We start from the raw sequence: 56717 nt of genomic DNA, 5'->3' as shown, positions 1-56717 counted from the left end.
ACTCGACCAAGAAGCGCTGTACCGCCCGTTGACGAAATGGAACCGCACGATTGACCGCGCGGATCAGATTCCCGGCATGGTGCGGGCAGCATTCCGCGCCATGACAACCGGCAAGCCCGGTTCGGCGCATCTGTGCTTTCCGTATGACGTGATGAAGCAGCAAGTGGATGCGTCCGACATCTGGGCGCAGCCGGAACATGGCCGTTTTCCGGCGATGCGTTTTGCGCCTGATCCCGCTGACGTGGCACGTGCCGCGCAACGTTTGATTGGCGCGCGTTCGCCCGTGATTATTTGCGGCGGCGGCGTAGTTATCGCGGGCGCCAGCGGCGCCTTGCAAGAATTGGCCGAATCGCTGAAGGCGGCGGTGTGCGTGACGGTCAGCGGGCAGGGCAGTCTTGCCGACACGCATCCGTTGAACGCGGGTGTCGTGGGTTCCAACGGCGGCGTGATGGCAACGCGGGATGTGGTCGCTGCGGCCGACGTGGTGCTGTTCGTGGGTTGCCGCGCGGGTTCTACGTCGACCGAACACTGGCGTTTCCCGAACCGCGATGTGCCGATCCTGCACATTGACATCGACCCCATGGTGATCGGCGCCAACTACCTGACCGAAGTGGGCATGGCGGGCGATGCCAAGCTTGCGCTTGAGGCGCTGGGCGCCGAAGTGCAGGCGCGTTTGGCTCACCGGAACAGCGATGCGGTGGACGGGGCAATCCTGGCCAGCCGCGCCAAGGCCGCGCGCCTGGCACAGCTGGAGCCGCTGGCCAACAGTCTGGACTCCCCGATTCGCCCCGAGCGTGTCGTGCAGTCCCTGAACCGCCTGTTGCCCGATGATGCGATCGTGTGCGCCGATCCGGGCACGCCGTGCCCGTACTTCTCGGCTTACTACGACGTGTCGCGTCCGGGCCGCCACTTCATTACCAACCGTGCTCATGGCGCGCTGGGCTTTTCGATGTCGGCCGCGTTGGGCGCCTGGGTCGGCCGCCCGCAGTCCAAGTGCGTGTCGGTGATGGGCGACGGCAGCTTTGGCTTTACCGTGGGCGAGCTGGAAACCATCGTGCGGCACAAAGCGCCGCTCCTGTTGATTGTGTTTTCCAATTCGGTCTACGGCTGGATCAAGGCCAGCCAGAAGGCCGGTTACGACCAGCGCTATTACAGCGTGGACTTCAACCGCACCGACCATGCCCGCATTGCTGAAGCGTATGGCGTGAAGGCGTGGCGAGTGGAAGACCCGTCCAAGCTGGATGCCGCCATCAAGGCCGCCATGGAACACGACGGCCCGGCGTTGATCGATGTGGTGTCCCAACCCTTGCAGGACGCTGCGGCGCCGGTCAGCCAGTGGATGGGCTGATCTGCTGAAGCGCTGGGAATGAAAGGGGGCATGGATTAGAAAAAATCCATGCCCTTCGGCTGTCTGCGCTCCTATACTGACTCGCTTTGGCATGGCAGGCGGCTAGAAGACGCTGCCGTGCGCAGCACCCAACGGGAGATTCAGACATGGATTTGGGGATCAGCGGCAAGAAGGCATTGGTGTTTGGCGGCAGCCGCGGCATGGGCCGGGCGTGCGCCCTGCAATTGGCGCGTGAAGGGGTGGCCGTGACTATCGCCGCCCGCAATCCGCAGACACTGGAGCAGGCCGCGGCCGAGATCTCCCGTGAAACCGGCGTCGGGGTGGGTTGGGTATCCGCAGATTTGACGCAGGAGGCTGGCCGTGACGCGGCAATTGCCGCCTGCCCGCATCCCGATATCCTGATCAATAATGCCGATGGCCCCATGCCGGGCGACTTCAGGGATTGGTCGCGCGAGGACTGGATTGCGTCGCTGGACTCCATGATGCTGGGTCCGATCGATATGATCCGCCGGGTGGTGGACGGCATGATCGAGCGGCGCTTTGGCCGCATCGTGAATATTGTGTCGCGCAGCGTGAAAGCGCCGCACGCGGAGCTGGGGCTGTCCAACGGCGCGCGTTCCGGGCTGATCGGGTTTGTGGGCGGTCTGGCGCGCCAGACCGTGCGTCACAACGTCACCATCAACAATCTGCTGCCGGGGGCGTTCGCGACCGATGCGCAGGTGCGTCACATTCAAGGCATGCTGGAAACCAGCGGCAAGAGCTTTGAGCAACTGTGGGACGAGCGCGGCCGAGCCAATCCGGCGGGACGGTATGGCCAGCCCGAAGAGATGGGGGCCTTGTGCGCCTATATCTGCTCGGCACATTCTGGCTATATGACCGCGCAGAATATTCTGATCGACGGCGGTGGATACCCCGGCACGTATTAAGCGGGATGCCTGCACCGGCCTTGGCTGGGCGCGGGCGGAACGAACGGACAAGACTGAGGCCGACCGACTTGAGGAAATCCATGGACCAGACGGACATCAAGATACTGGCGTTGCTGCAAAAGGATGCCACCTGTTCGGTCGCCGAAATCGCGGAACAGGTCAACCTGTCTGTCACGCCGTGCTGGCGCCGCATCCAGAAGTTGAAAGACGACGGCGTCATCGCGCGCAATGCCATCCTGCTGGACCCGCGTGCGCTGGGGCTGAATCTGACCGTCTTTGTGTCTATCAAGACCAGCCAGCACAACGAAAAGTGGACGCAGAGCCTGATCAATGCGGTGATGGCGCTGCCCAATGTGGTGGAGTTTCACCGCATGGCGGGCGATATCGACTACCTGTTGAAGGTCGTGGTCGAAGACATGGCAGCCTATGACCGCTTCTACCGTCGCCTGATCGCTGCGGTGGATCTGCTGGACGTCAGCGCCAGCTTCTCGATGGAAGTCATTAAAAGCACGACGGAACTGCCGCTGGACGCTGTGTAGCCACCAGCGCGCAAATTTTTTCCTGGTACTGGGGCCGCTGCGGATGCAAATTTCTTTCTATGCGTTGCAAGAGCCCAATCTCGCAAATCTTTTGCGCGGCCGAGGGCGTAGGATATCGCTCATTCCTGCTATGGAATGACGGGATATCAGAGGACCCTATGTCGTTGGCAGTACCCGCCGGCTGCGCCGGTATGGCAAATAAGCGGCACGCGCTGTCGGTGGACGATCTTCTGGCCGGATGGAACGGCGTCGACGATTTGTGGGTGTTCGCCTACGGTTCCCTGATCTGGCATCCCGGTTTCGCGTGGCGCGAGCGCCGTCTGGCGACGGTACGCGGTTATCACCGCTCCTTGTGCCTGTGGTCGCATGACCACCGTGGTTCTCCCGATAATCCCGGCCTGGTGTTTGGGCTGGACCGCGGCGGCTGCTGCCGCGGCGTCGCGTTTCAAATCGCGGCCAGCGATGTGCCGGGCGTGTTTCAGGCGCTGTGGCGCCGCGAAATGGTCACCGGCGCCTATACCCCCCGTTGGCTGACCTGCCATACCGAGGCATCGCCCGTACGTGGACTGGTGTTTTTGCTGAACCGGGCCTGCAACGAATATGCGGCGGATATCAGCGACGATCGCCTGCTGGCGTCCGTGCGCAATGCCGTGGGGCATTCGGGCCCTTGCCTGGACTACGTGGTGGAAACTGAGCGCGCGCTGCGTGCGCACGGCATCGACGACTGCCGTCTGGGCGATCTGGTCCGTAAGTTGGCGCAGGCGTTTTAGCGCCTGCGCGGCGGGTCAGAACTGCCAGCGGCCAAATACGAAGAGCACGTTGCCCGCGCCGCTTGAGCCGGGAATGTAGGTCGCGTAAAGCATGGAATTCTTATAGCCCGCGCCTACCAGCGGCAGGATGCCGGGAAAAGGGACGTAGCTCATGATGTCGTGCCGCGCTGTCAAAAAGGCCGTGTAACCCGCGCCCAAGCGAAAGTTGTCGCTGACCTTACCCATTTTCAGGAAGCCGTATCCGGCGATGGGTTGCACCTTGCTGTGCGAGTCCAGGAACGCCATGGCGTACAGGCCCTGCCAGTCGCCATCTTCGTCATAGATACTGCGGCCATAGCCTGCTCCCCACGCCAGCTCGTTAAAGCTGTCGATCTTTTCTTTGCTGTACATGGCGCGGTTGTGCCAGGCATAACCCGTCATGTAGAGGTCGTGGCCGCCTTCGGTCCAGATCTGGTCCAGGCGATTGCAGGCCGACTGCGCCCAAGAGGGCATGTTGTCACAGGCTTGCGCGGTGACGGTGAACGTCGAGAGCAGCAGGCAGAGCAGCGCTGCCCGGAGTTTGGCGGTCATTGCAGGAACTAAAGGAAAGAAGATGACAATTCCATTACTGTAATGGAACGATCACTGCTTTCCCTGTCGGCTTGCTGTCAACCGCGCGCGTCCCCAGGGACGCGCCGGTGAAAAACGATTTCAGGCTGTTGCGGCGGGGCTACAGCAGGAAAAACGTCGCCAAACCCAGGAAGATGAAGAAACCCAGGGAGTCCGTGGCGAATGTCAGCAGCACCGAAGACCCCATCGCTGGGTCCTTGCCGAAGCGGGCGCGCACCATCGGCACCAGCACGCCGACGCTTGCGCCGACCAGCATATTGCAGATCATGGCGGCCATCATGACCAGCGCGATCGACAGCGAGTGCGAAATTACCCAGGCGAACAGTGCGGCGACCAGGCTGCCGCACAAGCCCACCAGCAACGTTACGAGCAGTTCGCGCTTGACCAGCTGCCACAGGTTGCGCCCCGTGATCCGGCCCATGGCCAGCGCCCGGATGATCAGCGTCATCGTCTGATTGCCCGAGTTGCCGCCGATGCCGGCCACGATCGACATCAGGAAGGCCAGGATCACGATGTGACTGACCGTGCCTTCAAATTGCGACGCCACGAAGGAAGCCGTGGCGGCGGTACAGAGGTTCAGGAGCAGCCAGGGGGCGCGGTTGCGCAAGGCGGTAGAGACAGGAGCGAAGATGTCTTCTTCTTGCAGACCGGCTCGCGACAGCGCCTGTTCCTGCGAGTCTTCGCGCATCACGTCCACCACTTCGGCAATCGTGACGCGGCCAATCAGGCGGCCCTGATCGTCCATGACGGGGGCGGACACCAAGTCGTAGCGTTCGAAAGCGCCTGCGGCATCGGCATCGGAATCCAGCGGGTTCAGCGCCAGAAAGTCCGAGTTCATGACGGCACGCACTTCGGTTTCGGGCTCGCTGACCAGCAGACGCGACAGCGGCAGAATGCCTTGCAGCTTGTCTTGGCGGTCAACGACGAAAATCTGGTCGGTATGGTCGGGCAGTTCGTGCAGGCGGCGCAAATAGCGCAGCACCACTTCCAGGGTTACGTCTTCGCGCACCCGGACCATTTCGAAGTCCATGATCGCGCCCACGCTGTCTTCCGGATAGCCCATGGCTTCCAGCAGTTGTGCGCGTTCTTCTTCGGTCAGGCCTTTCTGCACTTCCGCCACCACGTCGGGCGGCAGGTCGGGCGCCAGGTCGGCCAGCTCGTCGGCGTCCATGCTGCCGGTGGCGGCAACCAGGTCCTGACGGTCCATCGCTTCGATCAGCGATTCGCGGACCCAATCTTCAACTTCCAGCAGGACGTCCGCGTCGTGCTCGGGGCTGACCAGCTTCCAGATCGTCTGGCGTTCATCCTTGGGCAGCGATTCCAGGATGAAGGCGATATCTGCCGGGTGCAGGCCATCCAGCAAGGTCTTGAGTTCAGCCTCGTGCTGGCGGTGCACCAGATCTTCAACCAGCGTGGCCTTGGCGTCGCCTTCTTCTTGGCGATGCACCAGGTCGGCTACCAATTGCTGACGGCGCAGGCGCTCCTGCACTTCAGCCAGGGCGGTCTGGGCATCTTCCGGGTCGAGGCGGCGGGGCGTCGCGGGCGGTTTCTGCGCGGCGGCGGACTGCGTCATGCGTTACGGCTCAAAGAATGGGGAGAGGGCGGCTGCGCCGCGCTTCGTCTGTCGCGACGTAGGTAAGCGTGGCCTCGGTAACCTTGACGACTTCGGCGTCCAAGCGTTGGCGTTCGGCGTAGACCTCGACCGAGACGGTGATCGACGTCTTGCCGGTTTTGACGATGGATGCGTAAAAGCTGAGAAGGTCGCCCACGAATACGGGCTCTTTGAACTGGAAGGCGTTGACCGCGATGGTGGCCACGCGGCCAGCGGCTCGGCGCGCGGCGGGAATGGAACCGGCGATATCTACCTGAGCCATGATCCAGCCGCCAAAAACGTCCCCGTGGATATTCGCATCCGCCGGCATCGGCATGACGCGCAACACCACGTCGCGATTGGCGGGCAAAGAGGTAAACGGGGTTTTGGTGCTGGAGGTCATGCGGCCGACTCCAATGCAAGGGAACCAGCCGATTATGCAGGAAAAATGCGGCCGCGGCGTACGCGGCAAAGGCCCGCCGCGAAGCTTTCTCGCGGCGGGCCGGTGATCAGGTCGCCAACTTGACGATGGCGTAGCCGCCAACCAACAGCCAGGCGTACAGGATCAGGCCCAGGGCCATGACGCGGGGGCCGGCTTTCTTGATCTGAGCGAAGCGGGTTTCGATACCGAGCGCGGTCATGGCCATGGTCAGCGCAAAGACGTCCAGGCGGCGGATGGCGGCAATGGCGTCGGCGGGGATGATGTTCAACGAGTTGATGATGGCCAGGACAAGAAAGCCCACCGCGAACCAGGGAATGGGCAGCTTGGCGCCCTTGGCCTCGCCGCCAGCCTGCTTGGCGGCGCTGCGCAGATACATGCCCAGCACCAGCAGAACCGGCACCAGCAGGGCGACACGGGTCATTTTGACGATGGTGGCGACTTCCGTAGTGGCGGGGTCGATGTTGCTCGCGGCGCCCACGACCTGCGCGACTTCATGGATGGTGCCCCCGATATAAATGCCCAGCGCCTGCGTGTCCAAGTTCAGCCAGCCGGCGTGATACAGGATGGGGTACAGGAACATGGACAGGGTGCCGAACAGCACCACCGTTGCTACGGCCACCGCGCTTTTGTGCGGAGCGGCCCGCAAGGTGGGTTCGAAGGCCAGCACGGCGGCGGCGCCGCAGATGGCGCTGCCTGCCGCCGTCAGCATGGCGGTGTCGCGGTCCAGGCCCAGCATGCGCTGGCCCACCACGGTGCCAATCAGCAACGTGCCCAGCACCACCGCTACCGATACGGCAAGCCCGGGCAAGCCGACGGCTGCAATCTGCTGGATGCTGATGTTCAGGCCGTAGAAGGCCACGGCAATGCGCAGCAGACGCCGCGCGGTGAAGTTGACGCCCACGCCCCAGTCGGCCGGCATGGTGCCGCGAAGAAAGTTGCCATAGAGCATGCCGCACACAATGCCGACCACCAGCGGGGAGAAGCCCATTTGACGGATGGCCGGCAGGTCGGCCAGTTGCATCACTGCTGCTGCCATCAAGCCGACGAACAGCACGCCGTTCAGCTTGTCGCGCCAGGGCGTGGCTGCGGCGGAGGTCGCGGCCGTTGCCGAGTGAGCGGCTGCCGGTGCAGCGGAGAGGGGCGCGGTGGTGCTGGTGGAGGTGCTCATGACTGGCCCTTTGGGCATATCTAAATAACTAGACGAAATATTAGTTCTGGGCTCGTTATTTGAAAAATCTTTAATTTGGATATGTAATATCAGAAATTCTGATAGTTACCCGCCAATGACGCCCGATCAGTTGCTTACCTTTGCCTGCGTAGCCGATACCGGCAACATCAGCCGGGCTGCAGAAGTGCTGCACTTGTCTCAGCCAGCCGTGTCGGGCCAGCTACGCATGCTGCAGGACTGGTTTGGCGAACCCTTGTACCGCCGCAGCGGCCACGGCATTGCGCTGACCGACGCTGGCGAGCGGCTGGCCGAACAGGCCCGTCAGTTGCGGCAGGTATACCGGCAGGCGCAGGCCGTGCGCGAATCCTGGCGGGGGCTGGAAACCGGTGCGTTGCGCCTGGGCGCCAGCACCACGCCAGCCAGCTACTTACTGCCCGGCCTGGTTGCTGATTTTCGCCACGCATTTCCTGCGGTCAGCCTGCATTTGTCGGACGGCAACACGCGCGAAATCGTGGAACGCCTGCCTGCGTTGGATCTGGCGTTCATTGAAGGCGATGTTCCATCTGGTCTGCCTGCCGATACGGCAGTTCATGCGTGGCGGCAAGATGAGGTGGTGGCGATTGTGCGCGCGGATCACGCCTTGGCAGGTAAGGGGGCGGTGACGCTGCGCGATCTGGCGGGATCGCCGCTGGTCATGCGCGAACCCGGTTCCGGTGTGCGCCGGCTGGTAGAGCGCGCATTCTCGGATGCGGGCTTGGCGCCGTCGGTCGGGCTGGAACTTGCAGGGGTAGAGGGGGTGAAGCAGGCCGTGCGCGCTGGGCTGGGGGTGGGTTTTGTGTCCGTCATGTCGATGCGGCACGAGGACGGGGCCTTGGCGGCGTTGCGCCTGTTGCCCAGGCCGTTGACGCGCACCTTGAGCATTCTGGTGCCCCATGCTGATGCGGCGGCCCGCGCCGCCGGCCGATTCCTGGCAATGTGCCTGGCAATCGGCGAGGCGGACGGCGGGGACTAGGCGTCTGGGGAAGACGCCCGGCTATCAGGCTTTGGCCAGACGCTTGAGCGCCAGTTGGACCCAATAGGTGCCGCCGAGCGGCAGCAGTTCATCATTGAAGTCGTAGCTGCCGTTGTGCAGCATGCAGGGGCCCAGACCATGGCCGCTGTCGCGGTGGTCGCCCGTGCCGTTGCCGATCCAGACGTAGCAGCCCGGCAGCTCTTGCAGCATGAAGGCGAAGTCTTCGGCGCCCATGGTGGGTTGCACGTTGTCGTTGACGTTGGCTTCGCCCACGATATCGCGCAGCACATCGGCACAGAACGCGGCTTCTTCAGCGTGATTGATGGTGGGCGGGTAGTTGCGCTGGAACGTGAATTCCACCTCGCAATCCATGGCTGCGCAGGTGTGGCGGGTGATCTCTTCCATACGGCGTTCGATCAGGTCCAGCACATCCAGCGTAAAGGTGCGCACGGTGCCGCGCAATTCTGCATGGTTAGGCACCACGTTGTCGGCGCTGCCAGCGTGAATCTGCGTAATGCTGAGTACTGCCGCATCCAGCGGATTGCGGTTGCGCGTGATGATGGTTTGCAGCGATTGCGCCAGTTGGACTGCCGCCATGACCGGATCGATGCCCAGGTTGGGCATGCCGGCGTGCGTGCCCTTGCCCTTCACGACAATCGAGAACTCGTTGCTCGACGCCATGATGGGTCCCGGCGTCAGGCCGAATTGGCCGGGCTTCATGCCGGGCCAATTGTGCATGCCGAACACGGCTTCCATGGGGAAACGCTTGAACAGGCCGTCGTCGATCATGCGCTTGGCGCCGCCGCCGCCTTCTTCGGCGGGCTGGAAAATCACGTAGACCGTGCCCGCGTAGTCGCGATGCTGCGACAGGTATTGCGCCGCGGCCAGCAGCATGGCGGTGTGGCCGTCGTGGCCGCAAGCATGCATCTTGCCTTGGTTCTGGCTGGCATGCGCAAAGGTGTTGACCTCTTGCATGGGCAGCGCGTCCATATCGGCGCGCAGGCCCACGGCGCGGTCGCCCGGCTGATTGCCGCGGATGATGCCGACCACGCCCGTGCCGCCAAGGCCGCGGTCAACTTCAATGCCCCATTCTTCAAGCTTGGCCGCCACGACATCGGCGGTGCGGAATTCTTCGAAAGCCAATTCAGGGTGCGCGTGGATGTCGCGCCGGATCTGGGAAATATCGTGATGCCAGGCGACGATGGGTTCGAGAAGTTTCATGGGAAGGTCAGGCGGAATTAGGGAACGCAACAAGGTTATCATCAATCAAAAATCTATTTAATGGAGACAACTACCATGACGCGTCCGTGGCTTGCCCATTACCCGCAGGGGGTTCCAGCCGAGATCTCCACCGAGGGTTATTCCTCGCTGGCCGACTTGCTGGACCGGGCCTGCAAGCAGTACGCATCGCGCATCGCCTGCACGGCCATGGGCAGCGACATCACCTATGCGCAATTGGATCAGCATGCGCGCGCATTTTCAGGCTGGCTGCAAAGCCTGGGCCTGCCCAAAGGCTCGCGCGTGGCGCTGATGATGCCGAACGTGCCGGCCTATTTGGTCGGCATGTTGGCCACGTTGCGCACGGGACTGGTCGTGGTGAACGTGAACCCGCTCTACACCGCAGACGAGCTTGAGCGCCAATTGCAGGACAGCGGCGCATCCGTCATTTTGATCCTGGAAAACTTCGCGCATACGTTGCAGAACGTGAAGAATCGCGGGCAGCTCAAACACATCGTGGTGACAGGGCCTGGCGATCTGCTGGGTGGCCTGAAAGCGCCGGTGGTCAACTTTGCCGCCCGCTACATCAAGAAAATTGTGCCTGCCTGGCAGATCGACGGCGCGCACACGTTGCCCGCCGTGCTGCGTGAGGGCGCGCGCCTGCCATTCAATCCGCCGTCATTGACGATGGACGATCTGGCGGTGCTGCAATACACCGGCGGCACCACCGGCGTGCCCAAGGGCGCGATGCTGTCGCACCGCAACCTGGCGGCCAACGTGTTGCAGACGGAAGCGGTGGCGCAACCCGTGGTGCACGATCTGGCGCAAACCCAGCTCACCATCATCAGCGCATTGCCGCTGTATCACGTGTTTGCGATGACGGTCTGCGGTCTGTATGGCCTGCATGCGGGCATGCGCAATGTGCTCATCATCAATCCGCGTGATCAGCCTTCCTTGATCAATGCGTGGCGCAAGGTGCCCATTAATTTGTTCCCTGGCGTCAATACGCTGTTTAACGCCCTGGCGCATAACGCGGATTTTGCCCGGTTGGATTTTTCCGCCTTGCGCTTGACCTTGGGCGGCGGCATGGCCGTGCAGCAGTCTGTGGCCGAACGTTGGCTGAAGATCACCGGCAGGCCGCTGATTGAAGGTTATGGCTTGTCCGAGACCTCGCCCGTGGCAACGGTGAACCCCACCGACGCCACGGCATATTCCGGGTCTATTGGTCTGCCGCTGCCGTCTACCGATGTGGCTATCTTGGATGACGCGGGGCACGAGGTGCCGCTGGGTGAGCGCGGCGAAGTGGGCATCCGGGGGCCGCAGGTTATGTTGGGATACTGGCAAAAGCCCGAGGAAACACGGCAGTCCATGACGGAAGACGGATACTTCCGCACGGGCGACATCGGCATCATGGACGACAAGGGCTACACACGCATCGTGGACCGCAAAAAGGACATGATTGCGGTGTCGGGCTTCAAGGTTTATCCGAACGAGGTCGAGGCCGTTGTGGCGCAGTTGCCCGGCGTGCTGGAATGCGCGGCAATTGGCGTGCCGGATGAACACTCCGGAGAAGCGGTCAAAGTGTTCGTTGTGAAAAGCGATCCGTCGCTGACCGAGGCCCAGGTGCAGGATTGGTGCCGGGAAAAGCTGACGGGCTATAAGCGCCCGCGCTTTGTGGAATTCCGTGAAGAACTGCCCAAGAGCAATGTGGGCAAGATTCTGCGCCGTGAATTGCGTCCCGACGCACCCGCTGCGGCGCCTGCTGCTGCGGCAAATGGGTAGCCGACGTCAGGAATAGGGCGGCCTCAGCCCGGTTTGTTGAGGTGCGGCGCGATCATGTCATGCAGGGCGCGTTCGATTGCGGGGTTGCCCGCCACGACGCGTCCGCCGATCGGCCAAGGGTCTTGCAGGTGCATGTCTGAACATGTGCCGCCTGCTTCCCGCAGGATTACCGTACCGGCAGCAACATCCCAGGGCGCCAGGCCCATTTCCCAGTAACCGTCGTAGCGGCCGCAGGCAGTCCATGCCAGATCCAGCGCGGCCGCGCCCATACGCCGTACACCGCGTGCGCGTTGGATGGCGTCATTCAACATGGGCATGTATTGCCCGGCAAACGAAAAATCGCGGAATGGAAAACCAGTGGCCAGCACAGAGTCTTCAATCGTTTGAGTGCGTGAGCACTTGATGCGCCGGCCGTTGAGAAACGCGCCGATTCCATATACCGCCGTAAACAGTTCTTCGCGGTTGGGGTCGTAGACCACGCCGACCACTGGGGTATCGACAGTCAGTGTTTCGGTGGCCGATACGGCGGTGCCCGCATGGGCGATCAAGGCGATCGACACCGCGTAATGCGGAATGTCGTGAAGAAAGTTGGTGGTGCCGTCCAGCGGATCGATATACCAGGTGGCGCTGCCTTGGGCCTTGCCGCCAGTTTCTTCTGCGACGATGCCGAACTTTGGCGTGCGCGTCTGCAGCTCCTGGATAATCACCGCTTCGGCTTCGCGATCCGCCTGGGATACGAGATCATTGCGCGCTTTGCGATCGATCACGAGATCCGCGCGGTGATGCGCGTAGGATTGCAGGATGGCTGCGCCACCATGAGCTGCGGTGACTGCCGCATCTAACGCGGCGCACAGGTCAATGGGCGGTGCCAGCGGGCGAGGCCGATCGTAGGTGTCCATAAAACCAGTGTAAGCCTATGTATGCGTCAATCCGGTGGCATGGCGGGGCAAACGCCTGCTGCGCGTGGCGCGCATCCAACGCCTTCGTGCTGAACGCCTGATAATTCACGCTCGTCTCAACGCTGATTGTTCCCCAGGATTTCATGTCCGTGTCTTACTCCCCTTTGACCCCTGCCGTGGCCGGTTTCGACGCTGACGGCAGGCTTTATAGCCCCGTATATAGCGATGTTTATCACTCGCCGGCGGGGGCATTGGGACAAATTGAACATGTCTTTCTACGGGGTAACGGCCTGCCCGAGCGGTGGCGCGGACATGACGTATTCACGGTTTGCGAGACGGGCTTTGGTCTTGGACTCAATTTTCTGGCGCTTTGGAAGGCCTGGCTGGATGACCCGCAGCGGCCTGCCTCGCTGCATATGGTGTCGGTAGAGGCGCATCCGTTCGAGCGCGACGATCTGGCGGCCTTGCTGGAGCGCCTGGCGCCGGAATCGTGGGCAGGTCAGACGCGGCAATTGCTAGCCCAATGGCCGCTGTTGCTGCCCGGCTTGCATCGCTTGGAATTTGAAGGTGGCGCTGTCACGCTCACGCTCGGGTTTGGCGATGCCCAAGTCCTGGCGCCGCGGTTGAGCGTAAGGGCCGATGCCTTTTTCCTGGATGGATTTGCTCCAGAGCGCAATCCGGCAATGTGGACCGTTCCCCTGCTGCGCGATCTTGCGAAACTTGCGGCGCCGGGCGCAACGCTTGCCACGTGGGCATGCTCAGGCGCGTTGCGCCAAGCTTTACAGGATGCGGGATTCGAGGTGCGCCGTGCGCCGGGATACGGCGGCAAGTGGCATATGACGGTGGGTACAGCCAGGGAGGCGGGCAGCGCGGCGGCTCCGCCTCGCGCCCGCGCCGGGCATGCTGTCGTGGTGGGCGCGGGTCTGGCGGGGGCGGGAATTGCGCAGGCGCTGGCCATGCGCGGTTGGCGCGTCACAGTGGTCGACGCAGGCCGTGCGGCGGGCGCGCCGGCGCATGCGGGCCATCTGGCTGCGGCGCTGACCCCGGTTGTGGCCCGGGACGACAATGCGCGGGCACGGTTGTCGCGAGCGGGCAGCCAGCGCGCATTGGCCCGTTGGCAAGGTTTGTCGGACGGGGCGGCGCCGCGTGTGTGCGGCACCGTTCAGGTGGAGCGCGATGCGGGCAAATCGGCCGCCTTGGCGGTTACGTTGGAAACGTTGGCGTTTCCGGCTGAATGGGTTCGCCAGGTAGACCGGGACGAAGCCAGCGCCTTGGCGGGTTTGCCTTTGGCGCGCGGCGGGGTGTTTTTTGCTCAAGGCATGCTGGTGCGGCCGAACCGTCTGATTGACGCTTTGCTGCGGACTGCCGGCGTGACTGCGCTGCCGGCAAAGGTTGCCCGGGTAGAGCAGGCGGGTCAGGGCTGGCGGGTACTGGATGAGCATGACGCCGAACTGGTGCAAGCCGATACCGTCGTGCTGGCCAATGCGGCCGGCGCGCATGGCTTGCTGGCCGCAAGTGGTCTGCTGGATGCCTTGCCGCGTGTGGCGCAGATGCATGCATTGGCGGGCGAAGTGACGTTGGTTCCGGCAAAGGCGCTGGCGGGCGGCCCGCGCTGCATTGTTGGCGGAGAGGGATACCTGCTGCCAGATGTGGGCGAGGGCTGCGTGGTTGGCAGCACCTATGTGCACGGCGCCACCGTAGCGAGCATTGGCGCTGAAGGGCAGCGCGTGACCCTGGACAAGGCGGCCGGGCTGTTAATGAGTGGTCACTTCCCTGCATTCGATGCTCTGGAGCCGGGCAGCCTGCCAGGATGGGCGGGCTGGCGGGCGGTGTTGCCGGGCCGCTTGCCCGCTGTGGGCGAATTGCCGCAGGCGAAAGGCCTGTGGCTGGCCATCGGTTATGCGTCGCGCGGGCTTTCCTGGTCCGCCCTGATGGGGGATTTGATCGGCGCGCGGCTGTGCGGCGAACCCGCTCCGCTTGAAACCGATCTGTCCAAACTTATTTCACCGCGATGAAAAAAATTAGGGCGGGTGTCTGGCCCTACGGCCAGGTGGCGTAGAATTGCGGTAATTGCCAGGATTTGGCGCCAAATAGGCCGCATTGGCCTCAAACTGGCGTTTCGGCAGCTCACTGGCATCTAGGCTTTTGAGCGCTTGCCGAGGGCTTTATGACCCCTTTTTTGGATGAGATTGGCGTCCAAAAGAGGGACCGAGTTTATTTCAAAGCTCAAATCCGTCAAAATAGCGTCTTTTGATGGTTTTTGGCTTAAGCCGGGGGATGCTCTGTGCCGCCCAAGTTCGACTTTGCCCATACTACCCAGCTCGATAATATTGAGCTGCTGACGTCCCGCCCCAGTCGCTTCGATTTCGACGCGGGCGATGGGTTGCACCTGGTAATCGAGGCGCATGCGCCTGGTGTTTTTCGTTTGCGCTGCGGCGCGGCGAACCACTTTACCGACGATAAGCCCGGCACGCGTGCGCGCGCCGTGGCCGAGATGCTGCTCGCGCGCCAAGAGGCCGTGGGCGAAGCTTCCATTGCCCCTCGCGAAGGAGGGGACGGCTGGCGAATCACTCAGGGCGACACCGCCCTGGAGATTCAATCCAACCCCGTGCGCGTGGCGATCTATCGCAACGACGAACGGGTGTTCGAGTCCGAGGTCTCTGCGCATACGCCTGCCTTTGGGCATAACGCGCTGGATCAGGATGACGACGCGGTCTGGACGGCAGGGTTCACCTTGCTGGCCGGCGAACGTGTCTTCGGCCTGGGCGAGACCCCGGGCGACCTGAATCGCCGCGAGGAATCGGTTGTTTCCGATGACCCCGAGCACCGCGCCTTGCCATTGGCTTGGAGCCCGCGAGGCTGGGGCGTCTACGTCAACACCATGCGCCGCATCGAACACTCCGTGGGCGTAGCCCCCGCAGATTCAGCCTATGTGCTGACTGTGGACGACGTGGTGCTGGATGTGTTCCTGTTCGCGGGCGAGCCTGCCGAAATCCTGAACCAATACACGGCACTGACCGGCCGCGCGGGCCAGCCCGTGTTGTGGGCGATGGGCGCGTGGCTGCAACAGGCGGCGGGCGAAATGCCCACGCAGACGGTGGCCCTGGTTGCCCGCATGCGCGAAAACCAGATTCCGGTGGACGCCGTGACGCTGGCGCAGCCGGCGGCGTGGGGTTTTCAGGCGGACAAGACGGTTTTTGAATGGGATGCCCAGCGCTTCCCGGATGCCAAGCAGATGTTGGCGCTCTTTCACAAGCACAACGTGCATGTCGCAGCCTCCGGTTTCCCCGGCGTGCTGAAGACCAGCCCGCTGTTCGAGGAACTGGAAGACCGCGGCTGGCTGCTGGCCAAGGACGATGGCTCGGCCCAGGTGTTCGACGGCAACGCCGCCACCTCGGGGCAGCCTTACGGCCTGCTGGATCTGACTTACCGCGACATCTATAACCTGTGGGTAGAGCGTCATCGCCAACTCGTTGACGACGGCCTGGATGCGCCTGCCTGCGACGCCCAGATCGCCATCCCTGATGGCGTGACGGCACGCAATGGCGAAACCGGCCCGGCGCTGCGCAGCATGTATCCGTTGCTGGTGCGCCGCGCGTTGTTTGACGCGGTTGCCGGCCTGAAGGTGCCGCCCGAAGGTGTTGTGCCCAGTTCCGATCTGTTCCCCGCCGCGCAACGTCTGCCGTGGCAGGTGGGGCCGCAAGCGGAAAACACCTGGGACGGTTTGCGCCACACCTTGCGTACCGCTTTGTCGATTGGCGCGAGCGGCTTGCCCGTTCAGGTCCACGGCATCGGTTCGGCTTCCCGCGATCGGTCCGGCATGACGTCCGAGCTGTACCTGCGCTGGCTGACGATAGGCGTGTTCTCGGCGAACTTCTCGTTCCAGGGCGTCGAAGGTCTGATGCCGTGGGATTTCGACGAAGACACGTTGGCCCAGTCCAAGACCTGGATGCAGTGGCGTTATCGCCTGGTGCCCTACGTGTTGGGCGCCATCGAAGATTCTGCGCGTACTGGTTTGCCGGTGCAGCGCTCCATGGCGCTGTCCTTCCCCAACGATGCGCATGCGCACGAATGGGACCTGCAATACCTGTTGGGCCCGGCCCTGCTGGTGGCGCCGGTGACGGAACCTGGCAAGCAGGTGCGTGTGTACCTGCCCAAGGGCGAAGCGTGGTGGGATCTGAATACAGGCCACCGTTACGAAGGCGGCACCACCTGGACGATCGACTGCGAACTGGGCCAGTTCCCGGTTTTCGGCCGTGAAGGGCATATGCTCTGTCTGGGACCCGCCGCGCAGCACACGGGTGAGTTCAACTCGGCTCGTATCCTGGACGAAGTCTGGATGTTCGGCATGCCGGTGCATAACCCGGTCGTCATGCGCAACAAGATCCGCGTGATGCAGATGCAGGGCTCCAGCTATATCAAGGGACTGGAAGGGCTGCGTATTTCGCCGTCCGAAGGTCTTGAGGTCAAGCGCCGGGGCGCGGAAGTTCGTATTTCTCGCGCTCGTTGACGCCTGCGTGGCCGCTTAGCCGGCCACCGTTAAAAAGGGCAGTCAGGAAGGCTTTCCTTCCTGACTGCCCTTTCCGCCTTCTGCCTGACACCAGATTGCAGGGAATGCTGTAGGCCCCATCGGGGACGCCGTAAGGCGATGATGGCGCTCTATATTACTTCTAGCTATTAAAAATGGAAAAAACGGTCGTTCTCTTTAGAAGAGAAAAGATACAAAATCGCTTGCCATGATTCACATCGAGAACCTATCCAAGACCTATGCCACGCCGCATGGACAATTCCAGGCGCTGCGAGGCATCAACCTGCATATCGAGCAGGGCGAGGTCTTTGGCATCATCGGCCCCAGCGGGGCCGGTAAAAGCACGCTGGTCCAGTGCATCAACTTGCTCGAACGCCCGAACGAAGGCTCTATCGCCATCGGCGGCCAACAGCTGACCGGCCTGAACGAGGCGCAACTGCGCGCCCAACGCCGCCGTATCGGCATGGTGTTCCAAGGCTTTAACCTGCTGTCGCGCCGCACCGTCTACGGCAACGTCGCGTTGCCGCTTGAGATTGCTGGCGTGGCCAAGGCCGAGATTCCGGCACGCGTCGAGCGCTTGCTGGCGCTGGTGGGCCTGGAGCATCTGCGCGACCGCTACCCGAGCCAGATCAGTGGCGGCCAGAAGCAGCGCGTGGGCATCGCCCGCGCCCTGGCCAACAACCCGGACGTGTTGCTCAGCGATGAAGCCACATCCGCGCTGGACCCGGAAACCACCCACACCATTCTGGCGTTGCTGCGCGATATCAATCGCAAGACGGGTGTGACGGTTGTCATGATCACGCACCAGATGGAAGTCGTGCGCGAAGTCTGCGACCGTGTTGCCGTGCTGTCGCAAGGCGAAGTGGTTGAAGTGGGCAGCACGCGTGAAGTGTTCGCGCAGCCGCGTCACGATGTGACGCGCGGCATGGTGTCGGCGGCTACGGCTTCTGACTTGACCGACGCCACGCTGGCCGCCGTCAAGCAGCGCATAGAAACGCTGGCTGCCGCCAAGCCGGGCCAGGCTGTTCGCCTGTTGCGCTTGTCGCTGACGGGCACCGATGCGTCGGGTTCGTTCCTGTCTGATCTGTCAAAGCAGTTTTCGCTGGATGTGGGCCTGGTGCAGGCCCGCGTTGAAGATATCCAAGGCGTGGCCGTGGGCACGCTGTTCGTGCTGGCCCAAGGCGCGCCCGCTGCGGTCAAGGACGCGATTGCCGCGTTGACCGCCCGTGACATTACCGTTGAAGAAATAGCTCATGAGTCCGCAACTGATCGATCTCCTTATTACGTCGCTGCTTGACACCCTGTTGATGGTGGGTGTGGCCAGCGCGATTGCGGTGCTCATCGGCATTCCTTTGGGCGTTACGCTTACCGTGACCGCTCGCGGCAATATGCTGGAAAACCAACCGGTCAATCACGTGCTGGGCGCGGTCATCAATGCGACCCGCTCGGTGCCGTTCGTGATTTTGATGGTTGCCATCATTCCGTTCACGCGCCTGGTGGCGCAGACGTCGATTGGCACCACTGCCGCCATGGTGCCGTTGTCGGTGGCCGCGATCCCGTTCATGGCCCGTATCGCCGAGAACGCCATGCGTGAAGTGGACCCAGGGTTGATCACCGCGGCGCGCGCCATGGGCGCATCGCCGATGCAGATCATCTTGAAGGTGCTGCTGCCCGAGGCCTTGCCCGGTCTCATCGCCGCGACCATCGTCACGGTTGTCAGCCTGATCGGTTATTCGGCCATGGCCGGCGCCATTGGCGGCGGCGGTCTGGGCGACCTGGCCATCCGCTACGGCTACCAGCGTTTCCAGTCAGACGTTATGGCCGCGGTCGTGATTGTGCTGATCGTATTGGTCCAGGCGATTCAAAGCCTTGGCGACCGCTTTGTGCGCCGCCTGTCGCATCGTTGATCGCTCCGGCGCTTTTTCATTCTTCTCTCTACATCCGTTATTCGGGATATCGCAACATGAGCATCAAGCTTTTGAAGTCCTTGGCCGCGTTCGCCCTGGGCGCCTCCGTTCTGGCCCAGCCCGCGCTGGCACAAGACAAGCCGTTGAAGGTTGGCGTTACCGCCGGCCCGCACGCCCAGATCTTTGATGTGGTGAAGGCTGAAGCCGCCAAGCAAGGCCTGAACATTCAGATCATCGAGTTCACCGACTATGTGCAGCCCAACGTGGCCTTGGCCGCTGGCGACCTGGACGTGAACAGCTACCAGCACCAGCCCTACCTGGACAACGCCAACGCCGATCGCGGCTACAAGCTGGTCAGCATCGCCAAGACGGTGATCTTCCCGATCGGCATCTACAGCAAGAAGATCAAGTCGCTGGCCGACCTGAAGGACGGCGCGCGTATCGCCTTGCCGAATGACCCGACCAACGGCGGCCGCGCCCTGTTGTTGTTGCAAGCCAACGGCTTGATCAAGCTGCGTCCGGAAGCCGGCCTGAAGGCCACGCCGATCGACGTCGTCGAGAACAAGAAGAAGCTGCGCTTCATCGAATTGGACGCCGCCCAACTGCCGCGTTCGCTGGATGACACCGACGCTTCGGCTATCAACACCAACTTCGCACTGGAAGCAGGCTTGAATCCCACCAAGGATGCCATCGCCCAGGAATCGCCGGATTCGCCGTACGCCAACGTGCTGGTTGTGCGCGAAAAGGATAAGGACCGTCCTGAGTACGCCAAGCTGATCAGCATTTATCACAGCCCGGCAGTCAAGCAGTTCATCGAGACCAAGTACAAGGGCGCCGTGGTGGCCGCCTGGTAAATCCAGGGTCATCCGACACCAGCAACGGCCGCCGCAAGCGGCCGTTTTTTTGCGCAGTCGGGGCGGCATGTCCCCCTTATGCGTATTTTTTTTGACAAAACTTTCTAAATCCGCCATAATTTCTGGCTTCGGTCGGGTTGATAGCTCAGTCGGTAGAGCAGCGGACTTTTAATCCGTTGGTCGCGAGTTCGAGTCTCGCTCAGCCCACCACCTAATACCGCAGTATCGAAATTAACGCCGCTATTACTAGCGGCGTTTTTCGTTTGGGCTCCGAGAGTTGGCCAGCGATTCCCGTTGGCAACCCATTTCCCGGAATATAGAAGTCCTTCTATATAGGCCACTTCGCTTAGCCAATAAATTGCTGGCATGCATCAACATGCCTCCGAGACAATATTCGCCAAGCCACACTGCGTGACCGCTTACCAACACCTCCCTATCGGGCTGTCCTTCGTGCGTCTGTGCGAGCGAATCTGTCATTTCGCACTCTGGATTTTGCCAATCTGCTTCCTGTTGTCCTTCGCAGTGCTCTTTCTCATCTGGCAGCAAGCAACCCTGGGCCTCTGGCTTGCTCCCATTGTCATATTCATCATGGCGGCCGCTACGATCGCGTTTATGGTCGCCAGCCTTGCTTGCCGCACGCCTGAAATCAACGCATGGCTTTCCACTCCGGAGTCCGCCTCCGTGGCGCCTGCCCCCTTTGCCGCGGCGCCGATCCGCTTTAAGCAAATGCCGACACGCACTTGCCGGGGATCATGCTGTGGCGGGAGCCAATTTTCGGTCGATTGCTTTCATCCGCACTGCGCTGGCGTGCCGGATACGGCGGCCGCGATCGATGCCGGCAGCGCGCCGGAAGTCGTAAGCGCCCATTGATTTGCTGCGTTGCGCAATTGCCATGTTTTGCCGAATTCCACTTTGGCATTGACTCATCTAGAATGAATTCCAATGTGGTGCTCCTGTCGGCGGAGGCAACCACCGAGCAAATGTGGGATGCCTGTGGCGGGTGTGTCCGGCATCGTTGTGTCCGACGGCGATCGGGGCAAATATGACGAACGTTCTTCATAAGCTGGAAGTCGTCGTTGCGGACGACCATCCCATCATCTTATCGGCGGTCGCGCATGCGCTTGGTGAGCTCGGCTTTGTCGTGCGAGCCACAGTGCGTTCAGGCGCTGAGCTGCTTGATGAGCTGGCCCGCAATGGGCCCTTTGGGCTGATCGTCACTGATTTCACGATGAAAGGCAAAGATGACGAAGTCGATGGCTTGCGTCTGATTGGCCGCCTGCAGCGCCTCTATCCCGATACGCCCATCGTCATTTTCACGATGCTCACAAACGGCGCTATCTTGAACCGGCTCTGCAGCCTTGGCGTGGCTGCGATCGTCAGCAAGGAAGAACCGCGCAACACCCTTGCGCAGGTCTGCCAGCGCGCGCTTGGCGCGAACCATGTTGTGCTCTCTCCAAAGATCGAGGCACGTCTGGCAGAAGAAGGAAGCACCACTAAAGACTTCAGTGCTATGACGCCGCTATCGCCGAGCGAGCTTGAAGTGGTACGTCTATTTGCGATGGGATTGTCGGTCACCGATATTTCGAAGCGTCTGAAGCGCGCGGTGACGACCATTGCAACGCAAAAGCGCATAGCTATGCGCAAGCTTCATGTCGAAACCAACGCGGATCTGATTCGCTATGCGGCCGATCACGGATTCTGCTGATGGAACGCCTGCTTCGGTCGTCGCCTTCGTCGCCGCTCAAGACACTGCATGCGCTCGAAGCAAGTCTCAAGCGCGAGCGCCGGGTGTTTTCGATGGTGATCGTGCTGCTCGTGTTTGCGGCGCTGTGTGCGGCGGGCTTCACGATAGTCAGCGTTGGCACGAACGCGTTGTTGCTGCAGATGCATCAGGTGCACCGCACGGAAAGTAAGAGCAATGAGCTGTTGCTGCGCCGCTTTAGCCTGCTGATGGGCGCGCGGATGTTGTTCGGCCTTCAGGAACGAGGTCTGCTGGTGCATGGCGCGACGCCATTATCGGAAGCGTGCAGCCCGACATTTGAGGGAGTTCCCGAGTCTCCTGATCTGCGCAGGCTATGCGACCGGGCTGTGCAACTTTTCACGCCATTTTCGGCCCGGGTGCCGATGATGTTCGTGCGCCTGGACGGCAAGGCGGCCTACAGCTACCAGATCGCCCCAGTTGCGCAACCGGGCAACGCGCCTGTGGAGCCGGCCTCGGCTCTGCGAGAGCTGACCAATGCCGCGCTCAAGAAGATTGCCGCGGACAAGGCGAATCTCCCCCCGCCCATCGACAATGATCTGCGTGCCGTCCATTGGTTCAGAGCGCCCGTGGCACTTGGATTCGCGCCGACGCTGGTACTCGGTGCACAGCTTGTCCAATTCAATGAGGAGCCTGACACCCTGATCATTACTGCGGTCGACGCTGGCGAACTTTTGCCTCCGGCCGCGATGGCAACCGACGCGCCGGTGCCGACGCTGCTCGGTCCGGATGGGCAGCGGCTAGCGGGTCCGTTGTCGGCCGAAGCCGTGCAGAATATCGAGAGAAACCTCACAAGCAGGGAAGAGGAGGTGTTTCATCAGGTCTCGGGCTTTGGCTGGGTGTCGACGCAAAATCCACTCGCTTTTGACTTCGGCCGCTACATGATTGCCATTCCGTGGCATCAATTCCTTGCCCTGATCCGTGTCCCGCTGCTGATCATCCTCTTCACGACATTTGCGCTGATTTCGCTGCTGTTCGCGATGGCGCGTTACTGGAATTACCGTTTCCTGACACGCACCTACGCACAAGCGCAGCGTGCGCTCGAAGGTGAATTGATCAATCATCTTCTTGTTCATGCCACGCCGGTCGGCCTGTGCGTGGTGCGCCAGCGCGACTTCGAAATGGTCGTCGCCAACCAGATCGCCCGCCGCATGTTCGGCCTGGGCGACCTGGCGACGAAGTTGCCCGATACGCTTTGCGAGGCGCTCGCGCCGCGCTTGTCGCCTGCGGATACGGTTACGGGCGCCGACGAGCCGCCCATCCACCAGTTCGTGTTCACCCTTGCATGTGTCGGCGGCGACAACATGCACCTTGAGATTACGTATGCTCCGGCGCAGATATATGGTGAGAGCGTGCTCTTTTGCGCGATCAATGACATATCTGAGCACTACGAAGCCGCGCAACTGTTGCGTGAGGCAAAGCGCACCAGCGACGAGGCCGCGCGCGAAAAGGTGCGCTTCTTCGCATCGATGAGCCACGAGATTCGCACGCCACTCTCGTCGCTGGTGGGCAATCTGGAGTTGGTTGCGCTGGGTCCGCTTGTGCCCGAGCAGGAGGCTCGCGTGCAAGCGATGCGGGCGTCCGCCACCAGTCTGCTGCAGATCGTCAATGACGTGCTCGATTTTTCCAAAATGGACGTCAGCCAAATGCGGCTGAGCGAGGAATGGTCATCGGTGACGGACTTGCTCAACCGCATTGTGCTTGCCCACGCGCCGCTGGCCGTGCGGCAGCGCTTGAGTTTCTACTTTGTCATGGACCGCGGGATTCCCGCACAGTTGAAGTTCGACGCCGTGCGTCTGGCGCAGATCGTTGAAAATCTGCTCTCCAATGCGTTCAAATTCACGGCATCCGGCAAGATCGTTGTGCGCGCGCTATGGGTCAATAGCGAGCTCAAGATCAGTGTTGCCGATTCCGGAGTCGGGATCGATGAAGATCTGCAACGGCGGCTGTTTCGTCCTTTCACGCAAGGGGATGACCAACGTCTGACGCGCTCCAGCGGCACCGGGCTGGGGCTGTCGATATGTGCGCGGCTATGTACTCTGATGCATGGCCGGATAGATCTCGAATCCACGCCGGGCGTCGGTACGCGGATCACGGTCACGCTGCCGCTGCAAGGCAGCGATGCCGGTCTGGCGAGTGATGGATGGACGTTGCCCGACTCACGTGTGGCGATTCTATGCCGAGCCATTGAGAACCAGGAGTGGCTCGCAAATTTGTTCGATGCCCAGAAAAATCCTCCGGCGTTGCTCGCCGCGGATTCGAAGGCGCAGCCGCAGGCGGGTGCGGACTTCCTGCTTGTCACGGACGAATATACGGCGCAAGAGGTGCTGACGCTGTGGGGGCCATGGCACAACGTCGTGTGGTTGCGCCAGGACGGACCGCTTGTGCCCGTGCTGCGCGAAACCGGCAGCGTCGAAGTCAGTATTTACAGCCTTGCCGGTATACGCGCTGCCACGCAGCTGCTGCGCGCTTTGCCCGGAACCACCACTGCAGGCGGGGCGGCCGCGCCTTCACCCAAAGACCGGCCGTCTGGCGGGCGCAATTACGGCAGCCTGACCGTGCTGATCGCAGAAGACAATCTTCTCAACCGCGGCTTATTGCGCGACCAATTGAGTACCTTGGGCGCGAAGGTGGTTGAAGCTGCGGATGGTAATCAGGCGCTTGCGAAACTTGACGCTATGCACGTTGATATCGTGCTTACGGATATCAACATGCCCGGGATGAGCGGCTACGAGCTGCTGGCGGCGGCTCGGCAGCGCGACCCCTCGCTACGGATCTACGCGGTAAGCGCGAATGTGCGCCCCGAGGACGTCACGCAGGGCCGGGAACATGGCTTCACAGACTATTTGAGCAAGCCGGTGGCGCTGGCAGCGCTCGCCCGCGTTCTTGATGATGCGGCAAACCCGGATCAAGCCCTGCGAGATGATCCGGATAATGCCGGTGCGACGGGGCCGGTTGCGAACTCACCAATGGCAGACGCGGTCGAGGATACCGGTCTGCCGCGTTTCCCGTTGCTGCCTGCGGCTTACACCAGCATCTTTGTCGAACAGGCTCATCGCGACATCGACACGCTTGACAGTGCAATCAAATCTTGTGACATCGAAGAGCTTGACCGGTGGGCGCACTGTGTCTCGGGCGCGCTGTGCGTGCTGGGGCCGTCGATGCTGCACGAAGGGTGCGAGGAACTCCGTGCGCTGATCGCAGATAGCAAACAGTGGAACAGCGACATAGAAGCGCTGGCGCGCGCATTGGGCCAGGAGTTTGAACAGATGCTGGAACTAGCAGAATCCCCCGGCGAGAAGTAGGGGGAAAGAGAGCGCCGTCACCGAGCGCTTGGAGCGTCAGAATCAGGCATCGGATTCATTGTTCTATGGGCGGATTCTGAGTGGTTCGCGAAGGATAGGCTGCGGCCTCGCGTACAGGCAGCCTTGCACGCAGACGTTGTCGTAAGCACTCAGCCACGACGCTTGGCGGGGTGTTTCGACACCTTCGATCACGATGGACAGCTTGAGGCGCGTGGCCAACTCTACCATCGATGAGACGACCGCCACCGCGCGCGGCTCGTCCGGCAGTGCGGTGGTGAAGCACTGGTCAATTTTAATGCCGTCGACGGGCAGGGTGGTCAGGTGCTGCAGCGTCATGTAGCCGCACCCAAAATCGTCGAGCACGATGCGCAGGCCAAGCCGCCGCAGCTCGATAAGCCGCTTGAGGACAAGCTGTCTATCTTTGAACGGCACTGTCTCGGTAATCTCAAGCTGCAGGCGCCGTACATCGACGCCATATTCGTCGACGCATTCACGCACCACGCGCACAAAATCTCCGTACGCGAGCTGTGCCGCAGAGACGTTTACCGACACTGATAGGCCACGCATGGCGGCCGATCGCCATTCGCGCAGCACCCGGCATGCATCTTCCAGCACAAACTCCCCAATCGGCACGATGAGGCCGCTAGTTTCGGCAAGTGGAATGAATGCGCTGGGTGATAGGACGCCACGTTCCGGGTGACGCCATCGCAAAAGGGTTTCGACGCCGATCATGTCCCCAGTTTGAAGCCGGAACACCGGTTGATATTCGACGAACATTTCGTTTCGGGTAATGGCGTCTTGCAGCGTTCTTTCCAGCTGCGCATCACCGGCAACGGCTTCGGTAGGCGCGCATCGCATGCGCGGCGTCGAGCTTGTGGCGGTCACTAGGTCACTCCCAAAGAATGCGGCATTTGGGTCGACGCGTAGCGCATGCCCTCTACGCCAGATTAGATTCTGCGCGGAGAGGGCGACATAGAACGATGTCGATAAAAGCGGCAAGCCACGGCTTGGCCGTGTCCGGCGTATTGCTCGCGGCTGCACCCAAAAATAGAGGTAGTTCTATGTCGCCCGCGCGTCGTAACTCCTAATCTACTGCTCAAGGATTCGTAGCAGCCGTTCAGCTCTGCTTCCCACTCTCGGCAGTGATGAAGACTGTTGCGGATACCTCCCAGGCGCCTTGGCGCATACAACTTCCGATTTTTTATTCTCCTACTTAGTTAGAACCGACATGAAACACAAGCTTCTTACCGCCCTGATCATCGCTGGTACCGCGATGGCTTCGCAAATGGCATCCGCTGCGGATGGCACCATCACGTTCAATGGCAACGTTACCGCCCAATCCTGCACCATCAACGGTGGTGGCGCCGCCTCGAACTTCGCTGTGACGCTGCCCACGGTTTCGACAAGCTCGCTGGCTGCCGCCGGCCAAACCGCAGGCCGCACGCCGTTCAGCATCGAGCTGACCAACTGCTCGCCGACCAGCGGCAACGTGCACACCTTTTTTGAGTCTGGCCCGACCACTGACTTGACGACGGGCCACCTGATTGTGGCGCAAGGCGGCGCCATGAATGTGCAGATCGGCCTGCAAAACGGCGCAGACCAAACCGATATCAAGGCCGGTTTCGCTGATGCCGCGCAGAACTCCAAGTCAGTCGCCATTTCCGCTGGCTCGGCGACCTTGCCCTACTACGCCCAATACGTGGCGACCGGTGCCGCTACTGCCGGCGCCGCCAATTCGAGCGTGATGTACACGATCGCCTACCAGTAATAAGCAGTTGGGTGGAGCTCTTGCGGCTCCACTCTTATCTCCCCAGAACAACTTCTTTTTTTAATGACGATCATGAATACCAGGCGAAAGTTCCACTCCGTGCTAGCCGCAGGCTTGCTTGTCATGGGCCTTGCGGGAGCGCTGAACGCGCACGCCTCGGTCGTGATCGCTGGCACCCGTGTGATCTACAACGCGCAGGAGCGCGAGATCACGATCAAGTTGACCAATGAAGGGAAGGCTCCCGCATTGACGCAGGTTTGGATCGACAAGGGTGATCCGGCAGCTGCTCCGGCCAGCATCAATGTCCCTTTCACAGTGACTCCGCCCGTTACGCGTATCGATCCGGCCAAGGGGCAGACCCTGCGCATTCTCTATACCGGCGAGGCGCTGCCGCAGGACGTGGAATCCGTGTTCTGGCTCAATGTGCTGGAGATCCCGCCCAAACAGAGCGCCAATGAGGCGGACGCGAATAAGCTGCAACTGGCGTTTCGCTCGCGCATCAAACTTTTCTTCCGCCCGGCCGCCCTAAAGGGCAGCCCGCAAGAGGCTCCGGCGCAGATTACGTGGCGCATTGTTCAAAGTGGCAAGTCCCTGAGTGTCGAAGCCCGCAATCCCACGCCCTACCATGTTTCGTTTGCCCGAATGGAAGTCACCAGCGCTGGCAAGACAGCCAAGTTTGACGACGGTGGCATGGTTCGCCCGGGAGAGACCAAAACATTTCCGCTTGCGGGCGAGCTGAATCTGACTTCGGATATCAAGATCCACTACCAAGCCATCAATGACCAAGGCGGCGCCACTGTCGGCGAAGCGGTTCCGGTTCGATAGACCCTGCCTGTCGATGTGACGCACCTTCGCGTCATATCGATCACATCCCCAAGCCTGATCCTGAGTTGCACATTTGCCAATGCGATTGCATGGCAGGGATGGGGCTGTCCAGAATTTACTGTCACCTCCATCATGCTTAAGTCAATACGGCCGTTCCCGTTTCCTTTACGCCCTGCCAGTGCCATCGTCATGCTGTTGTTTTCAGGCGCAGCGACGTGGGCGGCTACGCCGGCCGCCGTCACGGTAGCCGACGTCGAATTCGACGATACCTTTCTGCAGAAGTCGGGGGGCTCGCCCATCGACATCAGCCGGTTCAGCAAGGGCAACGGTGCATCGGCGGGCAACTACCGGTCAGAAATCTACGTCAATGATGCATGGCTGGGCCGTGCTGACGTGATGTTACGTGCGGCGGGCAATGACCCCCGAAATGTGCAGCCGTGCTTTGACCGTAGCTTGTTGGAACGTATTGGCGTGGACCTTTCCAAGCTGACGCCGCAAGCCAGCGAGCGTCTGCAGGATCAAGGCGCCGCCTGTATGGTCCTTTCGGAACTGATCCCCGACGCCACCGCAAGCTTCGACAATGGCGAGCAGCGGCTGGATGTGAGCTTGCCGCAGATCGTCATGAGCCGGCAGGCTCGCGACTATGTCGATCCAAAATACTGGGACGACGGCATTACTGCCGCGCGCCTGCAGTACAACGCCAATGCCTATCGCAACGAAGGCCAGGGTTTTTCCTCGACGCAGGCTTATGTCGGGCTGAATGCAGGTGTCAACATCGGTTCGTGGCGTTTTCGCCATAGCGGCAGCCTGACCCACAACGACCAGACCGGTAGCCGCTACCAGAGCATGCAGACCAATCTGCAGCGCTCGATCGCCCCAATCAAGAGTCAGTTGGTGATTGGTGACGCGTTTACCGACGGCACGATGTTTGATAGCGTGGGATTTCGCGGTGTGCAACTGGCCAGCGACGACCGCATGTTTCCCGAGTCGCAGCGCGGATACGCGCCGACCATCCGCGGTATCGCCAACAGCAACGCGCGCGTGCAAGTCCGCCAGAACGGCAACGTCATCTATGAGACGACGGTGGCGGCTGGCGCCTTCGAAATTAACGACCTCTATCCGACCGGGTACGGCGGCGACCTTGAAGTGGTGGTCACCGAGGCCGATGGCAGCGTTCACGTGTCGAAGATGCCTTATGCCGCGGCAGTCAATGCGCTGCGCCCTGGCGTGACGCGTTACACCGTCACTGCTGGCAAGTATCGCAATGCCACGGTTCGCAGTACGCCTGAGATGCTTCAGGCCACCGTGCAGCATGGCTTCACCAATCTGGTAACGGGTTACGGCGGGGTGACGGCGGCGCAGGGCTATGCGGCTGCCGTGGCCGGCGCGGCATTGAACACGGACTTCGGCGCATTCGGTTTGGACGTCACGCACGCCACAACGAAGTTGAGTACAGAGCCAGACCGCAGCGGGCAGAGCGTTCGATTGAGCTATAGCAAGCTGGTGGCGCCCACCAATACCAACCTTACGCTGGCGGCTTACCGTTACTCCACCAGCGGCTTTCTGAGCCAGTCGGATGCCGTGGCGCTGCGCGATGCGGAGCAGCGCAATGGCGCGTCGTCAGTCAGAAGCATTCAGCGTGGCCGTTTGCAAATGACAGTCAACCAGGGCTTGCCGGCCGGTTACGGCAGCGTCTATCTATCGGGTTCCACGCAAGACTACTGGAACCGCGGTGGCCGCGACACGCAATACCAGGTTGGCTACAACAATTCGTACAAGCGAGTGAACTACGGCGTTTCGGCGGCTCGCCAGTTCAATGTCGGCACCTCCAGCTGGGAAAACCGGGTCATGTTGAACATCGGCATTCCGCTGGGCAAAAGCCCGCAGGCGCCGTACTCGATGACCAGCTTGCAAAGCAGTTCTTCGGGGGGCGCCACGGTCAACGAGGCGGTCACGGGATCGCTGGGTACCGACAATGCTGTCAGCTATGGCATGAACGCCGGGCGCTCCGTCGGCGGAAACGCTGGCAGCAACACGAGTCTGGGCGCCAATGCCGCGTATGTGTCACCCGTGGCAACGTTGAGCGCAAGCGCCAGCAAGGCCAACAAATATACGCAGGCCAGCGCCGGAATCTCCGGAGGTGTGGTTGCGTACAACGGTGGTGTCGCTTTCGCCCCGTCCATGAGCGACACCGTGGCGATTGTGGAAGCCAAGGACGCCGCGGGCGCGCGCCTGACGAACAGTAGCGGCCTGCGGGTCGACCCTTGGGGCCACGCGGTGGTATCGAACCTGACGCCGTTTGCGCGCAACCAGATCGAAATCGATCCCAAGGGGCTGCCGCTCAGCGTGGAGCTGAAGTCGACGTTGCAGCAGGTTGCGCCGACCTCGGGTGCGGTGGTGAAGATGAAGTTCGATACCGAGAACGCTGGCCGTGTGGCCATCATCCAGGCGAAGACGGTTGATGGCAAGCCGCTGCCGTTTGGGGCCGAAGTGTTCAATGGTGAAGGCCAGCCGGTAGGCACGGTCGGGCAAGGCGGGCGCATCCTTGCGCGTGGCCTCAACAGCGGCAGCGGCGCACTCACAGTGTCGTTGAGCAGTGAAAAGGCGCAGCAATGCAAGATCGAATATCAACTGCCGGAGTTGAAATCCGGTAACGCAGTGGATCTGCCTTTGATCGAGGCAACGTGCCAGTGAAACCGCGAAGAAAGGTATTGGGTAATAGGGCGCGTCGATATGAAGCTCCGAACGGCTATTGCCACAAGACGCACACGAACATTGACTTGCAAGCCGGCCAGATTGCCAGCGTTGCGTTCTCTTCAACTATTGGTATTGGCGGTAAATCATGAGACGGTATGAGATCTTTGGAACGTTCAAGAATTTGCTATGTGTGCTGGCTTTGCTGTTTCTGCCGCACCTGGCCCACGCAAGTTGCTCGGCCTCGCCCGCGATGCCGTACCTGCAGACGATGAACAATATGGCGGTGGCTTCCAATCTGGCCGTCGGTGAGACCATCCCGGGCTCGATGCGGCACTACACACTTTCGGGGCAATGTACCGCTTCGGGAGCCAACTACTCCGGAGCACCGGTTGTCTCGTGCTACTACGGCAGCGGTACGGAAGTGATGCCGGGCATCTATTCCACCGGTGTTGGGGGTGTCGGTATTCGTTTGCGCAACGCTGCCGGACAACCGATGACGAACGCTTCGGGAGTGAATTGCGACACAAGGGCGGCCCGCTTGGGAACTCTGAACGCGGACCTCACTTACTCCATCACGATATCGATCGAGTTTGTGAAGACGGGTGCAATACTTGGCGGGAATCTGGACCAATCCCAGACCTGGTTTGGCTTCGGTGTCTACAATGGTGGCGCTGCCTCGACTTTGGGTGGCGGGGGAATTAACTACATGGGATTCAGCGGCAACATCGTGACGCGGCAGATCGCGTGCAACGTAACTTATCCGCCGACTGTGTCCTTGGCTGCTGTCGCCGCAAAAAGCATATCCGGGGTCGGAAGCACGGCTTTACCAACGCCCTTTTCGATCGGCCTGACTTGCGATGGCGCTGCGGTAGTAGGGATTACGTTCGACGGCGCCGTAGGAACGCCAATCAACGCAGCTGCGGCGGGAGTGTTTGGCATTCTGAATGAAGGAGCCCCGGGTGTGGCCAGCGGCGTTGGCGTTCAGCTCGTCAACGCAGTCACCCATGCTCCTGTCCCACTGCAAACGCGTACAGCATTGGGTTCGATTGCAGCCAATTTGCAGTCGACCTATCAATATGCCATTCGCTACTATGGCCTTACTGCTACGCCAAGCCCCGGTGTTGTGAATGGCGCCATGGTTTTTACGTTTGATTATCAATAGGCAAACAACCGCGCCATCGGAATGGCTGAATCCGAGTCAGGATAGGGGGCGATCCGGCAGCGAGGCCGACAGATCGTGCAGGCTAAAGCCGCAGGATCGAGCGCGTTCGGCCAGAGTTTCGCTTTGCTCCAGGGCTCGCCTGCTTTCGTCAAGGAGCACGTCGAGCTGCTCTTGAAGTGTTGTCGCCATGGCCCAGGCGCGTTCGGCGAAGCGATCCGAGAACTGGTCCACGCAGGGCTTGCAGATGGCGGCGCCGTTCTTTTCCAGCAACGGCGCGCCTTGGGCCAGCGTGGATTGGCAAAACATACAGGCGAGTGCGCGGTTCATGCGGAGGCTCATCGTCGGGAGGGCGGACGGCGCCGTGCGGAACTTGGCGCCTTGCCCTTAGACAACGGCCTGGCGGGCCAACTCTTAAGTCATCGAAAAGCCCTAGGACGAAAGTGCTCGTACAAAAGGATGACGCAAAACCGGGCCGAATCCACGGCGCAGCGCGTCCGCAGCGCCGTGCTCAGCTGGCGTAGGCAGGGCGCAAAATGACCGGCGCGGGCTGTGCTGTGACATCGATGATGGTTTCGGCCGGCACCTTGAAGAAGGCCGCAGTGGCCGCGAGCCGCTTGGCCTGATCTTCCAACGACGAGGCAGCCGCCGCTGCCTGTTCCACCAGCGCGGCGTTCTGCTGGGTCACGTCGTCCATCTGCGTGACGGCGCGGTTGATCTGGTCGATGCCGATGGACTGTTCGGTGGACGCTTCGGTGATTTCAGCCATGATCTGCGTCACGCGCTGCACCGAACTCACGATTTCCTGCATGGTTTCGCCGGCTTGGCGGACCTGCTCGGCGCCGCTGTCCACGTTGGTGGTGGATTGCTCGATCAGGTCCTTGACCTCACGCGCGGCTTGCGCGCTGCGTTGCGCCAGGGAGCGGACTTCACCCGCCACTACCGCGAAACCCTTGCCCTGTTCACCGGCTCTGGCGGCTTCCACGGCTGCGTTCAAGGCCAGGATGTTGGTCTGGAAGGCGATGCCGTCGATTACCGAGACAATTTCGGCGATGCGGCGCGAACTGCCGGAAATGCGCGACATGGTTTCCACGACCTGTTCCACGGCCTGGCCGCCACGCATCGCCACGCCACGGCTTTCCGCGGCCAGAGCGTTGGCTTGATGGGCGTGCTCAGTATTCTGTTTAACGGCGGTGGCCAGCTCTTCCATGCTGGCGGCAGTTTCTTCCAAGGACGCTGCCTGTTCTTCCGTGCGTGACGACAAGTTGGTGTTGCCTGAAGAGATTTCGGCGGCGCCGGTGTTGATTTCATTCACGCTGCGGCGTACTTCAGCCACGGTGCGGGTCAGGCTGTCCTGCATGCGCTTGAGTGCGGCGAACAGCACGCCGATCTCGTTGTCGGCGCCCACCGCCACGCGTTGCGTCAGATCCCCAGAGGCGATGCGGTCGAAGTGTACGGCGGCATCTTTCAATGGCGTCAACACTTGGCGGCTGATGAAACGCCAGCACCCGATCGCCAGAATCAGGGCGAGGACAAGCATGACGATGGCTGAGATTTCCGCCTGGACATAGCGCAAGTCCGACGCGGTGTTGATGTCTGCGGCGCGCCGCTCGGTGTGATTCAGGAAGGCCACGACGCGCTCTTCGAAGCGGGCGTCGGCGGCGCGGGCGTTGGCCACCGCTGTGACGTAGCCCTCGGCAGATTGTTGTTTCAGGGCTTCACCCAACGCGTCGATGCTGCGCACATAGGCCGCGAAGACGCCATCCATATCGGCGGTCAGCTTTTTTGCGGCCTCGGTGACTTTGGGAACCTGCTGGTAGATCGCATAGCGCTGGCGGGCGTCGGTCAGGAATTTGGCGGCCTGATCGACGCTGGTTTGCGCCTGGGTCGCGCGTCCGGCCTGCACATCCAGATAGGCGGCTACCAACGTGATGCGAGTGCGAAGCAGCAGTACCTGTGTTTCATATAGCGGGCGGGTTTGTTCGGTGGAGACCCGGTTCAGGTCATCGACGGCGTCGTCCGCGGCTTTGGCAAATAACCATCCCATGCCAGTAGCGCCGGCCAGGGCCAGTACAAAAAGTGTCAGGACGGCGAGCAGTCCGGTTCGGATTTTCAGGTTTTTAAGCATGCGCGAGCTCCTGCATAGCGCAGCCGGATTTGGGCCGGCTGTCATGATCTAGTGGTAAACCCGGGCTGAATGTAAATTTGAATTACATTTTTAACAATTGATCATTTTTCAGGGGGCCATTCTGGTTTTGGCAACGCTTTGGCGATGGCGCTCAGAACAGGGGAGGCGTCTCGCTTCGGATGAAGCGCAGGAAACGATGGGCGGCATCGGGTAGCGGCCGCGAGACGTGGGTCTGAAACTGGATCTGCCCGGCGTTGAGCAGGGCGTCGTCGATGGGGCGGCAGATCAGTCTGCCCGCTTTCAGGTGGTCGGCGGCGGTGAGCCGCGCGCATAGCGTGATGCCATTGCCAGTCAGCACGTATTGGTAGAGCGCGTCGGGATAGTTTGACGTAAAGGCGGGCGAGAGTGAGGTGTTGTACAAGCTGCATGCCATGTCCAGCACCTGACGCAGCGCGCTGCCACCTTCGGGTAGGGCCAAGGGGTAGGCGGGCAACTGAGTGAGATGCAAAGCGCCATAGGCGGACAACGGGTGCCCTGGCCGCATTACCGCGACAATTTCGGCCGGCCGCGCGTAGGTGACGGCAATGTCCTTTTCCGCCGAGTGGCTGAACGTCAGGCCGATATCTGCCTGGGCTGAACGCACCCGTTCGGTGACCAAGCCCGCGTCCAGGATGGTCAGACTGAAACGCACGGATGGGTGTTCGGCCTGAAACGCGGCAAATTGGCGTGGCAAAGCCTGCGCGGCAAAGCCGTGGGCGCCCGCGACTTTTACGGTCTGTGTGTAGCGTCCGTTCTGGCCGTCGATCTCGGCATACGTGCGCGCGGCATCGGCTTCGACCCGTCGCGCGTGATCCGCCAGGATGCGGCCAACCTCCGTGACTCGCATGCCCTTGGGGTGCCGTTCGAACAATTGGTTTTGCAGGCGCTGTTCCAGTCCGGCGATCTGCCGGCTGACGGCGGAGCTGACAACATTCAGGCGCGCCGCCGCGCCATTGACGGAGCCGGTGTCGACGACCGTTAGAAAGTAACGAAGCGCGGTGCTATCGAATTGGAATCGCTTCATTGATGTGGATGCCGTAAATCTCAATGTCGAATCCAGGCGGCTGGCAACCGCAAAAAATCGCGCTAGGTAGGTGGCGTACGGGCTAGCCGCCCGAGGCGCCGTCTTGTGAACGCGCAAGGCCAACAGGTATGGACCGCGGAAGCGATGGCGGGTTGCGCCAGGGATAGGCCGGTGGCGCCATCCGGGGAACCCGGCGCGCCAGAACACCTGTCCCAGTCTTGCGGGACGGGCCGGATGTGCCAAAGGTGGAATTTATTCCAGCTCCACCTTTTGCCACAATCGCAAATTTATCAATATTGCATTCTAATTTCGGCAATCATGGCGCTGCCTTGGCGTGCTGGCTGGGCAGGGCGGGCTGCCACAAATGAAAAGCGCGCCCTAAGGCGCGCCAGAATGGGTCGGGGCAGAACGCTCAGTCCACGACGAATCCGCCGGGGCCGCTATGGCCCAAAAGCTCGCGAGCGCATTGGATGGCCTCGTTCGGCGTTGCAACCGCCAGGAACGGCATGCCGAACGCGCGCGCCATTTTGTCACCACGCTTGCGAATCTTGTCCAGCGCGTCGGTGTCGCGTTCCACGGCGATAAATGCACGGCACCGTGCTTTCAGGCGTGGCATGTTGGTGGTCTGCCATTCGATCATGGCTTTGCGGTCTTCGTGGCCAGCTTCCTGGCGCATGTCGGGCACCACCATGACGAAGGTCTGCGGGTTGTTCACCAGCATCTCCATTTCACGAATCCAGCTGGCCGAATAGCCGTTGGGCGCGCCGCCATGCTTGGCGGTGACGATGGGGAACTGGGATAGATCGTGGAAGAAAAATTGATCGCGGTTCATTCAAATTCTCCGTGAGGGATAGTGGCCGGGCTTGGTTTGCAGCCGCAACCGCCGTAGAGCACCAAGCTGTAGGAGTCCAGCGCGAAGCCGCTGCGCTTGGCGATCTTTCTGACCAATTGCGCCATGGCGGGATCACTGGATTCCAGGATCTGCCCGCATTGCGTGCAGACCAGATGATCGTGGTGCCCTTTGTCATTGAGCTCGAACACGGTGGTGTGCGCGTCGAGCTGAGTACGTTTGAGTAGTCCGGCGTCTTCAAGTTGCGTAATGACGCGATAAACAGTGGCCAGACCGATGCTGCTCCGGTCCGAGATAAGGCTGCGATAGATGTCCGCCGCACTCATGTGCTGGTTGGCGTGCTGGTAGAAGATGTCCAGAATCTTCATCCGGGGGAAGGTGGCTTTAATGCCGGCGTCGCGCAGCAGCGTGTGGTCCATGCAATTTCTCCATTCGGGGGGCTGATGCCCGGATGATGAGAATGATGTACATTTTCAACTGTGCCCGCTAACGGGAACCCGTCAACCTGTAGCTCAAACCTGCCAATCATGCTTCACGTGGCCATTGCGCCCGCATCTCCCGGCGTGCTGCTGACTCCATTCAGCGTGCAGGGGCGCCGCGAATCCAAAGGTATTGCCGTGCCCTCCCATGTCCATGACGAGGGCATGCTGGTGCTTGTGCACGAAGGGCTGGTGGTGGTGCAGGCGGGGTCAGAAGTCTGGACGGTGATGCCGGGCAGCCTGGGTTGGATTCCGCCCGGCATGCCGCATGGCGCGCGCTGGTTTGGCGATGCCCGCGGTTCCTTCCTGTATGTGCGGCGCGATGCGTGCGAACGCCTGCCGGCGCAATACCGGTCGTGGCCGTCATCCAAACTTATCGAAGCCCTGATGGATCGCTTCACGAACAGTCCGCCGGGCGAGCTGTCGGCGGCCTATCTAGAGCAGTTATTCGACGTGCTGCTGGAAGAGATCAAGCAACGCGAACATGTGCCGCTGCTGTTGCCCATGCCCGCCGATCCACGTCTGCAGGATCTGGCCAATGCCTTGCTGGGCACTCCCGACGACACCGCAGGCATTGAGGAATGGGCGCAGCGCTTGAATATGTCGTCGCGGACGCTGATGCGCCGGTTCCGCCAGGAAACGGGTGTGACGCTGGGGCAGTGGCGCCAGCAGGCGCGACTGCTTCGCGCCCTGGAAATGCTTTGCCGCGGCGGCTCGGTCACTGAGGCCGCGCTATCCGTAGGGTACGAGAGCACCAGCGCTTTTATTGGCAGCTTTCGCGGCGCCTTCGGGGTCACGCCGACTCGCTATATAGCCGATCGCGAATAGGCTGGCGCAGGCCGGCCCGCCGCGTCTTTACGCATCTTCACTTTTCCCAGACAGTTTTGCGGATCTTCATTCGCGTCCCTTGCCTAGTATGGCGCCAGGGTAAACGGACTTGCCGTTAGCCCTCGACGTATCAGGGGAGTGACATGATTGACCTTCGTTTCCAGCGGGACGCCCATGCCGGTGCGCTCCACGCCGGGGGGCGCGCCACGAATCCGCAACGCACAGGCGCGCTGCTCATCCATGGACTGGGGGGCACGGAATTCGATATGGGCAGCCTGCACAAGGTGCTGGCGCGCGCCGGGGTCGAGACCCATGGCGTGACCTTGCCTGGCCATGCGGGCCAGCCAGAAGATCTGCTGAATGTGGGGGTCGAAGACTGGATGGAAGTCGTCACGCGGCGCTACCGCGAATTATGTGAGCAGTATGACGTCTTGCATGTAATCGGCATGTGCCTGGGCGCCTTGCTGGCCGTGGAGCTATGCAAGCGTGAATCGCATACGCGAGGGGCGCTGGTGTCTTTGGCCGCGCCCGTCTTTCTGGATGGCTGGAGCACGCCGTGGTATCGCGGGTTGCGATATCTGCTGTATTGCGTACCGGGCGTGCCGCGCCGCATCCGCGTGCAAGAAGAAGATCCCTATGGTGTGAAGAGCGAACTGGTGCGCGCTTTCATCAAGGCGGGGTTTGCGCGCGGTGACGGCTTTCATTATCAATGGGTGCCGCTGGCGTGCGTGCGGCAGGTGGACCGGCTGCGCGGCGTGGTTCAGCGCGGCCTGGACCGCATACGTTGTCCGACCTTGATCATGCACGCCGAAGAAGATGAACTGACCAGCCCCCGCTCCGCCCGCTTTCTAGGGGCGCGCATTCCCGGGGCGACGGTAGTGATGCTGCAAGACAGCTATCACATGATCTGTGTCGATCACGAGCGTGATCGCGTGATGCGCAGTGTGCTGGCGTTTCTGGGCAAGGACCCCGCATTTGCGCGGACGCGCAAACGGCCGGCGGCGGAGCAGGCGTTGCGCGAGAACCACCCTTTGCCTGCACCAGCCATCCTGCCGGCGCTAGGCCAGTCGTGCTTGTCTTGAGCTGGCCAGCGATTCAGGCGGCGGCGGGCTGGTCGGGATGCAGCGGCCCTTGCGGGTCGTTTTCGGCGTCGGGCCGCGGCGCCACTGCGGGCAAGCCCAGATTCAAGCGCAGCCGCTGACAATCGGGATTGGGTGAACCGTCAGGCATCCAGATATCGAATTCCCGGCAAGGCGTCGGGCGATCTTCGTAGATTGCGCAGTGGATGCCGGGTTGGCCGAGTTCGCCGCGCAGCGAGACGCAACGGCCTCCCCCCATTTCCGTGCCCTTCATACAGGCGCGCAATGGACTCATCTGGGTCACCAGTTCCACGGGCACGCGGCCGCCATTTTCACCGGCCAGTTCGCCGCAATAGAACGACACGCGGAAATGGGCGCAGCAAGCGCCGCAATCCAGACAGGGATTGGCAGCCGGGTTGTCGCCAGCCAGGACGGCGGGCGAGACAAAAGTCAGGACAGATGTCTCTAGCAGGGACATGTTCGGGGAGGCCCGGCGCGGGATCAGGGTCGCGAATATTAGCTGGATTTCAACTGCGGCCGCTACGACTTTTTTCGGGGACGTTGCTGCGGTAGCATCGGTAGCCTGACTGCCGCCTGGAGCTTGCCCCTTGAACGCAAAAACCGACTTTCCCGACGGCCTGGCCCGCTGCGGCTGGGTGGATACGTCCACCGAATACATGGCCTATCACGACACAGAATGGGGGCGTCCGCAGGGTGATGACCGCGCGCTCTTCGAACAGCTCTGCCTGGAAGGTTTCCAGTCTGGCCTTAGCTGGCGCACCATCCTGAACAAACGGGACGCCTTCCGGCGCGGTTTTGCGGATTTTGAACCGGCCAAGGTCGCGCAGTTTGGTGAAAAGCAGGTGCTGGCGCTATTGGCCGACGCAGGCATCGTGCGACACCGCGGCAAGATCGAAGCCATGATCAACAACGCCGCGCGCGCGCTGGAAATGATCCAGAAAGAGGGTTCTCTGGCGGCGTACTTCTGGCGCTACGAGCCGCCCGCCGGCGCTCCCTCCACCCTGGGCGCCTCGACGTCACAGCAATCCGAAGCCTTGTCCAAGGCATTGAAGAAGCTGGGCTGGAAGTTTGTGGGCCCCACCACGGTGTATGCGTTTATGCAGTCCGTGGGCATGGTGAACGATCACAGCCCGGGGTGTCATTGCCACGCAGTCAGTGAAAAGGCGCGTACCGCATTTGTCAGGCCGGGAGCGCGCTGACCAGCCGGAGTTTCCGCCGGCCAGCGCTTCTTTGTCATGTGCCTGTATCCCTGTATCCCTGTATCCCTGTTGCCCTGTAGCGGGGCAGCCGATGGCAGCCGCGTGTATCAGCCGGCTGGCGCTTGGGACGGGGAGGGGGTCTGTTCGGGTACCAGTCCCGGCAGGGCGTAGCGGCCTTCGCGGTAAGCCCAACTGGGCCACAGCGCATGGGCCAGCGCTTCGGTAGCCAGTTCAGGGTTGAGCGGCACGGGGGCGTAGTCTTCCGGCGCGGTGTAGCGGTACTGCACTGGTGTCTTGTTGGGCGCCAGCACCAGCAGGTCATTTTCCTTCAGATACCCGTAGGTGTTGTCGTATTGCATGATGGCGCGCCCAGGAGTGCTGCGCGTCAGGTCGTGGCCGATCATTGGATGTTCGGTGTCCACGCCAATCAGCGATAGCAGGGTGGGCGGCAGGTCAATCTGGCTGATCAGCCTGTCGTCGCGTCGCGCTTCGATCCCGGCGCCCAGAATCACGGCGGGGATATGGAAGTGGCGGACGGGAACCAGGCTGGCGCCGAACACGCGGGAATCGTGGTCCGCAGCCACCAGGAAGACGGTGTTTTCCCAATAGGGCGATGCCTTGGCGCGTTCGAAGAAACGGCCCAAGGCCCAGTCTGCGTAGCGCACCGTGTTTTCCACGGTAGCCGGGTTGCCGTCGGTCTGGATACGGCCGGCGGGATATTCCCAGGGCGAATGGTTGGATACGCTGAAGGCCAGCGTGAAGGTGGGCTTATCGCCGTCTTCGCGTAGCAGCCTGTCCAATTGGTTGAACATGTCTTCGTCCGAGGCGCCCCAGGTGCCGACAAAGGCGGGGTCCACGAAGTCGGCGCGGTCAACGATCTGCTTGAAGCCGTTGCCCAGGAAGAAGCCTTTCATATTGTCAAAGTGCGATTCCCCGCCGTAGATGAAGCGCGAGTGGTAACCATGACGGCCAAGCAGATCGGCTAGCGAGAAAAATCCGCGTTGCGAGCGGGGCAGCTTCAGGACTGCCTGCGCGGGCGTGGGCAGAAACCCGGTGACAACCGCTTCCAATCCCCGTACTGAACGGGTGCCGGTGGCGTAGGCGCGAGTAAAGGTCCACGCCTCGCTTGCCAGCGCATCCAGCTCCGGTGTCAGGTTTTCGCCGCCCAGGCCGGCACTGTATTGCGCGCCCAGGCTTTCTTCCAGAATGATCACCAGGTTGAGCGGGCGCGGCGTCTTGCGCGTGGCGGGCTGGCTGTGCAGGCTGGGGTACTCCGCGTTGGCGGGCGGGTTGGGCAGGCCCGACTGCGCCAGCACCAGGTCGTGCATTTTGGTTTCGTCCATGCCGCCATATAGGGCCGATGCGGACTTCTCGTTCTTCATGCTGTAGATGGCATAGAACACGTTGTAGAGCGAGTTCAGCGCCAATGTGTTGAGCATGCCGTCCGAGCTGTAGGCCACCGACGACGGATTGATGGGGCGATGACCCAGCGTGCCGCGGATCATCAGAATTACGACCGCCAGAATGACCAGGCTGGCCAGCGGCATCTGCCACCAACTGAGTTGCGGATCAGGTTGCGCGTGGCCAAACAGGGCGAAGGCGCCCCAGCCGATCAGCGCCAAGCCCCCGAAGCCGCCCACTAGCGCCGCCTTATAGCCGCGCCAGAGCATGCCGGAGACTTCACGCGGGTGCTTCAGATATTCCACGAACAAGCGGTTTGGGCGGGTGTCGTATTCCAGAATGAAGGGCGGGGTGGCCACTTCCAGAAAAGCCAGCAGGATGAAGGCAATCAGATACCAGTAGCCCGCAATGGTGGCGGCGATGGGAAAGTGACCCAGCAGCGGCGATAGAAAGGCGGGTAGAGCGGCCAACACAGCGATCTGGTGCGCGTCGATCCGCAGCCCGCCCAGCAACAGCGGCAACAGGCCTCCGGCATTGCGCACGCGCTTCCACTGCCAGGCGGCCAGCGCCAGGCGGCTCAGCGTCAGTAGCGCAAAAGCCGCCACTACGAAAATCAAGGTTGAATGCCGCATCGGGCCTCCAGGTTGTTCTTGTATCCGCCCAGATGGGGAAAGTTATCGCGCACGCATTGGAACAGTCACTGCGTCAAAAATTCGGTTTATATCCGCGTGCCGACGATTTTTGGCTGGCTGGATTGATTTCGTTTTGTAACTGCCGTGTCTCCAGCCGGGCACGCTTCGTGCTGCGCCTACCCCGGGTACGTATGGATGGCGACAACGTCAGGGGTGCCTGTGCACGGAAAGATCCGTACACATTATGCGGCTGGCCCGCTGAAACCCGGCGCTGGGCCACGCTACCCTTGCAATAAATAAGGGTTGGCGGACATTTGCCGCCCCAACGCCAAGGATAATTGCAATGACGCGAACAAAAAAAATAACGATCGGGATTGTAGGGGGCTTGGCCCTCGTCGTGCTGGTGATTGGGGTGTTCATCGCCACTTTTGACTGGAACCGGGCCAAGCCCATGATCAACGAGCGCGCAAGCGCGGCGATTGGCCGGCCTTTTGCTATCAACGGTGACCTGAGCGTCAAATGGGAACGCGAGCCTGCTGAAAACGGTTGGCGGTCATGGGTGCCATGGCCGCACGTCATTGCCAACGATATCTCGGTTGGCAATGCGCCGTGGGCCAAAGCGCCTCAATTTGCCACGCTCAAACGCGGTGAATTCAGTCTGGCTCTTTTGCCTTTGCTGGGTCAACGCGTCGTGATCCGGCGCATCCAACTGACGGAGCCTGCCGCCGATCTGGAACGGCTGGCCGATGGCCGTGCCAATTGGGTCTTTACGCTACCGGAAACCGGTGAACCTTCTCCGTGGGTGTTAGACATCAATGAGATCGGCTTTGATAAAGGCCGGGCCGGGTATGTGGACGAAATCCTGAAAGCCGACCTGACAGTGCTGGTGGACCCGTTAGGCAAGCCGGTGCCGTTCGCGGATGTGGCGGGAGCCGCCTTCGCGGCGCAGGACGGGGCGGCGTCCGCGCCGCGCGATTACGTATTCGGCTGGAAGGTGGATGGAAAGTACAAGGGCCTGGTTACCAAAGGCGAGGGCAAGGTGGGCGGCATGCTTGCTTTGCAGGATGCCAAGCAGCCCTTTCCCGTACAGGCCGATGTCGCCATAGGCGGCACCAAAGCGTCGATTGCCGGCACGGTGACCGATCCGGTCAACCTGGGTTCGCTGGACCTGCGATTGAAACTGTCAGGCGCCTCGATGGCGCAACTGTATCCGTTGACGGGTGTGACTTTGCCGGATACGCCGCCGTACTCCACGGATGGGCACCTGGTGGCCAAGTTGCAGAATCCTGGCGGAGCGGTGTTCGATTACAAGGACTTCAATGGCAAGGTTGGCAATAGCGACCTGCATGGCGATATTACGTTTGCGCTGGGCGCGCCCAGGCCCAAGCTGACAGGCAAGCTTTCTTCCAAACTCTTGCGTATGGTGGATTTGGGGCCTTTAGTGGGCGTCCCGTCCGGCGGGACGGCGCCTGCGGCGGCCGACAAAGCCAAGGACGCGCCCGCCAAACCCAAAGGCGGCAAAGTGCTGCCCACGCAGGCGTTCCGCACGGACCGCTGGCGCGACATGGATGCTGACGTATCGTTAGACGCCGGACGCATCGTGCACGACAGCAAGTTGCCTTTGTCGGACCTGGCCGTTCATGTGGTGCTGCAAGACGGCAAGCTGACGCTGGACCCGTTCCGCTTTGGCATCGCGGGAGGCAATATCGCAGGCACGATCAAACTGGACGGCGCCAACGAGGCGTTGACCGGGCGGGTGGACATGCGCGCGCGCCGCCTGCGCTTGAAGCAGCTCTTTCCGGCCACGGAAGCGATGCAGAAAACCTTGGGTGAACTGAATGGCGACCTGGCTATCAGCGGCTCGGGCAACTCCGTGGCCGCGCTGTTGGGATCGGCTACGGGCGACGTCAAAATGCTGGTCAACGACGGCGTCATCAGCCGCAGCTTGATGGAAATCGCGGGGTTGAATGTCGGCAACTACGTGATGTCCAAATTGTTCGGAGACGACGAAGTCAAAATCAATTGCGGCGCTGCCGATCTCGCCATGAAGAACGGCGTGATGACGCCCCGGGTATTTGTGTTCGATACCGAGAACGCACTGATCACCATCACGGGCACCGCCGACTTCAAGAACGAAAAGCTGGATATGGATATCACGCCTGACAGCAAGGGTTTCCGCATTTTCTCGCTGCGTTCGCCGCTGTACGTGCAAGGCACCTTCGCTTCTCCCGACGTGGGCGTGCATGTGCTGCCATTGGCGGCACGGGGCGCAGGCATGGTGGCTTTGGGTGTATTGCTGACGCCGGCCGCTGGCCTGCTGGCGCTGATTGCACCCAGCACGACTGATGAGAATGCGTGCGGCCCGCTGCTCGAACAGATGCGTAAGCCACCCAAGGCTCCGGCGCCCGCCGCCTCCAAAGGCAAGTAGGCGGCTCAGGCCGACGACACCATCCGGCAACGATCCGGGGCCGAGTCGTCGGCAACGCTTACGGCGTTGCGGCCGTGGTTCTTGGCGTAGTAGAGCGCCTGGTCGGCACGCTGGAAAACGGTGTCTACGGTGGCGCCATGGTCCGGATAACGCGCGACCCCCACCGAAATGGTGATGGACGACGAGACGCTTACCGGCGCTTGCTGCGTGGCCAGACGCTGGCGCAGACGCTCCGATGCGGCAATGGCAGCGGATAGCGGGGCGCCGGGCATCAGCATGACAAATTCTTCGCCGCCAGCCCTGGCCAGCGTGTCTCCGCTGCGCGATCCTTCATTCATCATGTCCGCCAGCGCCCGCAGCGCGCGGTCGCCCTCTGCATGGCCGAATCGGTCATTAATGCTCTTGAAGTGGTCGATGTCGATCAGCACGATGGCAACGGGCGCTTCATCGGCTTGCAGCAGTGCCAGGGCTTCATCCAGGCCGCGACGGTTGAGCAGGCCGGTCAATGTGTCGGTGGTGGTCTCCCGGTGCAGGTTGCGGATCTTGTGATGCATGGATGCCAGCCCCATCAATAACGCGCGTTTGAGCTGCGCCGCCTCGAAGTACCAAGAGCGCACCTCGCGGATGCGGTCGGCAGAGTCAGGGTTTTGCATGTGGCGGGCAAGACTGGCAAGTTCGCCCAGCGGCCGGGCAATCCAGCGCGACAGCAGCCAGATGGATGCGATGGACAACAGCAGCAATGGCAATGTGTTGCGGGCGGTTGCCATCAACAGATCGCTCAAGGGCCGCAGAGTGCTGTCAACGGGACGTTGCGCGATGATGCTCCAGCCTGTGCTGGGAACGGGTGCGTAGCCCGCAAGCATTTCCCGTCCTTGATCGTCCACAAATCGCATCTCGCCGGTTTCTCCGCGTCGCGCGGCGGCGATCGTTGCGTTGGGAGACGCAGTCTGGCCCAGCCTGCTGCGGTCGGGGTGAAAGATCAGCGTGCCGTTGCGGTCCACCACGTATAGAAAGGAATCATCTCGATAGAAGTGTTGCGCCAGCAAACGGTCCAGCACATTGTCTTCGTGCAGGTAAAGCGTGCCCGCGATGTAGCCAAGATAGCGATAGTCGCGAGAAAAGATGGGATATGAATACAGGATGAGCCACCGGCCGTTGCTGGCGCGAAAGGGCTCACTGATGGCGGGTTGTTTGCTCTTGAGTGCGTCCTTTGACGCCTCGCTGGTCAGTTGCTGGCCCAGCAGCTGCGGGTACGACGGCGACACCGCAATGACCTTGCCTTCGGCTGACACGACGATGCTGGAATTGAAGTGGCCCAGCTGTTGTTCCTGCCGCCGTGTTTCGTCCGCCATCAACTGCGGACGGGTTTCCATGTCAGCCAGCACATCGGCGCTGTAAGCCAGGTAGCGGCGCACATCATTCAGAAATGTGTCGGTTGTGATGGCGAGTTTGGAGGCGTAGACACGGTTGTCTTCCAGCGCGTTGTGCAGCAAGAGATCGCGCTGAACGAGATAGCTGGCGTGCAGCCCGCCGGCCAGCACCAGAATGACCGACAGCAGGCTGATCCACAGGATGAGGCGCCGAAGGTCAATGCGGATCATGGCTGTATCCGTCAGGAGCGGGCGCGGCCCGGAGGAACGCCAGACGGTGGCACGTGGTGTCCGGTCAAGGCATCCCAGGCGCACATCGCTTGCCGCGCCACGGCTTGCAGTGTCTTGCGGGTGGCGCCGTCGCGCGCCTGAATGGACATGCCATGCAGCACGGTGGTGTAGAAGGCGGCCAGACCTTTCAGGTCTGCGCTTGCGGGCAGTTCGCCTTGGGCGGCGCCTGCGTTCATGCGAGCCAGGATGCAGCTTTGCATGTCGCGGCGGGTGTCGCCCAGGAAGTCGCCCACGCTGGCGTGGTTGGTGCAGCCTGAAGGCGCGCCCAGCACAATCATGCAGCCAGGCGGCCGGCCAGATACGGTGAAGCGTTCAGCCGACGTCAGCAACATGGCCTGAACACCCTCGCGAGCGGTGGCTGCCGCTTGCAACGCGCGCCGTGCCGATCCGCCTTCGGTATCCCGGTAGAGGCCGACGGCCTCGCGGAACAGTTCTTCTTTTGAGCCGAATGCTCCGTAGAGGCTGGGCGAGTTGATGCCCATCGCTACCGTCAGATCGGCCAGCGATGCTCCTTCATATCCCTTCGACCAGAAAACCTCCATGGCCTTTTGCAAGGCCTGAGCCCGGTCGAAGTTCCGGGGGCGTCCACGTTCTGCCATGGCGCTGATTTTACTCCGGAGATTTATTTTGTGTTGATCGATAAAAAAATCATTGACGGATGAGATCCAACCCGGTGATGATATTTGTGTCGATCAATACAAAATAAGGTTTTGTCATGGCTAATCTGAATGGAAAAGTGGCGTTCGTAACGGGCGGCAGCCGGGGCATCGGCGCCGCCATCGTGCGGCGTCTTGCCGCCGACGGCGCGGATGTGGCGTTTACCTACGTCAGCGCGTCATCCGCCGCGACGGCGACCGCGCTAGCCCGGGAACTCGCTGTGGACGGACGCCGCGTCATCGCGATCCAGGCGGACTCCGCAGACGCGGCCGCCGTCAAGCAAGCGGTGGAACACGCCATTGCCGCATTGGGGCCTGTGGACGTGCTGGTGAACAACGCAGGCATTTTCGTGACTGGCGTCATTGGCGACGCGAGCTTGGATGAGTACGAGCGCACCATGGACATCAACGTCCGCGCGCCCTTCGTCGCCATCCAAGCCGCGCAGCCATCGATGCCGGACGGTGGACGCATCATCAATATCGGCAGTTGTCTGGCCGGCCGCGCTGGCCGTGCAGGCGTGGCCTTGTATTCCGCCAGCAAGTCCGCGTTGGTGGGGCTGACTCAAGGCCTGGCGCGAGACCTGGGCGCGCGCGGCATCACCGCCAACGTTGTCCATCCCGGTCCAATCAACACCGATATGAATCCGGCCGATGGCGCAGCAGCGGGGGCGATGGTGTCGGTGCTGTCCTTGCCGCACTACGGCGAACCGCGTGACATTGCGGGCATGGTGGCGTTCCTGGCAGGACCGGAAGGGCGTTATGTCACGGGTGCGAGCCTGTCTGTTGATGGGGGTTATGCCGCATGATTGCCGGCGGCTGAAAAGTTTTTTCCCACCCGACTTGCACAAACCAAAAAACCTACATATAATCTTGCTTCTTCGCACTACACACATAACGAAACGCAAGCGGCGGCGCTGGTAGTAATACCAAAAAGCAACGCTTAAAACGAATCGAAATGCGTGCATTGCAGGGCTGTTAGCTCAGTTGGTAGAGCAGCGGACTCTTAATCCGTAGGTCGAGTGTTCGAGCCACTCACAGCCCACCAGAATTATGAAAGGCCCCGTGTACGCACGGGGCCTTTTTGCATTTGCGGCGAAGGCATAGCCTGCATAGTAAACATCGCGCCAGGCCAAGATCCTTGCGGAAAGAATCGCGAATAAATTACTATTAAGAATAGTTCGCATTCCATTTTCGGCGCGGTCGTCGTGCATATTCAGTCGAACAGGCTGCATTGCGCTGACCGCATCGCCCTGGCTGCACCGCCATCCCGTCACGTCGCCATCCCACATGTCTGCGCCCAGCGTTCCCGCCCAACAAGCTATCGAAACGCTTTACGGTGACCACCATGGCTGGCTGCGGGGGTGGTTGCGCAAGAAGCTTGGCAACGCATTTGATGCTGCCGATTTGGCGCATGACACCTATGTGCGCATTCTTGCGTCGGGCAAAACGCCCAACGCGGAGCAATCGCGTCGCCATCTGACTCAGGTGGCCAACGGTTTGCTTATCGACCTGTATCGCCGCCGTCAGATCGAAGCCGCTTATCTGGAAGGCATTGCCTTGCTGCCGGAAGCGCAGGCGCCTTCGGAAGAGGCAAGGGCGCTGGTCATGGAGGCGCTGATCGAGATCGATACGATCTTGCATAAGTTGCCAGCCAAGGCGCGCATGGCGCTGCTGCTGCGCAAGTTGGACGGACTGAGCTATATCGAGATTGCAGAGCGGCTGCACGTGTCGGTGTCGTCAGTGGAAAAGTACGTGGCCGCCGCGTTGCTGGCCTGCTACCAGGCGCTCTACGATGCTCCGGGCTGATGCGGCAAGTGCGAACATGGCTGGCGCGGCGGGCGGCGGGCCGATCGATCCTGCCATAGTCAGGCGGGCATCGGAGTGGATGGCGCGGCTGTGGTCTGACAGCCCATCCGAGGCGGATGTGGCCGCCTGTGCGCAATGGCGCGCGGCGCATCCGGATCATGAGCGCGCCTGGCTGCGCTTGCAGGTTATGGACATCAAGCTGGAGCAGGTTGCGGGCCCGGCGGTCAGCCGGGCCTTGCTCGAAGCGCCTTCCTCCGGACGGCGCCGGGCGTTGCAGGCATTGGGGCTGGCTATCGCGGCGGGGGGCTCTGCACTCGCGCTGCGCGAGACCGATCAATGGCTGGCGGTGACGGCCGATTACAGCACCGGCACCGGTGAAATCCGCGAGATTTCCTTGCCGGATGGGACCCGGGTCGTCCTGAATACGCGCACTGCAATCGATGTGAACTTTGATGCCAGCGAGCGCCGTGTGGTGGTCAAGCGCGGCGAAATCCTGGTGACGACTGCTCCTGATCATCCGGCCGCGCATCGTCCGTTCCGTGTGCAAAGCCGCGAGGGCATGGTGCAGGCGCTGGGCACGCGCTTCACGTTGCGCCAGGGTGACCGTCTATCTCATGTGGCGGTATTTGAGGGCGCGGTGGATGTGTACCCCGCCAATGCGGCAGGCTCGGGCAATGGGGTGGTTCGGGTGCACAGTGGAGAGCGGACGGTGTTCTCGGGCGAGCGGGCCGAGGCGCCCGTGGCTGCCCGTGAAAGCGCTGCTGCCTGGGTCCGTGGCACGCTGGTCGCAGAGAACATGCGGGTGGCGGATTTCTTGGTGGAGCTGAACCGCTACCGGACGGGATTCGTCCGATGTGACCCTGCCGTGGCGGATCTACGCGTGACAGGGGTGTTCTCGGTATTGGATACCGACCGCGCCTTGCGCAACCTGATGTTGGGGTTGCCGTTGGCAGTGACGTATCGCACTCCTTACTGGGTCACAGTGCACGCCAAGCCATCGGCTTAGCTGCCGCTGCGCGCGCGGTTGCATAATTTTTTTGCCAAAGATTGAGGATTTGGCCGGTTCGTTCGGAAGACGTCATAAGCCCTTCTCATTTTCCGCACGACCAGGACACGACCGATGGCATTCCGCCCTTCATCTGACTCGACCTTCCCGCCCCTTTGCGCTCAAGCTTCGCGCTCCGGTTTGGCCTTCACCGTAGCTCCTGCCTTTGTCGTACGCGCGGCCGTTCTAGCCTTGTTGACGCTGGGGGCGCCTTTGATGGCGGTTTCGACGGCTCACGCGCAGCCCGCCACGTCACCGGCCGGCGACACGCTGCGCACCTACAACATTCCGGCAGGTCCGTTGGATCGAACGCTGAACCGCTATGCCAGTGAAGCGGGCGTGGAACTGTCGGTGGACGCGGCCCTGATCCAGGGCAAGACCTCGGCAGGTTTGACGGGCCGCTTTGGCGTGCAGGACGGTTTTGCCGAATTGCTGCGAGGGCAGGGCCTGCGAATTGTGCGGGGCGCAAGCGGCGCGTATTCCGTGCGGCCGGCGCCATCTTCGGACTCAGGCTTGGATGCGCGCGGCGCCACCACATTGCCCGCCGTGACTGTGACTGGCAATGCCGAATCGGCGACTGGTCCGGTGGACGGCTTTTTGGCCAAGCGTAGCGCGACGGGCACCAAAACCGACAGTTCGATCATGGAGACGCCGCAATCGATCTCGGTTGTGTCGGCGGACTTCATCAAAGAGATTGGCGCGTCCCGGCTAAAGGAAAGCCTGTCCTACACCCCGGGTATCAATACGTCGCCCTGGGGGTCGGACTCGCGGTTCGACTGGACGATCATTCGCGGTTTTGATGCGCAGACCCCTGGCTACTACCTGGACGGGCTGCAATTGCGCAACAACAATAGCTGGGCGGTTTGGCAGACCGAGGTCTACGGCGCAGAGCGGATTGAAGTGCTGCGCGGGCCCACGTCGGTGCTGTATGGCCAGAACGGCGCGGGAGGCATGATCAATGTGGTGAGCAAGCGTCCCACCGAAGAGCCATTGCACGAAATGGAAGTGCAGATCGGCAACGATTCGCGGCGTCAGGTTGCGGCGGATTTTTCGGGGCCGGTGGACGATGCCGGCAAAGTGCTATACCGCGTGACGGGCCTGGCGCGTGATGCGGAATTGCCGTCCAGCGGGCTACCCAACGATCGCTTCTACATCGCACCGGCGCTGACCATCAAGCCGTCCAGCGACACCACGCTGACCTTGCTGTCGCATTATTTACGGGTGCGCGATGGCAGTTCGTATGGAAGCTATCCGGAAATGGGTTCGCTGTTGTCCAACCCGAACGGAAAAATCTCCCCGAAAACCTATGTGGGCGAATCGGATTTTGATCGCTTCAATCAAGAGCAATGGATGGTGGGGTACATGTTGGAGCATCGCTTCAATGACACCTGGACCGTCCGCCAGAACGCGCGTTATGGCTATACCAGCGTGGATTACCGGCAGGTGTACGTGCGCGGCGATTTTGTGACGGTCAATGAAAACAACCCGGATGACCCGGCCAATTTTCGTTTGTTGAGCCGCTATCCGTTTGGCAGCAATGAAAACGCGCGGCTGTTCACCATCGATAACCAGGCGCAGGCCAAAGTCCGTTTGGGTGACTGGCAGCACACACTGTTGGCAGGTTTTGATTATCAGCATTCGCGCAACTACCAGGCCACTTACAACGACGGCACGGTCAGCCCGATCGATGCCTATTCACCGGTGCATGGCGGCGCAATAACGACGGCGGACCCCTGGTTCGATGGCACTACCAAGCTGGCTCAGGCGGGTTTCTACCTGCAAGACCAGATCAAGTGGGGCAATTGGGTGGCAACCTTGGGCGGACGCTACGACCGGGCGTCGGCGGACGTCAGCAGCAATATCGATGGATCGACAACCAAGATTTCCGAGCACAATTTCAGTGGCCGGGGCGGGGTTGTCTATCTGCATCCGAGCGGCGTGGCGCCGTACTTCAGCTATGCGGAATCGTTCTCGCCTACCGCCACGATCGACCCGGTGACCAACAGCCCGATGAAGCCGGAAACGGGCCGCCAATATGAAGTGGGCCTGCGCTATGAGCCGCCGGGCGGCACCAGCCGGTACAGTGTTGCCGCCTTTGATTTGCGGCGCCGCAACTACATCACCTACACGGCGGACTTCCTACCCAAGCAAACGGGCGAGGTGCAGGTGCGCGGCTTGGAGTTCGAAGCGGCATTTCGTCCTGTGCCGCAGGCGAACGTGGTGGCGGCATATACCTACACCCCAAAAGCTGACGTGACGGCCAGCAGTACCGCAAGCGAAGTGGGCAAACAGATGCAGGCCGTATCGCGCAACCAGTTTGCGCTGTGGACCGACTATCGCTTTGCGTCGGGTATCAAAGTTGGCGTGGGCGCCCGCTATACCGGATCGAACTGGGGTTATGCGGAATCGGCATCGGCGAAATTGCCGTCCTACACGTTGTTTGACGCCATGATTGGCTATCAGATCCAGCGTTGGAATCTGGCGCTGAACGTACGCAACCTGACCAATAAGGAATACCTGAGCAATTGCAGCCAGGGCGTATGCCGCTACGGGGATTTACGCACGGTGATGGCAACGGCGACTTACCGCTGGTAGGGCGCCATTAAGATTCAGCTTAACGAACAGTAAATCTCCGCTAAACCACAGCGGGCGTGCGGGTCTCTATAGTGACCGATCTGTCCTTTCAGGAGCGCCGCATGTCTGATGCTTTAGTTTCGTCCGCCTATCCCCGCGCGGTGCTGTTCGACCTTCTGACCGCGCTGCTGGATTCGTGGACTGTCTGGAATCGTGCAGCAGGCTCTGAAGCGCTGGGCCGGGCATGGCGCGCGGAATATCTGCGCCGCACGTACGGTTGCGGCGCCTATCAGCCCTATGAACAATTGGTCCAGGAAGCTGCCGTCTCCGTGGGCCTGCCATCCAGCGCGCCCGCTGCCCTGGAGGCCCACTGGGATGAGCTGCCCGTTTGGGATGGCGCTCGCGAACTGTTGCTGGCGCTGCGTCCGCATTGCCGGTTGGGCGTGGTTACGAACTGTTCTGACCGCCTGGGCCAGCGCGCGGCGAACTTGTTGGGTGTCAACTGGGATGTGGTGGTGACGTCCGAAGATGCGGGCTTTTATAAGCCCGACCCGCGCCCTTATGCGCTGGCGTTGGACCGCATGCAAGTAACGCCGTCAGACACGGCATTCGTCGCGGGTTCGGGGTATGACATGTTCGGCACCAGCAAGGTGGGGTTGCGCACCTATTGGCACAACCGCGTGGCGCTGGCCTTGCCGGAAGGGGCGCCGCGCCCGGAGCTGGAATCGCCGCGCTTGGAAGATGCGTTGCCTTGGCTGGCGAAGTTTCACGCGCGCTGAAGGCATGGTCATACGGCAGTGAGGCAGTCTTTTCACTGGATGTTGCTCGCTTTCTCCCGTTTTTGGCAGTACAAAATGTTGCGCGTCAGCGCTCTTGTGCTTGCTAGCATTGGGTTGGCCGGAATGACCCGGCACCGCGACGGAACTGTGGAGGTTGCCATGAACTCAAGAACAATATTCAACCGGATCGCCGTGTTGGCAGCGGCGGGCGCGCTGCTGGCAGGGTGCGCCACGCAACAGGGCACCAACACCGCGATAGGCACGGGCGCTGGGGCGGCGGTAGGCGCCGGCATCGGCGCGTTGATCGGGCACGGCAAGGGCGCAGCAATTGGCGCCGGTATTGGCGCTGTGGCTGGCGGGGTGGTTGGCTACAACTGGAAGGTCGTCAAGGACGATGTGCAGAAATCTGGGGCATCTTCGCTTGGTATCGACGTAGTCGAAATGCCGGACGGCAGCCTCAAGGTCAATATCCCAAGCGGCGTGTCGTTCGATACGGACAAGACGCAGCTCAAGCCCGCCCTGTTGCCCGTGCTGGACAGCGTGGCGCGCTCACTGAATCAGCATCCCGAGCTGCGCGCCAAGGTTGTCGGCCACACGGACAGCACGGGCGCTTTGGCACATAACCAGACGCTGTCGGTCAACCGCGCCAAGAGCGTGACGGATTATCTGGCCAAGCAGGGCGTGGCAACAGGCCGTCTGGCCGTCGAGGGCCGCGGCCCCAACGATCCGATAGGCGACAATGCGACCGCCGAAGGACGCGCGCTGAACCGCCGGGTGGAAATCTATTTGTACGCGGTGAAGCAGTAAGCCGGGGGACTCCCCTGCGCAACGCTGTGCGTGTTTGTGTTCAAGGCGGCCGGCGCATTGCGTCGCCGCCTTTTGTTTTCTGGAGCCTGCCATGACTATGTTTCCCCCCGCCCGTATCGGCACTGATATCGCCGTCGCCGCCTTGACCGGCTGGCAGGCGGTGGACACGCGCGACGCCATCGAAAAGCGGTTTCGCTTTCCCAATTTCAATGCGGCGTTTGGCTTTATGGCCCGCGTGGCCATGTTCGCGGAAAAACTGAATCATCATCCCGAATGGACCAACGTCTACAACCGGGTGGACGTGACCTTGACCACGCATGATGCGGGCGGTGTGACCGAGCTGGATGTGCGCATGGCGCAGTTCATGGACGACGCGGCTGCGCAGCTAGGCGCCACCGCGCCAAAGGCGCAGGCCTAATCTTCGGCGCCTTCAGCGGGCGACTGGACGTGTTCGATCAGGCGGTCCAGCATGTTGCCGAACAGGCGCTGTTCGTCGGCGCTGAGACAGGCGAAGATTTCGTCGTTGCGCCGGGCGATCAGGTCAATGATGCGTTGGTATTGCGTCAGCCCCGACGCGGTTGGCGTCAGCACCACGCCGCGTCCATCTGATGCGGACAAGGTTTTTTCAACCAGGCCGCGGTCGACCAGGGCCTGCGCCGAACGGCTGGCCTGGCCCTTGTTCAAGTTGGCCGTCCGCGCCAGATCGTTGACGGAAAGCGGCGCGTAGCGGCCGATAGCTGCCAGGCAACGCGCCTCGCCCAGCGGAATGTCGCAGTCGCTCAGATAGGCGCGATTCGTGTCCCGGTCGGTGATCTTGTTGACCACGTGCAGGCGGTAAGTCAGGAATCGTTCCAGTGGGGGCGTTTTCACGTCGGGCGGGCAGGAGTGGCGGCGGGATAGTTTGCCACAGGGCCTGCATCAAGGCAGGCGTCTTCCGCTTGCACCAACAGCGCCAGCGCGGCCTTGGCATCGGGTTGCCGGCTCAGCAACGACAGACCGAGTATGGATAGAAACAGTTGGGCTTGCGATTCACCCACCCGCGTGAGCGCTTGCGCCATGGCGGTGTAGACCTGGTCCAGTTCATCGTTGTTCATGCTTGGCCTTTTTTCTGAGTATTGGATTCAAGGCTGGGGTAGTAGGGGGCCAGCGCCGCCCGCAGACCGGTCGCCCCGGGTTGGGTCCACCGGCCCAGCACATAACCGTCCGGGCGCATCAAAATGACAGAACCTGCCTCGCAACCGTAGCGCGGGCCGAGTTGGCCGTGTGTATCGCGCAGAGCGTTTTTGTTGACGCATAGCACCTGTAGCGGCTTGGGGGACGTTTGCGTGGCGGCGGCCAACGCGTGCAGCTCGGCGGCAAGTCCGGGGGCGGGCGAGATCGCCAGCGCCACGAACCCTTGGCCGAAGTGCTCGCTAAGATGATGCGGCGTGTCGCCGTCATGCAGCAGTACATCGGGCGCAGGCTGGCCCGGTGCCGCGGCCGGATGGGCGCCGGGCGCGCCGTCACCCAGGTTCAACGGTGACGTGTCATAGGAAATGGGCGCGGATTGGCGGGGGTTGATCAGGGGCCGCACCGTCTCGTCCACCAGCGCCAGGCGCAATGCGGCCTCGCGCAGCAACCGGAAGCCGAAGTCTGGCGGGGCCATGAATTCGGTGCTCTTGGCGCCATAGGCCAGGTTCTGGCGAGTGGCATGGACGCGTTCGACGCTATAGCTGTCCAGCAGACTGTCGGAGGCTTGGCCGTTCAACACCCAGGCCAGTTTCCAGGCCAGGTTGCCTGCATCGTCCAGACCGGAGTTCAGTCCGCGCACGCCAAAGATCGGCACCAGATGGCCTGCATCTCCGGCGAACAACACCCGTCCGTGACGGTACTGATCCAAGGTCAGGCACTTGGCGTTGTACAGCGAAATCCAGAGCGGTTTCCACGGCGCTGTCTCGCCGATCATGTCCAGATGGCTTTGAACGCGCGGCAGCACGTTCTCGGGTTTGACCGCAGCGTCCGCATCTTCGTCGTCTGCAATCTGGTAATCCACCCGCCACACATTGCCGGGCTGGCGGTGCATCAACAACGTGGAGCCGGGGTTGGACGGAGGGTCGAACCAGGCCAGGCGTTCGACCGCGCGATTGGATTCTTGTTCGATGTCGACAATGACGTAACGCCCTTCGTACTGCATGCCCTCAAGCTTCAGGCCCATGGACTCGCGCACCGTGCTGCGGCCACCGTCGCAGGCGATCAGCCAGTCTGCGCGCACCGTCTGGCGCTGGCCGTCCGCATCGACTTCAACGGTGACGCCTTTGTCATCCGCTTGCAGTCCTGCGACGCGGGCCGACCATTGCAGCTTGGCCAATTCCGGGTGGCGCTGCATGGCCAGATGGGCGTATTCCTCTACCGAGTATTGCTGGATGTTGACCATTGGGGCATAGCGCTGCAGCGGATCGTGCGGCATTTCAAAGTGCAGGACTTCGCGGTCGCCAAAATAGCTGCGCCCTCCCGTCCAGGCCAGACCGGTGGACATGACCGGCTTGTCGGCGCCCACCCACCCCAGAATTTCCTGCGAGCGGCGCGAGATGCAGATGGCCCGGCTGCCGCTGCAATAGTCATCGTCGGCTTCCACGGTAAGCGAGGCGATGCCGTATTCGGCCAGGAGGGCGGCCAAAGTCAGACCGACCGGGCCCCCGCCTGCAATCAGGACGGGAACGTGCGAGGGGAGTGGCATTTTGTCTCCGATATTTGGTTGTTTGCGCAACTATATGCTTGAAAGGTTGCGCGCGCAACTACTTGCGCCGGGCGCAAAAAAACCCGCCGGACGGGCGGGTTTTCGGGAGAGGCGCGCTTAGTTGCGCACGTAATAGATGCGCATGGCCTGCTGTTTTTGGCCGCTGTCCATGACGCGCAGCACGACCACCTTGGGGGTGAAGCCGTCGGGCAGCTTGAGTTGGCCCAGAGCGTAGTCGTAACGGTCTACATTCAGCGTGGGGCCTTCAGGCGTAATCGTGGCGACGCGTCCGTTGGGGTAGCTGCCGTCGATAGAAAACGTGAGCGTGCCCTTAAAGGGGGCGCCAGTACGTTCTTCGCGCATGACCAGGACCTGGAAGTCCAGTTGGCCGGGGGCGCGCTTGAACGTGGCCGACCGGATGCCCAGGTTGCCGCCACGCGGGTCAGCGGGCATGGCGTCCTGGAACAGGACCAATTCTTTATTCAGCGTGTCGATTTTGGCGCGGGCATCGCCCAGATCTGTCGTCAGCTTTTCGTGGCCCGACTTGTTGGCGTCACGCTGCTGCGTGGCTTCTTCCAACTGGGTCTGGAGCCGCTGGCGTTCGAGATTGGAGGCGCTCAGTTCGCTATGCAGGCTTTCCGACTGTTCAACGGTCAGGCGTTGCGGGCCATAGTTGGTTTGCAGGAAGAGAACGCCGCCCGCACCAAGGCCAATGCCCACCAGCAGCAGAACAAGCCAGCGCGGCAGACGGCGCGTGCGTAGACCGGGTTGGTATACGGAGGGCTTGAATACGGCCCGTTGCGATCTTCCAAACATCCCCATTCCTAGAAAACTTCCTGTGTGTTGCTTGTCCGCACGCTGCCCGCGCGTGCCAAAGCGTCAAAGAATACCCCGTTATCTGGGGGCGTGGGTGCGCGGACAATCCTGGTTGCGCACCTTGATATTGTGAAATATGTGAGCATCAGCGCGCCGTGGCGCGCAGCTCAGAGTCCAGGTCGGCAAGCCGTTGCGGGGTGCCGACATCCGTCCAACGGCCGGCATGACGCGTGCCCTGCGCCTGATTTTGGGTCATTGCTTGCCGAAGCAAGGGCGCAAGCGGTGCCGCCGTGCCGCGCTGAACATCCGCGAACAACGAAGGATGGTAGACGCCGATACCCGCAAAGGTCAAACGAGGTTCGCCCTGGGCGTGCACGCTGCCATCCGAGTCCAGCCGGAAATCTCCGCCGGGGTGATGGGCGGGATTGTCCACCAGCACAAGCCAGGCGCCGCCTGCGGACAGCCCTTCGGCTATGGCAAAGGCGTCCTCGGGATTCCAGTCGCACCAGATATCGCCATTGATGACGAGAAAGGGCGCGTCGCCCAAGAGGGGCAGGGCCTGGGCGATACCACCGGCTGTTTCCAGCGCGGTGGATTCAGCCGAATAGCGTATCCGCACGCCGTAGGCGCTGCCGTCGCCAAG

Annotated in this window: 51 protein-coding genes and 2 tRNA genes (2 of these 53 only partly in view); 31 read left to right on the top strand and 22 right to left on the bottom strand. The window is 61.6% G+C overall.

The window, feature by feature from the left end; translation table 11 throughout:
* From RAS12_RS18010 to RAS12_RS17995, 4 genes are all read left to right on the top strand, one after another.
* A protein-coding gene (locus RAS12_RS18010; RefSeq protein ID WP_306937707.1) for a thiamine pyrophosphate-binding protein crosses the window boundary here: on the top strand, window positions 1-1348 show its 3' portion. Its footprint begins 347 nt before the window's first position; the window shows 1348 of its 1695 coding nt (coding positions 348-1695); the start codon falls outside the window, past its left edge; its stop codon occupies window positions 1346-1348.
* 146 nt (window positions 1349-1494) lie between these two features.
* Window positions 1495-2274, top strand: a complete 780-nt coding sequence (locus tag RAS12_RS18005; RefSeq protein WP_306937706.1) for an SDR family oxidoreductase — start codon at window positions 1495-1497, stop codon at window positions 2272-2274.
* A gap of 80 nt (window positions 2275-2354) precedes the next feature.
* A complete protein-coding gene (locus tag RAS12_RS18000) occupies window positions 2355-2813 on the top strand; it encodes an Lrp/AsnC family transcriptional regulator (RefSeq protein ID WP_025136643.1) in 459 nt (152 codons plus the stop codon).
* A gap of 158 nt (window positions 2814-2971) precedes the next feature.
* Window positions 2972-3583 carry a gamma-glutamylcyclotransferase gene (locus RAS12_RS17995; protein ID WP_371321206.1) on the top strand — a complete coding sequence of 204 codons (612 nt, stop codon included), beginning with the start codon at window positions 2972-2974 and terminating at the stop codon, window positions 3581-3583.
* A gap of 15 nt (window positions 3584-3598) precedes the next feature.
* On the opposite strand, the gene pagP is transcribed toward RAS12_RS17995, so the two are convergent.
* The 4 genes from pagP to RAS12_RS17975 all read right to left on the bottom strand — a co-directional run bounded on the left by pagP (window position 3599) and on the right by RAS12_RS17975 (window position 7393).
* The gene (gene pagP, locus RAS12_RS17990) at window positions 3599-4153 is read right to left on the bottom strand and encodes a lipid IV(A) palmitoyltransferase PagP (RefSeq protein WP_306937699.1); all 555 of its coding nucleotides are present in this window, start codon (window positions 4151-4153) and stop codon (window positions 3599-3601) included.
* Window positions 4154-4292: 139 nt separating this feature from the next.
* On the bottom strand, window positions 4293-5765 hold the full coding sequence (gene mgtE, locus RAS12_RS17985; protein ID WP_306937697.1) for a magnesium transporter: 1473 nt from the start codon (window positions 5763-5765) through the stop codon (window positions 4293-4295).
* Window positions 5766-5775: 10 nt separating this feature from the next.
* Window positions 5776-6186, bottom strand: coding sequence for an acyl-CoA thioesterase (locus RAS12_RS17980; protein ID WP_306937695.1), 411 nt, complete (start codon window positions 6184-6186; stop codon window positions 5776-5778).
* 106 nt (window positions 6187-6292) lie between these two features.
* On the bottom strand, window positions 6293-7393 hold the full coding sequence (locus tag RAS12_RS17975; protein ID WP_306937694.1) for a YeiH family protein: 1101 nt from the start codon (window positions 7391-7393) through the stop codon (window positions 6293-6295).
* Window positions 7394-7508: 115 nt separating this feature from the next.
* Between RAS12_RS17975 and RAS12_RS17970 the strand changes: the two genes are divergently transcribed.
* The gene (locus RAS12_RS17970) at window positions 7509-8405 is read left to right on the top strand and encodes a LysR family transcriptional regulator (RefSeq protein ID WP_306937692.1); all 897 of its coding nucleotides are present in this window, start codon (window positions 7509-7511) and stop codon (window positions 8403-8405) included.
* Between the two features lie 24 nt (window positions 8406-8429).
* On the opposite strand, the gene RAS12_RS17965 is transcribed toward RAS12_RS17970, so the two are convergent.
* Window positions 8430-9626, bottom strand: coding sequence for a M20 aminoacylase family protein (locus RAS12_RS17965; RefSeq protein ID WP_306937691.1), 1197 nt, complete (start codon window positions 9624-9626; stop codon window positions 8430-8432).
* A gap of 75 nt (window positions 9627-9701) precedes the next feature.
* Here RAS12_RS17965 and RAS12_RS17960 point away from each other — a divergent pair, with 75 nt between their 5' ends.
* Window positions 9702-11405: an AMP-binding protein gene (locus tag RAS12_RS17960; RefSeq protein ID WP_306937690.1), complete on the top strand. Its 1704-nt coding sequence runs from the start codon at window positions 9702-9704 to the stop codon at window positions 11403-11405.
* A gap of 23 nt (window positions 11406-11428) precedes the next feature.
* Here the strand turns inward: RAS12_RS17960 and RAS12_RS17955 are convergent, their stop codons facing one another.
* Entirely contained in the window at window positions 11429-12304 is an 876-nt protein-coding gene (locus RAS12_RS17955; protein WP_306937689.1) for an inositol monophosphatase family protein, read from the bottom strand.
* A 143-nt stretch (window positions 12305-12447) separates the two neighbouring features.
* On the opposite strand from RAS12_RS17955, the gene mnmC reads away from it, so the two are divergent.
* Complete coding sequence (gene mnmC, locus RAS12_RS17950) at window positions 12448-14319, top strand: bifunctional tRNA (5-methylaminomethyl-2-thiouridine)(34)-methyltransferase MnmC2/FAD-dependent 5-carboxymethylaminomethyl-2-thiouridine(34) oxidoreductase MnmC1 (protein WP_306937688.1); 1872 nt, start codon at window positions 12448-12450, stop codon at window positions 14317-14319.
* Window positions 14320-14441: 122 nt separating this feature from the next.
* On the opposite strand, the gene RAS12_RS17945 is transcribed toward mnmC, so the two are convergent.
* A complete protein-coding gene (locus RAS12_RS17945; protein ID WP_306951730.1) occupies window positions 14442-14693 on the bottom strand; it encodes a hypothetical protein in 252 nt (83 codons plus the stop codon).
* Between RAS12_RS17945 and RAS12_RS17940 the strand changes: the two genes are divergently transcribed.
* From RAS12_RS17940 to RAS12_RS17905, 8 genes are all read left to right on the top strand, one after another.
* Window positions 14589-16814, top strand: a complete 2226-nt coding sequence (locus tag RAS12_RS17940; protein ID WP_306937686.1) for a glycoside hydrolase family 31 protein — start codon at window positions 14589-14591, stop codon at window positions 16812-16814. The genes RAS12_RS17945 and RAS12_RS17940 overlap by 105 nt on opposite strands.
* A 226-nt stretch (window positions 16815-17040) precedes the next feature.
* Complete coding sequence (locus RAS12_RS17935; protein WP_306937684.1) at window positions 17041-18129, top strand: methionine ABC transporter ATP-binding protein; 1089 nt, start codon at window positions 17041-17043, stop codon at window positions 18127-18129.
* Entirely contained in the window at window positions 18086-18739 is a 654-nt protein-coding gene (locus tag RAS12_RS17930) for a methionine ABC transporter permease (protein ID WP_306937682.1), read from the top strand. The genes RAS12_RS17935 and RAS12_RS17930 overlap by 44 nt, the downstream gene beginning before the upstream one ends.
* Before the next feature lie 56 nt (window positions 18740-18795).
* Complete coding sequence (locus RAS12_RS17925) at window positions 18796-19593, top strand: MetQ/NlpA family ABC transporter substrate-binding protein (protein ID WP_306937680.1); 798 nt, start codon at window positions 18796-18798, stop codon at window positions 19591-19593.
* A 134-nt stretch (window positions 19594-19727) separates the two neighbouring features.
* A tRNA-Lys gene (locus RAS12_RS17920) sits at window positions 19728-19803 on the top strand.
* Window positions 19804-20004: 201 nt separating this feature from the next.
* Window positions 20005-20463 (top strand): hypothetical protein, encoded by a 459-nt coding sequence (locus RAS12_RS17915; RefSeq protein WP_306937678.1) that lies wholly within the window; start codon window positions 20005-20007, stop codon window positions 20461-20463.
* A 172-nt stretch (window positions 20464-20635) separates the two neighbouring features.
* Window positions 20636-21298, top strand: coding sequence for a response regulator (locus RAS12_RS17910; RefSeq protein WP_306937676.1), 663 nt, complete (start codon window positions 20636-20638; stop codon window positions 21296-21298).
* Window positions 21298-24657, top strand: a complete 3360-nt coding sequence (locus RAS12_RS17905; RefSeq protein ID WP_306937674.1) for an ATP-binding protein — start codon at window positions 21298-21300, stop codon at window positions 24655-24657. The genes RAS12_RS17910 and RAS12_RS17905 overlap by 1 nt, the downstream gene beginning before the upstream one ends.
* 63 nt (window positions 24658-24720) lie before the next feature.
* Here RAS12_RS17905 and RAS12_RS17900 read toward each other — a convergent pair whose 3' ends face one another.
* Complete coding sequence (locus RAS12_RS17900; protein ID WP_306937673.1) at window positions 24721-25542, bottom strand: EAL domain-containing protein; 822 nt, start codon at window positions 25540-25542, stop codon at window positions 24721-24723.
* Window positions 25543-25885: 343 nt separating this feature from the next.
* On the opposite strand from RAS12_RS17900, the gene RAS12_RS17895 reads away from it, so the two are divergent.
* The 4 genes from RAS12_RS17895 to RAS12_RS17880 all read left to right on the top strand — a co-directional run bounded on the left by RAS12_RS17895 (window position 25886) and on the right by RAS12_RS17880 (window position 31109).
* Window positions 25886-26425: a fimbrial protein gene (locus RAS12_RS17895; protein ID WP_306937671.1), complete on the top strand. Its 540-nt coding sequence runs from the start codon at window positions 25886-25888 to the stop codon at window positions 26423-26425.
* Window positions 26426-26497: 72 nt separating this feature from the next.
* Window positions 26498-27250, top strand: a complete 753-nt coding sequence (locus RAS12_RS17890; protein ID WP_306937669.1) for a fimbria/pilus periplasmic chaperone — start codon at window positions 26498-26500, stop codon at window positions 27248-27250.
* Window positions 27251-27439: 189 nt separating this feature from the next.
* Complete coding sequence (locus RAS12_RS17885) at window positions 27440-29944, top strand: fimbria/pilus outer membrane usher protein (RefSeq protein ID WP_306937668.1); 2505 nt, start codon at window positions 27440-27442, stop codon at window positions 29942-29944.
* Between the two features lie 148 nt (window positions 29945-30092).
* Window positions 30093-31109: a fimbrial protein gene (locus RAS12_RS17880; RefSeq protein WP_306937666.1), complete on the top strand. Its 1017-nt coding sequence runs from the start codon at window positions 30093-30095 to the stop codon at window positions 31107-31109.
* A 36-nt stretch (window positions 31110-31145) separates the two neighbouring features.
* Here RAS12_RS17880 and RAS12_RS17875 read toward each other — a convergent pair whose 3' ends face one another.
* The 5 genes from RAS12_RS17875 to RAS12_RS17855 form a co-directional block, all read right to left on the bottom strand.
* On the bottom strand, window positions 31146-31436 hold the full coding sequence (locus RAS12_RS17875; protein WP_306937664.1) for an MSHA biogenesis protein MshH: 291 nt from the start codon (window positions 31434-31436) through the stop codon (window positions 31146-31148).
* Window positions 31437-31617: 181 nt separating this feature from the next.
* On the bottom strand, window positions 31618-33234 hold the full coding sequence (locus RAS12_RS17870; protein WP_306937662.1) for a methyl-accepting chemotaxis protein: 1617 nt from the start codon (window positions 33232-33234) through the stop codon (window positions 31618-31620).
* 151 nt (window positions 33235-33385) lie between these two features.
* Complete coding sequence (locus tag RAS12_RS17865; RefSeq protein WP_306937661.1) at window positions 33386-34297, bottom strand: LysR family transcriptional regulator; 912 nt, start codon at window positions 34295-34297, stop codon at window positions 33386-33388.
* A gap of 412 nt (window positions 34298-34709) precedes the next feature.
* Window positions 34710-35129 (bottom strand): hypothetical protein, encoded by a 420-nt coding sequence (locus RAS12_RS17860; RefSeq protein WP_306937659.1) that lies wholly within the window; start codon window positions 35127-35129, stop codon window positions 34710-34712.
* Complete coding sequence (locus RAS12_RS17855) at window positions 35126-35566, bottom strand: transcriptional repressor (RefSeq protein ID WP_306937658.1); 441 nt, start codon at window positions 35564-35566, stop codon at window positions 35126-35128. The genes RAS12_RS17860 and RAS12_RS17855 overlap by 4 nt, the downstream gene beginning before the upstream one ends.
* Before the next feature lie 108 nt (window positions 35567-35674).
* Here RAS12_RS17855 and RAS12_RS17850 point away from each other — a divergent pair, with 108 nt between their 5' ends.
* Both RAS12_RS17850 and RAS12_RS17845 read left to right on the top strand, forming a co-directional pair.
* On the top strand, window positions 35675-36454 hold the full coding sequence (locus tag RAS12_RS17850) for a helix-turn-helix transcriptional regulator (RefSeq protein ID WP_306937657.1): 780 nt from the start codon (window positions 35675-35677) through the stop codon (window positions 36452-36454).
* A gap of 143 nt (window positions 36455-36597) precedes the next feature.
* Complete coding sequence (locus tag RAS12_RS17845) at window positions 36598-37536, top strand: alpha/beta hydrolase (RefSeq protein WP_306937656.1); 939 nt, start codon at window positions 36598-36600, stop codon at window positions 37534-37536.
* A 13-nt stretch (window positions 37537-37549) separates the two neighbouring features.
* Here the strand turns inward: RAS12_RS17845 and RAS12_RS17840 are convergent, their stop codons facing one another.
* Window positions 37550-38011 carry a YkgJ family cysteine cluster protein gene (locus tag RAS12_RS17840; RefSeq protein ID WP_306937655.1) on the bottom strand — a complete coding sequence of 154 codons (462 nt, stop codon included), beginning with the start codon at window positions 38009-38011 and terminating at the stop codon, window positions 37550-37552.
* A 130-nt stretch (window positions 38012-38141) separates the two neighbouring features.
* On the opposite strand from RAS12_RS17840, the gene RAS12_RS17835 reads away from it, so the two are divergent.
* Window positions 38142-38753, top strand: coding sequence for a DNA-3-methyladenine glycosylase I (locus tag RAS12_RS17835; protein ID WP_306937653.1), 612 nt, complete (start codon window positions 38142-38144; stop codon window positions 38751-38753).
* A 107-nt stretch (window positions 38754-38860) separates the two neighbouring features.
* Here RAS12_RS17835 and RAS12_RS17830 read toward each other — a convergent pair whose 3' ends face one another.
* On the bottom strand, window positions 38861-40786 hold the full coding sequence (locus tag RAS12_RS17830) for an LTA synthase family protein (protein ID WP_306937652.1): 1926 nt from the start codon (window positions 40784-40786) through the stop codon (window positions 38861-38863).
* Window positions 40787-41129: 343 nt separating this feature from the next.
* On the opposite strand from RAS12_RS17830, the gene RAS12_RS17825 reads away from it, so the two are divergent.
* Window positions 41130-43214, top strand: a complete 2085-nt coding sequence (locus RAS12_RS17825; protein ID WP_306937651.1) for an AsmA family protein — start codon at window positions 41130-41132, stop codon at window positions 43212-43214.
* 5 nt (window positions 43215-43219) lie between these two features.
* On the opposite strand, the gene RAS12_RS17820 is transcribed toward RAS12_RS17825, so the two are convergent.
* Together RAS12_RS17820 and RAS12_RS17815 are read right to left on the bottom strand one after the other, a co-directional pair.
* Window positions 43220-44815, bottom strand: a complete 1596-nt coding sequence (locus RAS12_RS17820) for a sensor domain-containing diguanylate cyclase (protein ID WP_306937649.1) — start codon at window positions 44813-44815, stop codon at window positions 43220-43222.
* A gap of 11 nt (window positions 44816-44826) precedes the next feature.
* On the bottom strand, window positions 44827-45474 hold the full coding sequence (locus tag RAS12_RS17815; RefSeq protein ID WP_306937648.1) for a TetR/AcrR family transcriptional regulator: 648 nt from the start codon (window positions 45472-45474) through the stop codon (window positions 44827-44829).
* A 116-nt stretch (window positions 45475-45590) separates the two neighbouring features.
* Between RAS12_RS17815 and RAS12_RS17810 the strand changes: the two genes are divergently transcribed.
* The 8 genes from RAS12_RS17810 to RAS12_RS17775 all read left to right on the top strand — a co-directional run bounded on the left by RAS12_RS17810 (window position 45591) and on the right by RAS12_RS17775 (window position 52960).
* On the top strand, window positions 45591-46337 hold the full coding sequence (locus RAS12_RS17810; RefSeq protein ID WP_306937647.1) for an SDR family oxidoreductase: 747 nt from the start codon (window positions 45591-45593) through the stop codon (window positions 46335-46337).
* 163 nt (window positions 46338-46500) lie between these two features.
* A tRNA-Lys gene (locus tag RAS12_RS17805) sits at window positions 46501-46576 on the top strand.
* A gap of 242 nt (window positions 46577-46818) precedes the next feature.
* Entirely contained in the window at window positions 46819-47337 is a 519-nt protein-coding gene (locus RAS12_RS17800) for a sigma-70 family RNA polymerase sigma factor (protein WP_306937646.1), read from the top strand.
* Entirely contained in the window at window positions 47324-48343 is a 1020-nt protein-coding gene (locus tag RAS12_RS17795) for a FecR domain-containing protein (RefSeq protein ID WP_306937645.1), read from the top strand. The genes RAS12_RS17800 and RAS12_RS17795 overlap by 14 nt, the downstream gene beginning before the upstream one ends.
* Before the next feature lie 114 nt (window positions 48344-48457).
* The gene (locus tag RAS12_RS17790; protein ID WP_306937644.1) at window positions 48458-50977 is read left to right on the top strand and encodes a TonB-dependent siderophore receptor; all 2520 of its coding nucleotides are present in this window, start codon (window positions 48458-48460) and stop codon (window positions 50975-50977) included.
* Between the two features lie 101 nt (window positions 50978-51078).
* Window positions 51079-51735: an HAD family hydrolase gene (locus RAS12_RS17785; protein WP_306937642.1), complete on the top strand. Its 657-nt coding sequence runs from the start codon at window positions 51079-51081 to the stop codon at window positions 51733-51735.
* 159 nt (window positions 51736-51894) lie between these two features.
* Window positions 51895-52542: a YiaD family glycine zipper/OmpA-like lipoprotein gene (locus tag RAS12_RS17780; RefSeq protein WP_306937641.1), complete on the top strand. Its 648-nt coding sequence runs from the start codon at window positions 51895-51897 to the stop codon at window positions 52540-52542.
* A 91-nt stretch (window positions 52543-52633) separates the two neighbouring features.
* On the top strand, window positions 52634-52960 hold the full coding sequence (locus tag RAS12_RS17775) for a 4a-hydroxytetrahydrobiopterin dehydratase (RefSeq protein WP_306937639.1): 327 nt from the start codon (window positions 52634-52636) through the stop codon (window positions 52958-52960).
* On the opposite strand, the gene RAS12_RS17770 is transcribed toward RAS12_RS17775, so the two are convergent.
* The 5 genes from RAS12_RS17770 to murU all read right to left on the bottom strand — a co-directional run.
* Window positions 52957-53412, bottom strand: a complete 456-nt coding sequence (locus RAS12_RS17770; RefSeq protein ID WP_306937638.1) for a MarR family winged helix-turn-helix transcriptional regulator — start codon at window positions 53410-53412, stop codon at window positions 52957-52959. The two genes, RAS12_RS17775 and RAS12_RS17770, sit on opposite strands and share 4 nt — an antisense overlap.
* Window positions 53409-53636, bottom strand: coding sequence for a hypothetical protein (locus tag RAS12_RS17765; protein ID WP_306937636.1), 228 nt, complete (start codon window positions 53634-53636; stop codon window positions 53409-53411). The genes RAS12_RS17770 and RAS12_RS17765 overlap by 4 nt, the downstream gene beginning before the upstream one ends.
* Window positions 53633-55258 (bottom strand): FAD-dependent monooxygenase, encoded by a 1626-nt coding sequence (locus tag RAS12_RS17760; RefSeq protein ID WP_306937634.1) that lies wholly within the window; start codon window positions 55256-55258, stop codon window positions 53633-53635. Before RAS12_RS17760 ends, RAS12_RS17765 begins: the two co-directional genes overlap by 4 nt.
* A 117-nt stretch (window positions 55259-55375) precedes the next feature.
* Window positions 55376-56074 (bottom strand): DUF6776 family protein, encoded by a 699-nt coding sequence (locus RAS12_RS17755; protein ID WP_306937632.1) that lies wholly within the window; start codon window positions 56072-56074, stop codon window positions 55376-55378.
* Between the two features lie 145 nt (window positions 56075-56219).
* Window positions 56220-56717, bottom strand: the 3' portion of a protein-coding gene (murU, locus tag RAS12_RS17750) for an N-acetylmuramate alpha-1-phosphate uridylyltransferase MurU (RefSeq protein WP_306937630.1). Its footprint extends 189 nt past the window's final position; only the last 498 of its 687 coding nucleotides appear in the window; its start codon lies beyond the right edge, outside the window — the gene reads right to left on this strand; its stop codon occupies window positions 56220-56222.

Source organism: Achromobacter seleniivolatilans, from assembly GCF_030864005.1.
GTDB lineage: Bacteria > Pseudomonadota > Gammaproteobacteria > Burkholderiales > Burkholderiaceae_B > Achromobacter > Achromobacter seleniivolatilans.
The sequence above is the reverse complement of the archived record's forward strand: the minus strand, read 5'-3'. Positions and strand labels throughout refer to the sequence as shown.

Bases quoted from the DNA above. Each gene is read 5' to 3' on its own strand.
- RAS12_RS18005 (WP_306937706.1), top strand. From the start codon at position 1,495: ATGGATTTGGGGATCAGCGGCAAGAAGGCATTGGTGTTTGGCGGCAGC.
- RAS12_RS18000 (WP_025136643.1), top strand. From the start codon at position 2,355: ATGGACCAGACGGACATCAAGATACTGGCGTTGCTGCAAAAGGATGCC.
- RAS12_RS17995 (WP_371321206.1), top strand. From the start codon at position 2,972: ATGTCGTTGGCAGTACCCGCCGGCTGCGCCGGTATGGCAAATAAGCGG.
- pagP (WP_306937699.1), bottom strand. From the start codon at position 4,153: ATGACCGCCAAACTCCGGGCAGCGCTGCTCTGCCTGCTGCTCTCGACG.
- mgtE (WP_306937697.1), bottom strand. From the start codon at position 5,765: ATGACGCAGTCCGCCGCCGCGCAGAAACCGCCCGCGACGCCCCGCCGC.
- RAS12_RS17980 (WP_306937695.1), bottom strand. From the start codon at position 6,186: ATGACCTCCAGCACCAAAACCCCGTTTACCTCTTTGCCCGCCAATCGC.
- RAS12_RS17975 (WP_306937694.1), bottom strand. From the start codon at position 7,393: ATGAGCACCTCCACCAGCACCACCGCGCCCCTCTCCGCTGCACCGGCA.
- RAS12_RS17970 (WP_306937692.1), top strand. From the start codon at position 7,509: ATGACGCCCGATCAGTTGCTTACCTTTGCCTGCGTAGCCGATACCGGC.
- RAS12_RS17965 (WP_306937691.1), bottom strand. From the start codon at position 9,626: ATGAAACTTCTCGAACCCATCGTCGCCTGGCATCACGATATTTCCCAG.
- RAS12_RS17960 (WP_306937690.1), top strand. From the start codon at position 9,702: ATGACGCGTCCGTGGCTTGCCCATTACCCGCAGGGGGTTCCAGCCGAG.
- RAS12_RS17955 (WP_306937689.1), bottom strand. From the start codon at position 12,304: ATGGACACCTACGATCGGCCTCGCCCGCTGGCACCGCCCATTGACCTG.
- mnmC (WP_306937688.1), top strand. From the start codon at position 12,448: ATGTCCGTGTCTTACTCCCCTTTGACCCCTGCCGTGGCCGGTTTCGAC.
- RAS12_RS17935 (WP_306937684.1), top strand. From the start codon at position 17,041: ATGATTCACATCGAGAACCTATCCAAGACCTATGCCACGCCGCATGGA.
- RAS12_RS17930 (WP_306937682.1), top strand. From the start codon at position 18,086: ATGAGTCCGCAACTGATCGATCTCCTTATTACGTCGCTGCTTGACACC.
- RAS12_RS17925 (WP_306937680.1), top strand. From the start codon at position 18,796: ATGAGCATCAAGCTTTTGAAGTCCTTGGCCGCGTTCGCCCTGGGCGCC.
- RAS12_RS17910 (WP_306937676.1), top strand. From the start codon at position 20,636: ATGACGAACGTTCTTCATAAGCTGGAAGTCGTCGTTGCGGACGACCAT.
- RAS12_RS17905 (WP_306937674.1), top strand. From the start codon at position 21,298: ATGGAACGCCTGCTTCGGTCGTCGCCTTCGTCGCCGCTCAAGACACTG.
- RAS12_RS17895 (WP_306937671.1), top strand. From the start codon at position 25,886: ATGAAACACAAGCTTCTTACCGCCCTGATCATCGCTGGTACCGCGATG.
- RAS12_RS17890 (WP_306937669.1), top strand. From the start codon at position 26,498: ATGAATACCAGGCGAAAGTTCCACTCCGTGCTAGCCGCAGGCTTGCTT.
- RAS12_RS17885 (WP_306937668.1), top strand. From the start codon at position 27,440: ATGCTGTTGTTTTCAGGCGCAGCGACGTGGGCGGCTACGCCGGCCGCC.
- RAS12_RS17880 (WP_306937666.1), top strand. From the start codon at position 30,093: ATGAGACGGTATGAGATCTTTGGAACGTTCAAGAATTTGCTATGTGTG.
- RAS12_RS17875 (WP_306937664.1), bottom strand. From the start codon at position 31,436: ATGAACCGCGCACTCGCCTGTATGTTTTGCCAATCCACGCTGGCCCAA.
- RAS12_RS17870 (WP_306937662.1), bottom strand. From the start codon at position 33,234: ATGCTTAAAAACCTGAAAATCCGAACCGGACTGCTCGCCGTCCTGACA.
- RAS12_RS17865 (WP_306937661.1), bottom strand. From the start codon at position 34,297: ATGAAGCGATTCCAATTCGATAGCACCGCGCTTCGTTACTTTCTAACG.
- RAS12_RS17860 (WP_306937659.1), bottom strand. From the start codon at position 35,129: ATGAACCGCGATCAATTTTTCTTCCACGATCTATCCCAGTTCCCCATC.
- RAS12_RS17855 (WP_306937658.1), bottom strand. From the start codon at position 35,566: ATGGACCACACGCTGCTGCGCGACGCCGGCATTAAAGCCACCTTCCCC.
- RAS12_RS17850 (WP_306937657.1), top strand. From the start codon at position 35,675: ATGCTTCACGTGGCCATTGCGCCCGCATCTCCCGGCGTGCTGCTGACT.
- RAS12_RS17845 (WP_306937656.1), top strand. From the start codon at position 36,598: ATGATTGACCTTCGTTTCCAGCGGGACGCCCATGCCGGTGCGCTCCAC.
- RAS12_RS17840 (WP_306937655.1), bottom strand. From the start codon at position 38,011: ATGTCCCTGCTAGAGACATCTGTCCTGACTTTTGTCTCGCCCGCCGTC.
- RAS12_RS17830 (WP_306937652.1), bottom strand. From the start codon at position 40,786: ATGCGGCATTCAACCTTGATTTTCGTAGTGGCGGCTTTTGCGCTACTG.
- RAS12_RS17825 (WP_306937651.1), top strand. From the start codon at position 41,130: ATGACGCGAACAAAAAAAATAACGATCGGGATTGTAGGGGGCTTGGCC.
- RAS12_RS17820 (WP_306937649.1), bottom strand. From the start codon at position 44,815: ATGATCCGCATTGACCTTCGGCGCCTCATCCTGTGGATCAGCCTGCTG.
- RAS12_RS17815 (WP_306937648.1), bottom strand. From the start codon at position 45,474: ATGGCAGAACGTGGACGCCCCCGGAACTTCGACCGGGCTCAGGCCTTG.
- RAS12_RS17810 (WP_306937647.1), top strand. From the start codon at position 45,591: ATGGCTAATCTGAATGGAAAAGTGGCGTTCGTAACGGGCGGCAGCCGG.
- RAS12_RS17800 (WP_306937646.1), top strand. From the start codon at position 46,819: ATGTCTGCGCCCAGCGTTCCCGCCCAACAAGCTATCGAAACGCTTTAC.
- RAS12_RS17795 (WP_306937645.1), top strand. From the start codon at position 47,324: ATGCTCCGGGCTGATGCGGCAAGTGCGAACATGGCTGGCGCGGCGGGC.
- RAS12_RS17790 (WP_306937644.1), top strand. From the start codon at position 48,458: ATGGCATTCCGCCCTTCATCTGACTCGACCTTCCCGCCCCTTTGCGCT.
- RAS12_RS17785 (WP_306937642.1), top strand. From the start codon at position 51,079: ATGTCTGATGCTTTAGTTTCGTCCGCCTATCCCCGCGCGGTGCTGTTC.
- RAS12_RS17780 (WP_306937641.1), top strand. From the start codon at position 51,895: ATGAACTCAAGAACAATATTCAACCGGATCGCCGTGTTGGCAGCGGCG.
- RAS12_RS17775 (WP_306937639.1), top strand. From the start codon at position 52,634: ATGACTATGTTTCCCCCCGCCCGTATCGGCACTGATATCGCCGTCGCC.
- RAS12_RS17765 (WP_306937636.1), bottom strand. From the start codon at position 53,636: ATGAACAACGATGAACTGGACCAGGTCTACACCGCCATGGCGCAAGCG.
- RAS12_RS17760 (WP_306937634.1), bottom strand. From the start codon at position 55,258: ATGCCACTCCCCTCGCACGTTCCCGTCCTGATTGCAGGCGGGGGCCCG.
- RAS12_RS17755 (WP_306937632.1), bottom strand. From the start codon at position 56,074: ATGTTTGGAAGATCGCAACGGGCCGTATTCAAGCCCTCCGTATACCAA.